The following is a 57,671-nucleotide window of genomic DNA, read 5'->3' as shown; positions in this document are numbered from 1 at the left end:
TTTCAGCAGCAGCTGTACCAGCAACGTGAGTACCATGGCTGTTTTCATCCATTGGGTAATTATCATCATCTACAAAATCATACCCTCGAATTGTTTTATCATTCAAGTCAGGGTGATTGTAGTCGACCCCTGAATCAATAATCGCAATCTCTTGATTGCTGCTTCCTCTTGCATAATCCCATGCAGATGAAGTATAAGTATTTTGTGGTCCATATTGTACACTACTGTAATAATAGTCATTCGGCGTCCAGGTTGCACTGAAATTATAGTTTGGCTCAGCATACTCTACATTCGGATTATTATTTAGTGCTTTAACTACAGCTTCTACATTACCAACTTCCAAAACTTTAAAGTTAGAATCGACAGCATCCTCATCGGCAGCAATCTTTGCATTCATTCCTTTTAACGCTTTCTGCTGAGAGCTCTTCCCTTTGTCTTTGAACTTGACGATGACTTCACCTTTAACATAATCCCCTTTTTCAACCTGTGTGTTCACTTCCTTCGACTTTTCCGGTGCCTTGATCTGACTTTCCGCAGAAATATCCCCAACATTCGGCAAAATAGTCAAAGAAGCGGCGAGCGACAATGTTGCTAAAACTTTGAACTTCATAAAAATTCCTCCTTTTTTAGGGTTATATAATAAATTCCCTTAAAAAAGGGCAAATTCCTGCTATTTAGAGTTGGGAAACATTATATGAATATAGTACCTTTAAGAGCTGATCTAGTTATAGTGTTGTGCAGATTTGATAAGACGCCCAAGACAAAAGCTCAGGAACCTAAGCCCTGAGCTCTAATCTACCTTCTATTCTATTCTAAATAATATACCTCTGCTTCTTTTCCTGTGGAATGAAGCGAAAGTTTACTTATAAGGCTCCCTGTAAACGAGGCTAATACTTGTTGAAACAACATTCCTACAATCACCGGAACAGCTGCAGCTGCTGGGAAATAGGTGATCGCAATAACCGCCCCCCCACTAATATTCCTCATTCCACTATTAAACGTGAGGGATACTACAGTACGTTGGTTTGATTTAATCAGCTTCCCTGACAGATAACCAATTGTGTAAGCCAAAACTGCAAGAACAAACACGGTTAGGGCGATTAACAGTAACTTTCCGTCAATATTTTTTAAAAAAGGGGCAACGGCTGAACTATTAATAGCCACAACTGTACCTATCCCTAATTTAGTAAAAGGGGCAAGGTTAGACTCAAGTGATCTCGTTACCTCCTTTTTCACAAATTGGTTAACAAACATTCCTATTAGTGAGGGAATGACGATCATCCACAACAGCCCTGTCACAATTTCTCTGCTGTCTATATCCACTGCACTTCCAACTAATAATTGCAGCATCAACGGAATAATGAAAGGTGCAAGTAACGTGTCCACTAGAATAATAGACAGAGTTAACATGACATTGCCTTTATGAATAGAAACCCAAATTAAACTGGTAATCCCCGTTGGAATGACAAATGATAGGACAAGCCCCATTGTCGTGTAGGTGTCGTTCGGAAATACTAACGCCCCCGCCCTAGCGCAATGAGCGGCATAATAAAATGTAGAACAATTAAGCACACAAACATCGACATAGGATTGCGCAGGACATTCTTCAAATCACGAAAGTTAGAGCCAAGGCTCCCCGAAAAAGTCATAAATGCAAAGATCCATGGCACGAGAAAAACATACAAACTAAGCCACTCAGCAAAGATCACACCAATGACGACAGAGATTGGTGTGATATACGGCATTAATTTTTGTAGGTGTGTATTAAATGTTTGCAGCATTGACCTTGCTCCTCTATGTCAAAATTGATTTTCAAGCAAATTTAAAAACGTCCCTACCTCGTCTTTTTCCGAAATGAAGAACGCTGTCTTTCTATTAAAGTATCCTTGTCACCTTGCTAAAGGTAGTTTCTAAACTTAAAATACAAACAATACCACTATTTTAAACAAATAAAAGAGGCAATAGATAATATTTTGCCTCTCCTTTCCAACTATAAATATTATTTTGGAATATTATTCATATTCTCCAAGTATCTCCACTGCCTTTTCTGTTACCGACGTATCAATGGCTTTTTCAAAATCAAACTCGCCGCTGATCGCTCCGTTGTCCTTATACATTTGATACTGACTCTTAATATCATCGACGAACATTTCACCATTAGGATTTAATCCTGTAACAGCAACATTCTCCCACAATTCAGGATCCTTTAATGCTGTGTATTCAGTCATGATCTGGATCACTTCATCCTTGCCTTCCCCTTTTATAAAGGCGTCATTATAGTCGCGGACCCCTTTTAAATAAGCAGCCATGAATCGTAAGGAAATGTTTTTTTCTTCCGTTATAAATTTAGGTGATCCAAGTACCATGGCGATCTGAGCCTCTGGTGCATAGTCCGTTGTGTTACCAAAGCGGGTATGGATCCCTTGTTGACTACCTTGCGTAATTAATGGCTCAATTTGAAGGGCGGCATCAACCGAACCGTTGCCAACTGATGCTAACATGTTTCCAAAATCAGACATGAGCACAAACTCGACATCCTCTTCTGTTAACCCTGCATGGTTTAACATTTTGTGGAAAATATACTCATCAACCGCGTTCTTGGTGGAGACCGCTATGCTTTTACCTTTAAAATCAGCATACTCCTTTATTTCGTCCTCCAATTCTTTACTAATGACAAAAGAGAAGTAAGAATCTCCTTTTATATTGTGCCCTTTATCAGCAATAATTTTGACGTCAATTCCTTGAGCGATCGCATTGAAAAAGGATGCTGTCGAAACCCCTCCTGCAATATCCACTTCACCAGAGGCTAAGGCAGGGAGCATATCATCACTGTTTGAGAATTGAGCGAACTCCACTTCAATATTGTAATCCTCAAAGTAACCTTTTTCTTTAGCAATATAAAAACCCGCTCCTGATGCCGACCCATCCTCAGCAATCACGACGGACGCCGTTTCGTCAAGTGGTGCCAAATCACCTGAAGGATTATCCTTACTTACCTCATTGATTCCCTCATCACCAGCATTACCATTATCGTCAGTTTTATCCGACTGACCTGATGAACAACCACCTATTACAAGAATGAACAATAACAACGGAATGAAATATAAGATATTCAATTTCCTCATAGTGGAACCCCTCTCTTACCTTCCTAAAGTCTTGATCCTTGCACCTCATCGTGCAGGTGATTCCAAATTTCCACAAAGTTGTCGGCCATAGTTGGATCTGCACGCACTTGCTCCATATTTCTTGGCCTTGGTAAATCTATCACTTTTTCATCAATAATTTTGCCAGGCTGGGAGCTCATCAATAAAATTCTGTCACTAAGTAACAAAGCTTCATCAATGCTGTGTGTAATAAAAAGAACTGTCTTCTTTGTTTCTGACCAAATATTTAATAATTCTTCCTGCAGAATAAATTTATTTTGCTCATCGAGTGCACCAAAGGGTTCATCCATTAATAAAATTTCCGGATCATTTGCAAAGGCCCTGGCAATACTTACCCGCTGTTTCATCCCCCTGATAACTCCTTGGGATAAAGTTTTGCAAATTTATCAAGGCCGACTTTTGTTAAATAATAAGCGGTTCGTTCCTTTACAATAGGCTTAGGTAAATGCCTCATCTTGAGACCAAAGGCCACATTTTCTTCTACCGTTAACCATGGGATAACCCCTCGCTCCTGAAAGACCATTGATTGTAGCGGCCGATCTTTTTTTCCTTGTGCGATCTTAAATGCACCGATACTTGGTTTTTCCAACCCCGCCAGAATACGCAGTAACGTCGTCTTCCCACACCCACTAGGCCCAATCAAACAGACAAATTCTCCATCCTTAATATCTATGTTGATATCCTCTAGAGCTGTCACACTACTGTCTTTCTTATAAAAGGCTTTCGTCAAATTTTGAATCGAAATTTTAGGCTTTTCATCCATTGAATAGCTCCCCTCCCATCAGCTACCTCCATGGCAGCAGCTTCTTCTGAAATCCTCTTAAAACAAGTGAAAACAGATAGCCGAAAAACGAAATGAGCACAAGCCCCACATACATTTCTTTTAATAAAAAGGCACTGTATGAGGTCCAAATTAAGTAGCCTATACCAGAATTAGCCCCCATCATTTCCGCTGCGACAATCGTCAGCAGTGCAATGGCCTGCCCCATTTGAATTCCTTCAATCATTACAGGAAGGGATCCAGGCAAAGCAATTTTAAAGAAAAAATCCTTAGAGTTTGCCCCATAATTTTTTGCCACATCCAAATAAATTCGATCTATATTGATAACCCCGGCTACCGTATTAATCACAACTGGAAAAAACACACTTCCCGCAATCGTTACAATTTTGGAAGTTTCACCAATCCCAAATATGATTAAAATAATTGGTAATAACGCCAACGTTGGAATAGGCATGAGAGCCATCACGAGCGGAGAAAAGAAATGCCGCAGTGGTGAGTATAAGCCCATTAACAGACCAAGTACGACTCCAGGGATCACACCCAGTAAAAATCCAGCGAATATTCTAAATAACGAAATTCCAATATGGTTAAATAATTCGCCACTCGTTGTCATTGTCACAAACGTTCCAACTATTTCTGTTGGCGGTGGAAAAAACCTCGCATCGACTAAGCCAGTTCTAGATAAAAACTCCCATAAAATTAAGATGAAAATCGGCGATGATATGGTAAGTATTTGTTTAAACCGACCTCTTATTTGTCTTTTTTTCCATTCTTCTTGTTCGATTGCAAAAGGATCGTGTTCTATATTCACATCTTTTTCCTTCATCCTTCACCACCTCTTTATGCAAATAATATGTATTTTCGCCTATAAGTGTGAAAGATGTTGAAGGAATACTTTAAGATAGCCAGAATTAAAAAAAGATGGACTGTTTACCAATAGCTAAGCTTATACGAGGGCCTTCTTTTTTAGATAGACCTCAGAACCAACCAAGAGACTGACGAATCTGTTCAAATCACAACTACGAAAAATAATTGGGCAATTCACCCATTAAACCTTGCTATACGATGTACATCGTTATACAATGTACACAACAAATATTGGTAAGGGTGTGAAACCATGGACCGAGAAATCATGAAAGGCAGCATCGATATTCTAATGCTAGGGTTAGTTTCAAAGCATGATATGTATGGCTATGAAATCGTCAAGCACTTAAAAGAACAGAGCAAAAACCTTTACAACATGAGTGAAGGAACTCTCTATCCAGCATTAAAGAGATTGGAGAAAAAGGAATGGTTAACTTCGTATTGGTCAGAAACAACCAGTGGACGAAGGAAATACTACAAAATCACCGACGAAGGGCGCACCGTCCTTAATCAGAAGCTTGACCAATGGAAGAGTGTGAATGAACTGATTATGAAAACGTCGGAGGACTTATCATGAATCGTATGGAGAAGCATGTAAATCGAATCTTGGATCAAATGCAAAGCCCTCCTGATGATCATAAAAGCTGGTGGCTACGAAGAGAATTACAATGGTGATGGGGTACATCCTCAGAATTATGACATCCATAAAATGAATTTCGACACCTATGAAACCGAACGCATCACCACATTTAATCTCTATAGCCTATCATCCTTGCAAGTCACAGACGATGGAAAGTACTTAATGTATTCCCTCTATAACGGAGAAGACATCATACAACGACTGAATTTAAAAAATAAGAAAGTGGAGACGATTATGCCAGGGCCCGAGTACGAATCAGGTGCTGGGGATAAACCGATTGCCGGTTCCCCCGCCCTCTCCCCAGATGGGAGTACGATCGTCTTTTCGGACGTGGCCACAACATCAGACAATGGAACCTTTCAATATGAAGTCTTCACAATGAAAGCGAACGGGGAAAATGTTGAACAGGTTACAAACTTCCAAGAGCACGTCACAGAACCTGCCTTCTTCCCTAATGGCGAAGAATTACTGGTCACGGTCGACCAGAATTTTGCCGGTGGTCATCCGGATTATGAATACTGGAGAGTCAGCAAGAAGGGAGGCGAACGAAAGGAAATTATTATTGAGATACCTGAATGATGTGTTTATTATAGCAATATATTAGAACCTCCCGCTGTACATGATTTTGATGAGATCATGTACAGTGGGAGGTTAAGTTTGCACTAATATTCCATAAAGGCGCCCGTTCTTAGTATCAGACTGTTTTCAGTACTGATGAACATTTTTCTTATCTAAAAAGCTATGTGTTATGATGGATTCAACAAATCTATGGCTCATCATAACCGTGATTTAGGCAATCGTACAAGGTGGGATTCCAATGAGAAGGAAAGATTCTGATAAAGAAAGACACATTTTAATAACGGCAATGAGGCTTTTCTCTTCCAAAAGTTACAATCGGACATCTATGCAGGAAATCGCTGATATTTGCGGCATTTCTAAGGGGAGTCTGTATGTGTACTTTAAGTCAAAGGAGGATTTGCTTTTAAATATTCTTCAATATTATTTTCAATATATTGAAGATCAAATTATGCTTATTGAGGAAGATACTTCTTTGTCTACAACAGAGAAATTCATGAAAGAAATTGAAATCAAATTAGGCCATTATATTGAAAATCAAGAGTTCTATAGACTACAAGAACAGGAACTTTCGGGTCTGTCGGATCAGAATATTTATCACTATTTGCATCAACAAAATATTGCTCAGGTTAGATGGTTTGAGCAATATTTAATCAAAATCTATGGAAATCAAATTAAACCCTACGGAGCCGATGGGGCGTTTTTGTTCATAGGAATGATCAAACAATACATGGAACTGATCGTCTTGAAGCAGTTTCCTTTACCTATTAAAAAAGTCGTTCGGTTTTTAATGACACAAATTGACTTTATGATCAAAGGGCTATTGGATAATGATGTTGAACCATTAATGAACGAAAATTTATGGTCTTTATACTTAGAAGAAGCTAATGAAGAAAAGGTCCATCCTTTTGAATTGATTAAGCTAATGAAGAACCAACTAAAAACCCAGTCGATCCTTGAAGTACAAAAAGACGAAGCGGTTCAGTCCCTGACCATCATGGAACAGGAACTGATGAACATGAAACCGAGAACCGCTATTCTAAAGGGAATGCTTCATAACCTTGAACCGATTGATTCGCTAAAGGAGACAAGGGTAAAGCTTGCCGACAGTCTACAGATGAATTAGAAGCAATGAAGTATTTGGTCAAAGGGCAAAGGCGAAGCTGTGACTTCACCTTTGCCTTTTGTGATTGTCGTGCTATTTATACACTTTTATTGGAAGATGAGTTAAGGACTGACCTGGAGCTGACTCGGTTAAACTTTTCTCCAAATCAAAGGATTCCACGGGTTCGATACGAGAAAATCTTTGTAAAAATGTCTTTAAGGCAAACGTTAATTCTAATCGTGCCAAAGGTGCACCCAGACAAAAGTGCGGGCCTTTTCCGAATGTCAAATGCTTTTTATTGTTTGAACGATGAATATTGAGTGAGAAGGGATCGTCAAACATATCTTTATCCATATTGGCCGCACTCATCCATGCAACGACTACATCCCCTTCCTTAAGATCAGGACCTAATAAATCATTGTCTTGTTTAACGGTACGGTCTCTCTTTGAAATCTGGAAACGATAGCGAAGCATTTCTTCTACAGCATTTGGAACCAAATCTAAATCATTTCGAAGTTCTTCATATAGGCTTGGATCATCATAAAGCAATGAATAAAAAGTATTTGCCAGCGCATGACTGGTCGTTTCAACGCCTGCACCTAAAAGCAACATGGATGATCGTACAATTTCATCATCAGTAAATGTTTCACCATCTACTTCAACTCTTATTAAGTCCGAAATAATATCTTCAGATGGATTGGATCTTTTTTGAACCACGATGGGGTAGAGGTATTGGTAATATTCTTTGGCTGCTGTTTGTTTTCTTTGTTCAATTTCTTCCTCATTTTCTTCGTCATAAGGTTGAAATAGGATATCCACCCAATGTTTAAACTGAGATTGATCTTTTAGGGGAACCCCAAATAACTCTGCAATAACCATACTAGGTAAAGGGCCTGCCAATGCTTGAACGATATCAACAGTAGAATCTTCCTGTATGTCTTCAACAAGCTCAGTCACAATCCGTTGAATCCTGGGTTCCCAATTTTTTAAACTGCGGGGTGTAAAAGCCGCGGCAAATAAGGAACGTTTCTTTCTATGTTGCGGGGGATCTACACTTACAAGGTTGACTTTATCAGGAGCCGTTCCTTCTTTATTATTAGCTCCTACGGAAATGGCGGTTCTAGACCCTTCAGTTGTAAAGAATTCATAGTTACTTAAAACTTGTTGAACGTCCTCATACTTAAAGACATGCCATGTATCCGTTTCCTCATGGAAATAAACAGGAGTATGATTGAGCATTTCTTCATACCAATTAAGTGGAAAAAATTCTTCTGACCGTGTCTGAAAATTTTTGACTTCTTTCAGTGAAATTACTTCTTTATTCATAAAGATCTTTAGCTCCCTTCAAAGTTTGGATATAGTATTACCCTAACCTGATGACCAGCGATTACCTCATCCATTGTTAAAAGGCTGATCGGCTACCTTGATTGAATCTGTGGGACACTCCACTACGGCTTCTTCCAAATTATCAACCTTATTTTCCGGTATAGGAATGGTTCCCCGATTCTGATCTAATTTCACAAACGCTAATCCACCTTCATCTAAATCGAAAATGTCTGGAGCTAGTCCCTCACAATTCCCACATCCAATACATGTTTCTTGATTAATGATCGCATATTTTTCCATCGTAAAACCTCCTTTTTCAACATTGCACGCGTCAAATATCGCTTCAGATTCTCTTTGAGGGAGTGCAACACTGAATTTTGACCCATAAGTTCCTATACTGACCATTAGTCACTTATAGGTTAGCATATTCATCAACTCTCAATCATGAGCCTTACGAATGGTTTTTGAGACAAACTCATGCCTATAGCAAGTAAGTGGAGCTGACATCTCATTCTAGCAATTTCCCAATGGGTGGCTGATTGCCTTTCTGGTACAAAGAGATAATCAGAGATCACTATATCAGCTTCATCTATTTCTCTTTTGTGGAATATGTAATAAAAAATCACTTAATAGAATAAATCCTATTAACCAACCGCTAAGCCCTGCTATAACTCTCATTACTAACAGGACTAAGCCGTATTTCCCTACTGATCATCTCTTTCTAGACAATCCTCTAACAAAATGCAACCACGTAGGGAAACAGGAAAAATCCATAGGCTAGTCATAGAACCCAACAAATATTATAAAGACTCCATTTATAGGAGGATGTTCAAAAAGTCTCCAAATGATAAAGTGAAACTTCAGTGGGGTTTAGGTAGTATTTTATCCCGCATGAACGGTCAGTAAAACCCCAAAGGTATCGTCATGAAAATAAGAAGCTAAGCGAGGGGGTTAACTGATCGTAAATGTCCGATTTTAAGGAACACAAACTAAGGTCGCCACGTCCTGTGGCAACGTCTGTGTGACCCTCGTCTTTACTTTTTAGAGGGTTATTTATAGACTCCATTACAGATCCCCTTGTTACCTTATAGGCTTACCTCCCTAGTAAGAAAGGGACAAGGCATTTATGTAGCAAACGCATCCCAATTCAAATAAAGACGCCTTGTTCAACAAGCGCCCCCTTTAATAGAACAATCAGAATTTTAGTTTATGCAATCATTCCATTTGCGGATGATCTTAATTTGAAGTTAATAGCCGCAAATTATTAGATTAGTGAAAGAAGTGAAATGTTAGTCTAAATCCAATAGGTATGGAAACCAGGTGATAGTCATAATCAAAAAGACAATTGGCCAAAGTGACTTTCCTAAAAAGAATCAACCTACTATTAATGCGCTTATTCCACAAAGTAGTAGATTAAGAAAATTATGGAGCAACAAAAGTATCATCCGTATAGTTTTCAGCAATTGTTCAGCACAGACGTAACGTTTAATCTAATCTCTATCCATATACAATTTCTTTCCAATATCTCCAGGCCTTCAAATATTCGTTTAAATCCTTGGGGTGATGTTTAGTACACCTAGCCAATCTTAGGTACAATCCAACAAGTACTTCTTCATAGATACATTCCTTGCTTTTGGTATTAGAAACTAGCAGTTCCGTTGCTGATGTTATCGTTTCAATGGTTAAATCATCCGGAGAAGAGCAGTAGGCATAAACTAAATCAAAAAGAGGATCTCCAATCATTGGCGTCGGGTCAATTACACCACATAACTTATTCTCCTTGAACAAAAGATTATGAACTCCACAATCCCCATGTAAAAGAAAGGGTTGTCTATCCATATGGCTCATTTTGGAGTTATTGATTAGCCTAAGCACAATATTAAACTCCTTTTCACCAAGAGTTGAGTCAAGAATCTTTTTGGCTTCATAGAACTCGCCTAAAAGAAACTCCTGCCAGGTAACCGATAGGTCATCTGCCCAACCCCGTCCTTTAAAATAAGAAACAGGCTCGTAATGATTAATGAATCGTCGCACAAGTTCCTTTAGAATTCCTGACTTATTCTCCCTTGGATAACTCGTATCTCCTTCAATAAAGGAGTACAGTATGTATTCATATGATGGTTCAACATAAAGAACCCTAGGTAATAAAAGAATGTTACTATAATAATTTAGGAAATTAGCCTCTTCTTTTATAACCTCTCGTTCATTTACCTTGAGAACAAACTTAGTATCGTCACTATAACGAAAAACACCCAAGTGGCTTGAGGTACCGCCAACTAAAGGTTTATATTCTTCATAGTTTGAATCGATTACCCCTTTGTTAACTAGTTCCGAAATAATACTCTCGATGCTCATATATTCTCCTTTATTTTAGCAATATATCCAAAAAAATATTATTCTATCTTTCACCCCTTTACTTCAATTTACTTACGCGTAATTCCTTTCTTTACTCTTTCTTCTCCCCACTACTAGATAAACAAGACTGCTTACTATCATTAGACAAAAGGTGCTATTTTGCGCAATACCAACGATGTTGCCCCAACTCCTTGACCCATATAAAACCAACTGCAGGATTAAACCCATAAGAAAAATCAACAATACATAAGATGTTTTTCTAAGTAATACCCTACACCACCGACTATTGAAGCTCTATACCAGCATACAAGCACCTATTCCTTAAATGATCGTTACACTGGTAAATCGTATAAAAATTACCAATTACGAAATAAAACGTTATTGCAGTTATTGTATAAATGGCCCCAAGTAATAAGCTCTAACTTTTTCAAGTAAACACCTAATTACCATTTAATATGGTTAAGAATTTATCTTCAGCCATTATTTCAATCTCATACCCCTGTTCAATCAATAGCTCCACCTTTTTCAATTTACTGCTTTTCTTACCGTCCTTATATCTAGTGTAGTCTTGACTTCCCATCACTAAATAATTTGTGCTTGTATGAACAGAATTACTACAGAACCCTCCAAGATTAAGGACACGTTGCATGGCATCCTTCCTTTTGAGTGATTCCAATGTACCTGTGAAGACGAAGGTTGACTGATAGAATGGGTGGGTTTGATCAAACTCTGTGGTTGCTGCAATTAGGTCCTTGGCAGAGGCCGTTCTTTTTTTCTTATCAAGACGTGCTGGCCTGTAGCCAGAGGGAAAAATAGCACCATTAGTCGTTTTTGTTTTATCAATTAGTTCATTTATATTCGACGCTGCGTGATATTCACAGGCTTTTAATAGTACAATGGCTGATGCCTGGGCATCTTCCAAGGCATGGTGATGATCAAGCTGGATATTTAAGTATTGCGAAAGGGATTTTAAATTATAGCTACCTAGGTGTAACCAGGTCTTCTTTGCAATGTTTACCGTACAATTGTATGTCAAATTCGGATATGGTAATCGGTATTCATCCAACACATTGCGAAGAACGCTCATGTCAAAACTGGCATTATGGGCAACGACCAGTTTACCGTCCAGCTTCCCTCTTAATTCCTCTTCCCATAGTTGGTTAAATTCCTTCTCGTTTGTGACATCTTCTTCTGTTATTCCGTGGATGCTCGTGTTGATGCCATTGAAAAAGTTTCGCCGCGGCTTTACTAGCTTATAATATTCATCAACAAGTTCTCCATCTGCGTATTCTACTAGGCCAATCGAACAAACACTAGACCTAGAAGTGTTCGCTGTTTCGAAATCTATTGCTACAAAGTTCATGCTCCCACTCCCTATGTATCTTTGGATAAATCTAATTATGTCATGTCTGTCATGAAACTATGACGTCGCTCCAACATTTCCTATCAAACTTTTTGGCTTGCCGTTTACCTTAAGACCATTCACCGTCCGGGGAATAATTAAATACCCCTCTTGTTAGCTTTATAAAAGCCTCTAAAGGGGGAGTTATCCATTTATCCTTATGCCATGCCATTTTAGTCTGTATTTGGGCCATATCTGTTCCCCAATTGAGTTCCTTAACCTTCCCTTCTTTTAATTCCGATAACATAGTCATTTCAGGCAATAGAGCTATACCTAAATCAGCTATAACACACTGTTTAATGGCTTCAATACTTCCAAATTCAAAAATATTAGCAGGATAAACACCCTCTCCATGGAGACACCGTTCAAATAAAGTACGATAAGAACATCCGGTCTCAGTCAGCAGCAGGGTTTCATTCTTAATGTGTTCAGGTAGAACTCTTGATTTATTACCTAAAGGGTTACTTGATGAAGCCACTAATTTAAGTTCTTCTTCGATTAAAGGTTCGATATGTAAAAACTGTTCGGGCTTCTCTGTATCCATGATAAATGCTAGATCCAGCTGACCTTGCAGCAGTTGTTCTCTTGCTCGTTCATCTGAATGGGCTGGCTTAAATATCAGTTTGACCAGGGGATACTTTTGTTTAAACTTTTTTAACAACGGGGGAAGACGATAGGTACATTGGCTTTCTTGGGCACCAATGACAAGACTGCCTGCTTGCTCTCTAGCATTCAAGGAAAATTTTGCTTCCTCTGATAATAAAATAATGTTGTCAGCATATGACTTAAATTGTCTTCCTGCTTCTGTTAATAAAAGGCGTTTCCCTAATCTTTCAAAGAGGGTTGTTCCAAGTTCAAGCTCTAGCGCTTTAATTTGTGCGGTTACACTTGATTGAGCATAATTGAGTTCTTTCGATGTTTGCGTAAAATTTAAGTTCTTACTAGCTGCTTGAAAAGTCCGTAATTGTTTAATTTCCATACTTACCTCTCCTAAATCGGTATGACCGATTACTCCAATCGAAATCATCATCTGTAATGATGATTGATTATATTGTAATGTAGAAGTATCAAAACGACAAGGAGGATGTCAAATGAGCATAGCAGTCATTCATGGATCGACTCGTGCCAATGGAAACACTGAATATTTAACACATCAAGCCGTACCTAAGGAAAACGTCACTCACATCTATTTAAGAGATTGTATCATTGAACCAATAAAAGATGAGCGTCATTCTGAAGATGGATTCAAGGTGATTAATGATGATAATAATCAAATTACCGATATCATGCTAAGTCATGATGTATTAATTTTTTCAACACCGATTTATTGGTACAGTATGTCAGGAGTCATGAAGAACTTCATTGATCGGTGGTCACAAACGGTTAGGGAAAAGAACTATGCGCATTTCAGAGATTGTATGAAAGGGAAAAAGGTTTACGTCATTGCAGTTGGTGGAGATTCGCCTCACATTAAAGGATTACCACTTGTCCAGCAATTCCAATACATTTGTGATTTTTTTGAGATGTCTTTTGAAGGATATGTGATAGGCAATGCTGTAAAACCCGGGGAAATCCAAAAGGACGAATTAGCATTAAGCAATGCATCTTTACTATTGAAAAACTTATTGAGTATTTAATCCCTATATGTAAAAGGAAGAAGCTGTTCCATAACAGCTTCTTCTCAATTGGATTATTTCACATATGATTATAAGCCGCAATTAATAAGAACATATATCGTTCAAATGAAATTGAGGTTTCATTATGGGGGACAATAACATACTGGTATTTTATAAATGAATGGTTTCGTGACGGCATCGAGAATCTTGCCAAGTGTTTAAACGCTGGCCTTTTAACTCCATTTTCCAGATAAGCCGATTGATTGGAACCCGGCCTTCTCCTTTGATTAAGAGCCTGAATCATTTGTTCAGCTGTCCGTACCCCAAGCCCATGGCCAAAATACGTCCCATCCCCAAGAACCACAGCATTTTCTCCTCTCCACTGAGAGAGCTTGGGATCAAAGTCCGGGTTATTAAAATAGACAATATCGCCAGGTAAAAAATCATCAGTGCGAATGATTTGTATCCCGAGATCAGGATCAGAATGCCAGCTGTATATATGAATATTTGGGAATAACTGATTAAAAGATAATTCGCCAATTACATTTAAAACTGCATGGTAATAGATGATGATCATTGCCCCTGCACATTCAAATGCATATTGTGAGCTGTTTTTATAAATGTCCTGAATCGCGCCAGATGGCTTTACATCCTGCCGCATCTGGAACCCACCGATATCAGTCAAATGCCAGTACTCGGGATTGCAACGGGATGTTGCAAATATTGCGAACTCAGCACTACTTTGGTTCATGGCTTTTGCACTTAATATGATGTTTTTGCGCAACTTAAGTTCAAACGATAATTCATCTAAAGATGAATACGGGTAAACGAGCGTATCCTCATTCATTCTTTGAATAATCATGCTTTCAATACTTCCAGACGGCCACATCCCACTTTGTTGAAAAGGCGTTCCCGATAATAGAATCATACTATACCTCTTTTCCAAACTTAGGTAATTCCTTTGTATTATTATCTAGCCTATTCAAACAACGTTTTAATGTGTGACTTTCACTAATTAAGCAATATCCTCTAGAAGTCGGTGCATGTCGTAAACAATCCTTTATCTAAGGAAGGTTTCTACTCTCACTAGAGGGAGGCAATATGACTGGATATGTACATAGCAATAGGGTTTACTAACTGACAACCACTTACCGGGTATATCAGATAGTCGATTAAACCTACTCCTTCCTAACCTTTAAAACCCCTTTTCAAAAATTGACCTCCTTCCACGTTCTAACTAGTCCGTCTACGATCGAAGTGATCACATCATTGTCGGTGTCGTATTTGCTATGAGAAAAAGGTGTCCAGCTTGTGAGGAGCCCGCCTGCATTAACTTGGATATCTTTGGTGACGGAGGTTTGGTAATGATCGTTTAATCCTTTTAAAGGGTACGCCAGAATGTCATCTTTGTCATAAAAATTAAGCCATTCGCCTTGAAGTTTCGAGTAGTATTTTTTAATAAATTGGGATGGGACATTGATAGGAAAGCCAAAGTCAATAAAGCGCAAAGACCACAAAGCCATCGGACTTCCCATTGTATAAAATAATGCTAGCGTTTTCCCCTGTTCTAATGCTGTATTACTTGTATTTCTTCTTGTATGAGTCCCTATATTTTCATGCTTAAATTGTAAATCATAGAAATAATTACTCGCCACTATCGAACCAAGACTATGGCTAATCACGCACAACGGTGCGTTTGGTCCTGTCTTTTCTTGTAACTTATTCAAGGACTGAGCCAGCAAAGCATGTACCTTATCGTAGTTACTGTCCGCTACAGATGTTGGTTGGTAGGCGACAGCATCTGCCAGAAACTCAACAGCAAAACGGCGCAGTCGAACGTAATCTAGATCAGCATCCTTTTGAAGTCTTTCCCAGAGTCTATTTTGTTCTGTTTCAAATATGGAAGACCAATATACAGGTTGAAACACCAACTCTTGACCAGGATTTTCAACTTTGAGTTTTTTTGCGAAGCCTTTATGGATTTTTCCGATCATTTCTTCTGCAAAGTTCTCTTCCGGGGTACCAGCTCCGTGAAGAATAACAATAGCAAGTTTCTGTGACATATACTCACCCCCTGTAATTCTATCCTTATGTAGTATTCAATAACATGTAGTAAATCTCCTATCCATTATTTTGCTAATTTACTATAGGAAATAAGGGGCCAGCAGCTTAATGCCTTTAAACTCGAGCTGCTGGCCTTTTTCGAAGTTATAGCTAACTATCGAGATCTGCACGGCTATTTTAGGTTATTACACTTATTATACGTGTGTTTTTTCATTTTTCACATTAGTTTCGGTACTCACCTCCTGTAATTCTGGATTTCCATTTCGGACAACAAAACTGGCACGTGTACGAATCGGTGCACCTGGACTGGTGATATAAGGGACAATAAGGTGGTCGGTTCTCCACTCTTCCGGTGTAACGTGGCAGCGAACATATCCACGCTGTGCGTTGTAAAGTTTCACGTGATCATTTCCTAACCAGACGGGTCCATACCCGTCCGTTTCTGAACCATCTTTATCTGAGGCGATCGATGTCGCGACAAACTCTGTACCAATACTAGCTGAGTCCGGATCCTTGAAATCCTCCTTAAGATTTGCAGCTACATGTCGGTGTATATCAGCAGATAGGACGACCGGATTCTGAACTTTATATTCCTTGAAAGCTGAGAAAATACGCTCACGATCTGCCACAAATCCATCCCATTGATCCATGCTGTAGGACTCTCCTGAACCCGTATCACGATCAATTTCTGCCATAACAACCTGTTGAGCTAGGACATTCCATGTTGCTTGTGAATTCCTTAAATTATTTATCAACCATTGTTCCTGCTCATCCCCAAGGATGGTACGGTCCGGATCGAGACGCACGTTTGCTTCTGGCCCGCTGACAATTACTGAAGAATAATCATCCCGATACTGCCTCGTATCCAGTACATTGAATTCGGCAAGGTCCCCGTATGTGAGCTTACGGTACATACGCATATCTGGACCATCAGGGATTGCCGTGCTCCTAAGGGGAAGATTCTCATAATAGGCCTGGTAGGCATCGGCACGTTGTTGTAGAAACTGATAGGTGAAAGCTCCATACTGTGAATCTTCATCTGCATAGTTGTTCTCGACCTCATGATCATCCCATGTTAGAACCCAAGGGAAAGCAGCATGAGCAGCTTGGAGATCAGGATCTGTTTTGAAGAGTGAGTATCTAAGACGGTATTGATCAAGGGTTACTGTCTTGACGTTATGTGCATTTGAAAGTCTGACAGGTCGAACTAGGTTATTAGAGTTTATCGCATACTCATAAATATAATCACCCGAGAAAAGGACGAAATCCAGCTCCTCTGCCGTCATATGTTTATACGCAGTGTAGTAGCCATGATACCAGGCCTGACAGGACGCAACAGCAAAGGAAAGTGAAGGAATGGAAGCACCTACTGGAGGAGCTGTCTTCGTCCTGCCAACAGGACTAAATTCCGAACCTACCTTGAAGCGATAATAATAATACCGCTTTGGCTCAAGTCCATCCAGTTCAACATGCACCGAGTGAGCCAGCTCCGGCAGAGCCAGGGACAACCCCTGTTTTACTACGTATCTAAAATTCTGATCCTCAGCTACCTCCCATTGAACAGGTACTTTGCGATTTGGCATTCCTCCCAATCCATCCTCGGCTAGAGGTTCCGGTGCCAGCCTTGTCCATAACACCACACTATCAGATAGAGGATCACCGGAAGCAACACCTAATTTGAAGGGATTATCTTTAAACGCAGGTGTTTTAGAGTCTGCTAATTCATGATCAGCAGGCTTGAGCCCTTTCTTAACTAAGGCGGCCAGGGATTCCTCATTCGTTTCTATAAATTTATTGTTCATACAAATTCTCCTTCCCATTTTGAAATTTATTTTCTTAGTTACTAGATTTTTCAACCTGTTCGGGCCGGCGTGTTCGTTTTGTCATAACACGAACCCTTAGGAAACATTAAATACCCTCCTATGCGAATTTTTTGTTACGGGGGATTTCTTCCTCAATGTTTCTACTTCATCTTGCGCCCCGTCTATTATTTAAAGGCAGGCCATTAAACTAAATCACAACCACTGTTTTCTAGTAAGTTCTATTTTTTTACTTTTTCCTCTAGATCTGATGACAATTATTCATTATAATAAAAAGCGAACAAACGTTCGTATTAAGGTTGTGTTATAACCGCTAAATCTGCCTTTATTAAAATAGAAGGGAGTGTAATAAGATGAAACGCCGTGACGATTCACACGACGATCAATATACAGAAGTAGGGCGATTTATCGAAGAAAACGAAGGCTTTGTCACCAATGCTTTAGTGCAATCGTTTCTTAAAAATAAACAACATCAATGTTTATTAGAACAATTCCTCCAGCAGGCTACTATAGAAGCGGCTAAAGAACTAGATACTGCTTTTCAGGAGCATTACGCTGAAATAAGATTAACTAGCCTACTATCCAGTAACATAAGGCGATACGCTATCCGTTTTGACCAAAAAAAGAACCGAGAGAGCCAACGGCATTTATTAATATTAGACAAACCCGTTCGTGATGACGAAGATACCGTTCCTACAAACCTAGAGATGATGAAAGACAATCAAGCGTTACCTATCGATCAGTTAGTCATCGAACGAGCTAATGATTTGGAGAATCAAATTGAGAACCCTGCCCTTTATCGTGCAATTCGTTCTCTCACACCACGGCAGCGATATATTCTAGAGTCGGCGTATCTATTGGATATGAAGGATACGGAAATTGCTGTGAACGAGGGGGTTTCGCAACAGTCTATTACTAAAACACGAAAAAAAGCTTTGTCAAAAATGAAAAAACAGTTAACAGGAGATTATATATAAATGAAATCTCTTATCCTCTGTGCAAGAATAAATTGGATTGAGCACTTTGAAAAAAACACAAAAATCACGAGGAGGAATTACCATGACTACACTTCTTAACTTAACGAAAAAAGCTCAACAGAATGATAATGAAGCCATAAATACCATTATCGAAAAATTCGAGCCTAAAATTGGACTTTCCTTGAAGCAGACTTCACCACAAGAACAAGAAGACTTGTATCAAGAATTAAAAATCAAAACAATCGAAATTGTGTGCCAATACGATATTGAAAGCACGGAGGGATTCTGGGAATTCAAGAAAAAGGTAGAACGACAGCAAGAATGCTAATTTCTTGAATGAAAATAGGGCTGATGTCGAAAAACGAATAACAGTTTGAGAAAATAAAAGAGAAGAAGCTGCCTATTAAGTAGCTTCCTCTCTTGATTTAAAAATATATAAGGGATAGACCATCATCTAGTTATGCCCTAAAAGCCTAGTTCCTTTTTACCGCCAACTATAGGTAAACTCACGGAGCTCTGTCCTAGAGAGACATTAAACTCCACTGACCCCTGGTTTGAAGTGATATAACTTCTATCACTTCCTGCGATGATGACACCGATTCGGTGACCTGGCTTTAAAACATAGTCCTACGGGTGAAGTACGAATCGAAAATGATAATTTTTCTCTGGCTTCAACAATTCTTCATGGGATAAGGATTTCCAATTGTTTGCGTCCAGCCAGCCCCCGAGTTACGATTTCTAATGGGGCTTCGTGTGTTGTTATTTCAGTACTTTTATAACAAGCGTCATCCTCTTTAGCACTAGCCACCCCAACAGCTTAGCTTTCTTCTTCGACGGTTCGAACTCCTTCTCCACGGCTCGTATGGTCGATACGTTCATCGGTTCCATAGTCGACGATCAATGCAGTAAGTCCAGCATCCTAACCTCAACTAATTATGCCCTGCTCACCTCACCGACCAACTCCTCATCTACTTCCTTCACACCTGCTAACCAGTATTCAACTAGTTCTACACCATCAATGAGTTCGATGTTCTTCAACCCCCGAGCATAAGTCCTTGCATTTTCATTAAAAGACCCAGTTGTTATGATATAGCCGCCCGCCGCTTCTTCTTTAATCACATTCGAATGCAGCAAAGCAATCGGCTCATAACCTATATCATCTTTGTAGCATTTGACCTGAGCTAAGTATTTCTCGTCTTTCACTGTAAGATCGAAATCGACACCAAAGTCCCAGGAAGGATTCGTAACCCACGCTGTACCATTGAACTTCATCTCGAAAACGTTCGCAACAAACCTTTCAAAACTAATCGGATCCTCCTTTATAAACAATTCAGAGTTTTTTTCTACAACTTCCTTACCCTCTTCTGTCTTTTCATTTTTCTTAAATCTATAATACAATCCCATGGCGAGTGTTTTCTTGATGTTTTCATCTGCTTTAATTTGTTCAGAAATCGTAAGTGCTTGATGATGATGTGACTTCCGTACAATCCATAAATGCACGAGTGCGATCGCTATGACAACAAATGCAGCCATTTCAATTAACCCCATACGTCAGCCTCCTGTTAAACGTAAGTCCCATAATTAATTCTAGACAGTGTCACAATTTTTCATACAAAAGAGGCAATCCCCCGGCAAAAAAGTGTGACTTCTACAATTCTTGAACATAGGCCTAAGAATCCTACAACCCCTCAGCTTCTTAGTACATTTAAAACCGATCTTGTAGATAACGTAGAAGATGAGGTTACTTTTGCAAACACAGTTCATAATCCAAAAGTTCACGGGAACACTTTACCTTTCCAACTATGCAGGAGGACTGAGAGCTGTAGATATCACATACACGTCAAACCCTATCCAGATTGGAAAGTATGTACCTAAGGAGCCTATTTCTGGGGTGTCTTTGTCAATCGAAACTATATTTTAGCTTCAGACATGGGAAATGGCTTGAAGGTTTTACTGAAAAAATGATGGAAACAACAAAACGAATGTACCGAAACACGAAACCCAGCGTTACTAAGTAATGATCAAGAGAGAGGCAGGTCCTCTCTCTTTTTATAATTGACTACATATCATGTGACGTCTTTTGCTTCTGTCGCGAATGATTAGTCTGCTTTACTTTATGAGATCCTTTCAACGGCTCTCCATAAGGTTGGTCAGGGCTTTTGGGTAAGTTTGGATTCTTTTGCTGCTTCGGTCCTTTAGGGGTAGACATGGTATTCTCCTCCTTCCTTTTATATGAATAGCTTTTGAAAATGGAATGATAACTATTCATTTGTTATGAAACGTCTGCATATTTGATCATTGCCTCTAAGTACTGGAATAATAATTACTTACGTTGGGAAAAATAAGTTCAAAATTATTCTGCTATTGAAAAATGACTTCCTTTTAATATTAAAAATGTCTGTGAACCAATTGGATTCACAGACAAAACATATCCTTCACTATTTTACTATGACGACTGGACACTCCGCACGTTTCGCCACTTTATGACTGACACTTCCAAGCACCATTTCCTGCAATCGATTTAACCCTCTGCTCCCGACTACTACAACACTAAAGCGATTTTCATTAGCAAATTTTACGATTGTCGGACCCGGATCACCTTTGACAATTCGCACCTCGTAGTCAATCTTTTCACTTTGCAAAATATCCTCTGTTGCATGCAGGCGCTCTCTCCTTTTTTCTTGAAGAGCCATGCTGTTCTCTTCTGATAACACATCAGTTTTGGACGTAGAACCATCGATTGTATAAATGACGGTTACTTTTCCATGCTTTTCTGAACCAGTTAATTTCACAGCCATGTGTGTGGCGCGTACAGCATGATCTGAACCATCTGACGCTAACAGAATTCGATCAAACATAGTGTATCCCTTCCCGTATATATAGTATTTTTTATTTATCAAAGGCAGAGCGTAACAAATGTCCCGCTTGTTCTAAGGCCCTTTTCCCCTGATCCAGCTTATCCGCCATGCTGACGAATCCGTGAATCATTCCATCATATCTTTTAAGAGTAACGGGAACTCCAGCTTCTTTTAAACGGTTGGCATATGCTTCCCCTTCATCACGGAGGGGATCATATTCAGCTGTGATAACAGTTGCCGGGGGCAGTCCTGAAAGGTCGTCTATTAAAAATGGTGAAGCTAACGGGTTTGCAGCATCTTCAGGTGTTCGCAAATAATGATCACGGAAATAGAACATACTGCCTTTTGTAAGAAAGTAACCTTCTGCATTTTCCCGCATTGATTCAGTTTCTGCTGTGAAATCTGTCGCTGGGTAAAAGAGCAGCTGATGAGCCAAATTAAAGGTTCCCCGCTCCTTAGCCAAATGACAAATGACTGCTGACAAATTTCCCCCTGCACTATCTCCACCGACGGCGACTTTGGAGGCATCAATGTTGAACTCTGAAGGGTGTTCGATTATCCATTGGGCCGCCGCATAACAATCATCAACAGCTGCCGGAAACTTATGCTCCGGTGCGAGACGGTAGTCGATTGATATAACGACACAGTTCGCCAAATTGGTTAGAGCACGACACACATTATCATGGGTATCCAGGTTGCCGATCACCCATCCTCCGCCATGATAAAAAACAAGCGCAGGATGGGGGCCTTCCCCTGAAGGTGTGTAAGCCCTTACATTTATATCCCCACTTAGTCCTGAAATAGACCGATTTTCAGCTTTAGCAACAGGTTCTGGCGGTTCCTCTGAATTTCCTTCTAGCTCTTGGAACGCCTGACGTGCATATACCGGGGGTAAGCTCTCTAAGGGCGGAGCTCCCGCCGCTTCTATTTGTTGAAGTAAGACTTTCACTTGCCGATCTAATACCATTTTTCATTCCCCTTTTTTGTAAAATGGTGACTTTACCTGGTAACAAATCTAATTTAATTATAGATGGAGAACATGATTATTAGCAATTTTTTATTATGAAAAAAATCTTGGCGTCGATAAGCCTAAAAATACCGAAATAATAGAGTGTATGATATGAACAAAATCATCGCTGAAATAGTAGATGATGGAGAGTTTTTTCGAATATAAACCAACCTTTGAGCATTGCTGACCGTCCTTTCTCATCTGAACGGAAAGGTCGTAGGAATCGTCGCCAATCAACCAAATAAATACGCGGGCGCTGCTGGAGTTCAAGAATGTGAAAAAGCGACCGACTTTATTTGTTTGTGCGATTCCTATCATATTCCTTTAATTTTCTTACACGACACCCCCGGTTTCCGAATTAGTATGGAGGCAGAAAAAGAAAAGATCCCAACCAAAATAAGGGTGTGGAATCAAGCACTAGCCCAATCCACTGTTCCTAAATTATCCGTAATCATCCGTAAAAGTATTGGATTGGAGCGGCCTACGGAAATATGTGCGGACCTTCTATGGGGGCTGACTTTGTTGATGCCTGGCCAACAACTGAAATTAACTTTACAGGCCTTGAAGTCGGTGTCAATGTTGTATATGGACGACAGCTACTACATTCGGAAAATCCGAAAGAAGATAGAAAAAAGTTATTAGAGAGCTGGACATTCGATAGTTCTCCTTATAAAGCGGCCTCTAAACACCTTATTGATGATGTAATTGATCCTAGTGACACAAGGAGGTTTTTGTGCCAAGCCCTAGAGTTTGCCTTCGTGAATAATGGAAGTAAAAGTGAAAGGAGACTGGCCCACCGGTTTTTAAGTTAAGGTCTCTCCTTGAGTGCCGGATGATCTCAAAAAGGCGCAACATTTAAAAATGTCGCGTCTTTTTATCCCCCCTAAACCCCCCCTTATTAGAGACGGCCATCTGCTTATAAGAAACGATAAAGTGCTGTTTACGATCTAAAAAGTTATTCCGCTAATTGAAGCTGTTTGCTTTGGCTTTTGCACCAGTAAGTCTATGTGTTTTAAGTTCACCCCCACATTGACTTCCACGTAAGTATGACTTGCTCCTTCCATCGCACAAAAGGCTCCTAACTAAACATTTTAGTTAGGAGCCTTTTGTGCGATATTCTGTTTCACAGCTTTTGGTCATTCGTAACACTACACGATTATTTATTCTCTATTTCCTCAAACAAATCAGTAAATTTAGCTACATTATCATAGGTGAACTCAAACGCCATTTTAATCTCACCATACCCCGGGTGATAAACGTAACCCTGTACTTCATAGCTACTATCGTTCTCTCTAACCTTAGTTAAATGGAAATATCTTTGAAAATACTGCCCCATCTCTTCCAGTTTCTTATTACGTTTCCTTACCCATTGTTCCTTGTTTTCCTCTGTTGGAAAGTCAGATTCCCTTAACATAGCTTCACCCCTCATAAATAGTTCAATTATTCTATTATAGATGATTATGATTGCTAAATCACCATTTTACCCTACGCTATTTATATTATCATAATATTGTGGGGTATTATGAATTAGACTTAAAATGACGCCCCAATTCCTTTACTAATTGCTTCAGCTAAATTTTCACCACATATTTATACTTTTATTACCTAACTAAGGTAACTGATGTAAATTTTCAGCGAATAAGTCCCCGGAGAGAATTTCATCCTTTCCAGGGGCTTTCCTTATTAGGTTTTAGGGTTTTCTTTCATTTCAATCAATAAAACGACTGGTTTTTGAAATAATAAAAGTGAGGGGAGGGAAAATCATGGCTCAAGGAAACAAAAAGCTCTCAAATAAAAACGCACAGCAACATGCAAGGAAAGAAGAGAAACAACCAAGAAAACGCCAGCCATAAAGAATTGATCTAGAACCAAATGTAAAAAAATGATGGGAAGTTCCTCAGGCTGTCGAGAAGTCTCGACAGCCTTCAAGTTTTTTATTCACTTTATAATATCGGGTGTGTTATGTGACTAAGCGTCTCATAACCACAACCAATTTACAATTTGGATAATGGAATCACGCCTTTGAGGATCCCATATTCTCTATAGTTTAATTATATTCCATTCATAATCTCCATCAATTTCCCCATGAATATACCTTCGAGGAAGATCTTCAATAAAATGCCCCTATTCAAAAAGACGCGTTATTCGATAAATGCGCCCGATCGTTTAAGAAATCACTTTATACTACTAGTAATAAACATTGAGGCATCTTGGTTCATAAAAATACGATTTCCGTGATAGAATGTCCTAATTTTGATGGATTTAAATCCAACTTCGGATAACATTTTTTTAAGGCTTTCATGCGAAAAACCATTATGAACCTTTGGATGATTTACTTTATCGTTTTTGTCAAAATCAATAATAATTAATTTGCCACCATTATTTAAAATATTAAATAATTCTTGTAGAATTTTTTTAGTATCCGGAATATGAAGAAGAACTAGTGACATTAAAACTATGTCTGCCTTAAGTTTAGGTGTTTCTTCGGTAAAATCTGCATAAGTCACCTTGCAGTTTGTAATTCCTTTGCTAGAAATTTTTTCTTTTGCAATATCCAACATTTGTTTTGATGAATCCACCAACAAACCAGAATCCACCAAATCCGATAATTCTAAACCGATTAGACCAGTACCACTCCCATAGTCTATTAAAGATTTTGATTTACTATTTCGTAATTCTGGTCTTACTTCCTTTACTATAACTTTGGCTAATGCAATTCGTTCTTCTGTATCATATTTTTTTGCCATCTGTTTAAAAACATTATTTCCCATATTCTACTCCTTTAGCTTAACTATTTTTCTTTACAAACTGTCCTATTTGATCTGATTTATTCCCCCATATGGCCCGTTTGCTGAATTGAAAGAATCCAGAATATCACCATAACTGTATCAAACTTTTTTATAAATTTTCGATCTTTATTTGAAATGATCAATCTTTATTATATATTATCAAACTTTATTTCAAAGCCTCATCTGTTAATTCAAGGACACGCTTTGATGTTTCAGAATTATTTAGTATTTCAGCAGGAACAGCGGTTACATCATCTCTTGAAACTCTCCATAAGGAATGGATTATCCAAGTTCAACTTTCCCTTTCTTTTCGCAACAAAAACACCCCTTCAGATAATCATATCTAAAGGGGTAAAACTTCAAAACATTTAAATATCGCATCTTTTTTACAAACGTCGCGACTTTATTTTAAATTCACAATCGTGTTTTCTAAGCGGAAAATCTATTCAACTGTCACACTTTTCGCTAGGTTTCTTGGCTTATCAACATCGCAATCACGGTGAAGCGCTGCATAATAAGAAATAAGCTGCAGTGGCACAACAGATACGAGCGGTGTTAGCAAATCATGAACATGCGGGATGACGAATGCATCGCCTTCTTTGTCTAGACCTTTCATGCTGATGATCATACTGTTGGCACCACGTGCTTCCACTTCCTGAACGTTTCCTCGGATGGAGTAGTTCACGTTCGCCTGCGTTGCAAGTGCGACAACAGGTGTACCTTCTTCGATGAGAGCGATGGTTCCGTGCTTCAACTCTCCTCCTGCAAACCCTTCTGCTTGGATGTAGGAGATTTCTTTTAGCTTAAGTGATCCTTCTAGGCCTACATAATAGTCAATGCCGCGGCCGATAAAGAAACAGTTGCGAGTCACTGACAAGTAATCACGTGCAAGTGTTTCAAGATCTTCTTTCTGGTCTGTTAGAGCTTCCATCGCATTTGCTGCAATACCCAGCTCTTGCATTGGATCAAAGTCTAGGTCGATGCCTTTTGCACGGGCTGAATCAACAGCAAGAATAGCGAGTACAGCCATTTGCGCTGTATAAGCTTTTGTTGATGCCACGGCAATCTCCGGGCCTGCATGCAAGTGCATCGTGTAATCCGCTTCTCGGGAAAGGGTTGATCCAGGTACGTTTGTGACCGTTAAAGCTGGGTGGCCTAATTTTTTCGTTTGAACTAGGACAGAACGGCTGTCTGCTGTTTCACCGCTTTGAGAAATGTAAACGAACAATGGCTTTTCAGAAAGAAGCGGCATGTTATAAGAAAACTCACTTGCTACATGAACTTCTACTGGGATGTTAGCCAATTTTTCAATAAACTGTTTCCCTAAAAGACCGGCGTGATAACTTGTGCCTGCTGCAATGATATAAATACGGTCACAGGCTTTCATCGCTGCACGGATCTCTGGATCTAGTTTAATTTCATCGTTTTCGTTCTGATACTCTTGGATGATTTTACGAATAACGAACGGCTGTTCATCGATTTCTTTGAGCATGAAGTGAGGATACGTTCCCTTCTCAATGTCTGTGGAATCGATTTCAGCTGTGAACGGTTCACGAGCCACTTTTTCACCGTTAGGGTCTAAGATTTCTACCTCGTTACGACGAAGGATGACTGTTTCTTTATCCATCAGCTCAAGGAATTGATCTGTAACATGAAGTGCAGCCATTGAGTCACTAGCTACAACTTTAAAGCCGTCACCAAGGCCGACAAGCAAAGGGCTCTTGTTCTTCGCTACATAAATGGTGTCGCTGTCTTCACTGTCCATAAGGGCAATCGCATAAGAACCTGTCAGCAGTTCAACAGCTTTACGGAAAGCTGCTGCCACGTCGTTAAGGTCGTTATTAAGAACTTCAATCAACTGGACAATAATTTCTGTATCTGTTTCACTTTGAAGTTCTACACCAGTTAGGTACTGATCGCGAACATCCATATAGTTCTCGATAACCCCGTTATGAACGATTGTGAATCGCTCTGTCGTACTTTGATGAGGGTGCGCATTCTCTCGGCTGGGAGCACCGTGTGTCGCCCAGCGAGTGTGACCAATCCCCATCGTTGCATGGACGTTCCCATTGACCGCTTCTCTTAATGCAGCAATCCGCCCTTTCACTTTTGAAACATTAACACCGTCTTTATGAAGTGTAGCGATTCCGGCAGAGTCATAGCCTCGATATTCAAGTTTCTCTAATCCGTTTAGCAAAATTTCCTTCGTATCTTCCTGTCCTATATAACCTACAATTCCACACATAGTTGTTATCCTCCTAAGGAGAAAGGAGTAAACGACAACCTTAAATAAGGGGCAGTCGATTACCCCTTCCCCGTTACTATTTTTTGTTTCACTTTGTACATGTGGTTTGGACAAAGAGTCGCCTCTCAGGTTTAACACATAAACATGCGGTTGAAGTGAAGCAACCGGGAGATATCCGCCGAAAACTCGATGATTCTCCTCCTCGTCAACTGTGTCTCTTCGTTCGATCACAGCCCTGGCGCTTTATGAACAAATTACCTTACGTTCCTCCTTCATGTATTTGAATAACGGCCTTGTTCCAATTTAACGAGTACAGGACATGCTACTTCGTCAAATCTCTCAAGCCAATCTTCATTTTACCCGACATCGGCTGATTTGGTCAATTATTATTTTAAGTTGTTTCCATATTGTTAATCGTATGTAATAAAGTATGCGCAGGAGGAAATCATGTGCCTTCTCCTGCGCAAGAGCTTTCGTTATTCTTTCATTCCTAATTCCTCTTCCACTACTTGAACAACTTTTTGGACATACTCCTCACATTGTTCTTCTGTCGGTGCTTCAACCATGATGCGGACAAGCGGCTCAGTTCCAGATGGACGTACGAGCACACGGCCGCTCTCCCCCATTTCTTCTTCAACAACTTGGATTGCTTCTTGAATACGTGGATGTGTCTGAACCCGTTGCTTATCAATGACACGAACATTTTTTAGAACTTGCGGGAATTTCTCCATTTCATTCGCAAGTTCTGATAACGGTTTTCCAGTTTCTTTTATGACATTGACAAGCTGAAGAGCTGTCAGCATGCCGTCACCTGTTGTGTTGTGATCCAAGAAGATAATGTGCCCAGACTGTTCACCGCCGAGGTTATAGCCGCCGCGACGCATTTCTTCCATCACATAACGATCACCTACTGCTGTTTTATCACTCTTCATGCCTTGAGCCTCAATCGCTTTATAAAAGCCAAGGTTACTCATTACTGTAGAGACAACAGTTGAATGGTTCAATGTCCCTTTTTCATTCATATATTTTGCACAAACATACATGATCCGGTCGCCATCAACGATGCTGCCTTTTTCATCAACAGCGATTAAGCGGTCGCCATCTCCGTCAAAAGCTAAACCAATATTTGCACCCTTGTCCTTAACGAGTTGCTGCAATGACTCTGGATGCGTTGATCCAATATCTTTATTAATATTCAATCCATCTGGAGAGGAACCAATTGATGATATATCCGCTTCCAAATCCGCAAATAAATGAGAAGCTAGCGATGATGTCGCCCCGTTCGCACAATCAAGAGCAATATGCAACCCTTCAAAATCGAAATCTATGGTTTGCTTCAGATGCTGCATGTACTTTTGACCACCTTCGAAGTAGTCATTGATCTGTCCAAGATCCGCCCCTGATGGACGAGGTAATGTATCCTCTTCCCCATCGATCAATGCTTCAATCTCTAGTTCCTGAGCATCTGTTAATTTAAACCCATCAGGACCGAAGAATTTAATCCCATTATCCTCAACGGGGTTATGTGACGCTGAGATCATGATACCCGCTTCAGCTTGAAGAGCTTTTGTTAAGTAGGCTACTCCAGGAGTAGAAATGACACCAAGGCGCATAACTTCTGCACCAATCGATAGAAGTCCAGCAGCAAGTGCTCCCTCAAACATTTCACCTGAAATACGTGTATCTCGTCCAATTAATATTTTCGGTCTTTGGACGTTTTTGGTCAGCACATAGCCGCCAAAACGTCCCAGTTTAAAAGCAAACTCGGGTGTGAGCTCCTTATTAGCAACACCACGAACACCATCTGTTCCAAAATATTTACCCATATATAGCAACCTCTCTTTCCTAATTCCCTATTATAGTGTGTGTTCAAAAGAATGAGAACGTCGACACGAGCACGTCTTGTGCGCGCAAGAAGTTCGAAGCGCGAAAGTTTTGAGGACCACAGCGTATGCCTTACATACGTGAGGACCGGAAAACCGAGCAACGAAGAAATGCACCGTTTATCATTTGGTTGACTGTTTGAACATCCTCTTATACATTATCCATTTATCTATTGCCCTTGTTGGTCTACATTTATTTCAACTTCTATTGTTTTAGGATCGACACTATTGACTCCATCTGGCAATGGGATTTCAATTTCTTCTGTCTGATCCCCTGAAATTTCTGTCACATCAACTGGGACGTCACTTAAGCTGTCTATCTGAGCAAGCACATCTTTAGGGCCACTGATCACTACTTCCTCCGTCTCGGAAGTGATAGAATCAATAATAACTCCTTCAGGTGCTCCTCCTTTAGGCGTAAATGAAATCGGCACCGCCTTCTTTGGTTTGGTAAGAGGGACGGTTACCTCCACCGTTGATGGGTCTAGCAAGACATTCAGCTCATTCCCTTGTGCATCATAGACTTTCACGGGAGCTTCCACATCTTCAATGGTACCCTTAGCTGATCCGACATCAATTATTGTTTGGACAAGAGCCACACGGTCGATCACACTTGCTGATCCAGTGATGGTAACCTCTTCTGGATCAACCTTGGCTTCCCCTATCACAAATTCGTTTTCAATTTCACTCTCATTAATATAATCCACATTTACCCCAACGTCTTCGCTATCTTTCTCCTCGATTGTCACTTCGACTACTTTAGGGTCAATATTGACAGTTAAATTGCTCGTTATACCTGTGTGCTGAAGAGATACTTCGTGTGTGCCTGGACCTAAATCCGTTAAATCCGCAAATACCGTAAAATTTTGTTGCCTGACGACAGGGGTTATGGCACTGTTCGAACCTTCAACAGTGACCACAACGTTCTGGGGCAGCCCACTTACAACATATTGCTCGCTATCAAAACGAACCTCAATGGGAACATTATTCATAATTTCCATTTCAGAAGAACCCTCACCTAACCATTGATCTTCTGAATCCATATTATCATCAATATTAATAGACACCCATAAAAGTACGGCTAAAAGCAATGAGATAATTCGAATAAACCATCGGTTCCTAAATAAATTATCCATTCTTTTTCCCCCTCCAGTTCCATGATTTTGAGGCAGGGGTCTTGGATCCAAAATCAAGCTCATTTCTAAGGATACTTTCTAGGGTTTCTTGATTCAATCCCCTATGGAGCTCACCGCTTTTCGTACAGGAAATCGCTCCTGTTTCCTCTGATACGACAATCGTAAGGGCATCGGTCACTTCGCTGATCCCCATCGCTGCTCTATGTCTCGTACCCAATTCTTTTGAAATAAACGGGCTTTCTGATAATGGTAAATAGCAGGCGGCCGCCACAATTTCATTATCTTTAAGTATCACTGCACCGTCATGGAGCGGTGTGTTCGGTATAAATATGTTCGTTAAGAGTTCGTTCGACAAGTGTCCGCCGACAGCAATTCCCGTTTCAACGTAATCACCCATCCCTGTTTCACGTTCAATCGTAATCAAAGCACCAATACGCCGTTTCGCCATATAGTTGCACGACTTAATAATCGATTGAATCGACTTTTCCTTATCTTCCTCTTCAGCGGACGTCCTGCTAAAGAAACTGCCGCGCCCTAATTGTTCAAGAGCTCTCCTTAATTCGGGCTGGAATAAAATAATAATCCCAAGAAAACCCCAAGTCATTGCTTGTGACATCAGCCACCTTAGTGTGGTCAGTCCAGTTAAGTTACTCAATAACCATATACCGAGTATCACGAAGATCCCTTTCAACAGCTGAACGGCCTTCGTTCCTTGGATAAGCATGATTAATTTATATACAACAAACCAGACAAGGGCGATATCAATTGCTATTAAAAGATAATCTAATACATCATTTCCCCCATCAAGCATGCCTACACTTCCTTTTATAAAAAATTGCCATAGCCTGTGTTATTATATCATACTTTTACTTTTGCGAATATTATTAGACTGGTTAGCCTAGGAAATTCGGTTAAAATCATCCAATTAAAATTTGATTTATATCGACAAGCCCTGTACTAGTTCGGACATCCCCCTTTATGTGTAAGAGGATGGATCAACATGGAGCCACACCCTGCCCATATAAAGGACGAGAAGGACCACTATGAGCCATTCATAGTGGTCACTTTGTCATTATTTATTCAAAGGAAAAGAGGTCAGTTGTGAACTTTTTCGTATGATACCACATCCACTCAAATACTTGGTTAACCTCATTTATTTCACCGCTGACATATGCCTGATACTTCTTCCCGTTCGTAATATCACCAAGACCGTCATCCGTTACTATATCGCCGTTAATTAATGTAATGTCTCCGTTAATCTTTCCATCGACTTTCAGATCTCCGTTGCGAACGACCAAATCACCTTCAACAGTCACTCCATCAGGCACGATAACCGTATTATTTTGAATCACCAAGTCATCTTGCTTAGATACGGTAACTTGATGGTCTTGATTCCAGGCAAAGAAGATGCCACTAAACATTAATATAAAAAATACAGCAGCTGCTGTAACCATTGGATGCCTTTGTAACCAGCGCACGTAATTCCTTCTCTTTTTCTCTTTAGGCAAGCCGGCCATCACATTGGCAGTGAAATTTGAAGGTGCCGTCACAGGTCCGGCATTTTTCACTAATGTAATCGAACGTTTCAGCTCATGGAAATGATTCTGACAGGATGGACATACTTGTAAGTGATCGCGTAGTCGTCTCTCTTCTTCTTTCACTAAGTCGCCATCCAAATATTTATGCATAAGAGCCACAACTTCTTTATTGCAATTCAATTCCCTCAACTCCTTTACACATGTCGAAGCCTCTTACGCAAGGCCTCCCTGCCCCGGTGAACTCTTGTCTTAACCGTCCCTATAGGAATATCCAGAATTTCCGCAATCTCCTGAAGAGCCAGTTCATCTAAATATCTTAATACAATGACACTGCGGTACTTAGGGGGCAGGGCCAGAATTTCTCGGTGAATGTAGCTTTGTAACTCTAAACTCTCCACCTCTTCCTCCGGCAACGCTTGATCGATCGCCAATTGAGAATACATATCTAATCCATCCGTTCCTCTTACCTCAGCATCAAGATAGTAATCAGGCTTCTTTTTCCTAATTCGATCGATCGTTAAGTTAGTTGCGATACGATATAACCAGGTAGAGAATTTTCGCCGTTCATCAAACGTATGAATATTCGTATATGCTCGAATAAAGGCCTCTTGAGCAAGGTCTTCTGCTTCGTATGCATTCCCAATCATCCGATAACAGATATAGTAAACTTTATTTTGATAAAAGGATACTATATCCTCGAAAGCTGATTGGTCACCTTTCCTTACTTCTTTAATTTTCTGATTAATCATCGTTTCCATTTACTATACCTCCGCCATTTGCGGTTGTTTTTCTAATACGAATGAGAATACCTAAAGGTTTCAAAAGTATGATAAAAATTTTTCTTTAACTAACCCTATGTTTATTATATATTAAAAAGGGTACAAGAAAAATAAATGAAATAATTTTCCAAAGGAAGTGGTAAAAAATGGGGTGTGAATATGGATATGAAATGAAATTACTTGAAGAAATTGAAGCTTGTAGAAAGGAAATGAGCAGGCTGGTCTGCGAAAATTCACTAACCTCTGAAAATGTTGTTCAGATCAGTGTAAAGCTTGATTGTTTATTAAATGAATTTGATAACATAAAACAAAAGCAACTCACCCCGCAAGAGGTAAGCTGCTCCTAGCTCTTCAAATTACTTTAAACTCTCTCCAAATAATGACCCCATTAAGCCTACAGCCATATTTGCTGTTTTATTTTTCTCATCCAGAATGGGATTCACCTCTACAAATTCCGCGGATGTGATCATTTCAGATTGATACAGCATCTCCATAGCCAAATGACTCTCCCGATAACTCAATCCACCCATTACCGGTGTACCTACACCCGGCGCTTCATCAGGATCTAACCCATCTAAATCCAAGCTCAAATGAACCCCATCAGTATGGTCTTTTAAATAAGTGATTGATTCTTGCACGACCTGTGTCATACCCATACGATCTACCTCATGCATGCTATATACTTTTATGCCTTTTTCCTTAATTAGCACTCTTTCACCTTCGTCTAAAGAGCGAGCGCCAATAATTACAATATTTTCAGGTTTAATTTTAGGCTCATAACCGAGAATGCCTGTCAGCTTTTCATGACCAATGCCGAGACTGACAGCTAATGGCATCCCATGAATATTTCCTGATGGTGAGCTGTCACCCGTATTTAAATCTCCGTGAGCATCATACCAGATTACTCCTAAATTGTCATAATGCTTTGAGATACCAGCTAATGTACCCATTGCAATACTATGGTCGCCGCCAAGGACAAGTGGGAAATCTCCTTTTTCCACTACTTCATCCACAGCAACAGCTAAACGATGACTGCCTTCTGTAATTTCGTTTAAATTACGAAGGTTGTCCAGCTTATTATCATCCTTTTTATTTGGGAGCGGAATATCAATATCACCTAAATCCTCAATCGTGTACTTTAAATTCTCCAGACGCTCAACTACACCAGCATAACGAATGGCGCTCGGGCCCATATCGACACCTCGGCGCATTTGACCTAGATCCATTGGTACACCAATAATTGAAAGTTGTTTATTCATAATAAGTTTCCTCCTTTATTCCTTACTTTAATTGTAGACGGTTTCATATGAATGACTCAACTGGACATTTTTCTGCATATATATACGTTATTTGCCCTGTGTAAGCCAATTTAATGCATGAATAATATCTTCAGCAATGAAGTCAATTGTCGGACGCTTATCTAATTGCTTCCACTCTTTAAGAGATGCCTTACCCGCTCCTGTTTGCACGAGAATACTCATACATCCAGCCTGACCAGCTGCTGTCATATCCTTCAAGCGATCACCAATTACACAACATTCGCTAGGAAGTAACTCGTGATCACGACAAGCCAGCTCAATCATGCCGGCCTTTGGTTTGCGACAATTGCAGTGATCAACCGGGAGATGTGGACAGACATACACTCCATCCATACCAAATCCATACAACTCTTCACGAAAACTTTCAATTGTAGCCCGTCCCTCAGCAATGCCAGGCTGATTAGTGAAAGAATAAAGTTTAATACCTTCTACTTGTACTTCCTGGAGTTTCTCCTGGACACCGGGATATAAACCAAAATCCCCTGGGTATTCAATTTGATCTGATCCACCAAGAGTACCATCACGATCTAAAAAAATAGCTTTCATTTACATTTCCCCCTTATTTTATCTATCTTATCGTGACGAAAAGCCCCGATTATATAACTTTACTTTAATCTTTAATAAGGCATATGAGGCCGTTCCAAACTTGCATTTACGTGCCACTAGGATAATTGCATATAAAAAGTGATTATTTTTAATAAAGTTACAGAAGGGTTAGAAGCTTTTATTATACAAAAGAGGCTGACATCTAATATGACGTCAGCCTCTAAACTATATGTATTGGTGGAGCCTAGCGGGATCGAACCGCTGACCTCCTGCGTGCAAAGCAGGCGCTCTCCCAGCTGAGCTAAGGCCCCTTGTTTTATTATAAAAAAACGGACGTTGCAAAAGCAATATCCGTTTCTGATGAGCCATGGAGGGCTCGAACCTCCGACCCTCTGATTAAAAGTCAGATGCTCTACCAGCTGAGCTAATGGCTCTTAATAAAAGTAAATCAAGTGAATCTCGTGAATCTCGTACGCTTAAAAAGTGATGCTCATTTAGTTGTAAGTCCCCCGTACGAGGGTTTGCGAAGTAGTATCTCAGTATATGCTGGTTGCTACTCAGCTAAGCTAATAATGATTTTCTGCAAATAAAAAAAGCCTTACTCACTATTAAAAATTAAATGGCTGGGCCAGCTGGATTCGAACCAGCGCATGACGGTACCAAAAACCGTGGCCTTACCGCTTGGCTATGGCCCAACATTATATAAACTAGTATGTACCAACACGCACATCTTATACCTATAAATACTCAATAATAAAACTAAAATGGTGGAGGGAGCAGGACTCGAACCTGCGAACCCGGTGGGAGCGGATTTACAGTCCGCCGCGTTTGGCCAACTTCGCTATCCCTCCACATAAGATGGACCTTATGGTGCCGGCCAGAGGACTTGAACCCCCAACCTACTGATTACAAATCAGTTGCTCTACCAGTTGAGCTAGGCCGGCAATTATGGTGGAGGATGCAGGGCTCGAACCTGCGACCCCTTGCTTGTAAGGCAAGTGCTCTCCCAGCTGAGCTAATCCTCCATTTGAAATGATTTTTAAAAATGGTGACCCGTACGGGATTCGAACCCGTGATACCGCCGTGAAAGGGCGGTGTCTTAACCACTTGACCAACGGGCCTTAAGATACTTTTCAGAGCTTCCAGCCGGACTTGAACCGGCGACCCCTTCCTTACCATGGAAGTGCTCTACCACTGAGCTATGGAAGCAAGTGGCTCCACCGGTAGGATTCGAACCTACGACCGATCGGTTAACAGCCGATTGCTCTACCACTGAGCTACGGTGGAATAATATGATTTAAAAACATGACGTGGCCGCGTCCTACTCTCACGGGGATCGACCCGACTACCATCGGCGCTGAAGAGCTTAACTACTGTGTTCGGCATGGGAACAGGTGTGACCTCTTCGCTCTCGCCACCACATCATAAAGTATGAGGGAAACCCTCAAAACTAGATAAGACAGGCAAGACCAAACGATTCAATTTTTGATATAGATAAGTCATCGATTGATTAGTATCCGTCAGCTTCACGTGTCACCACGCTTCGACCTCGGACCTATCGACCTCATCGTCTCTGAGGAATCTTACTTACTTGGCGTAAGGGGAAATCTCATCTCAAGGGGGGCTTCATGCTTAGATGCTTTCAGCACTTATCCCGTCCACACGTAGCTACCCAGCGATGCTCCTGGCGGAACAACTGGTACACCAGCGGTGTGTCCATCCCGGTCCTCTCGTACTAAGGACAGCTCCTTTCAGATTTCCAACGCCCACGACGGATAGGGACCGAACTGTCTCACGACGTTCTGAACCCAGCTCGCGTACCGCTTTAATGGGCGAACAGCCCAACCCTTGGGACCGACTACAGCCCCAGGATGCGATGAGCCGACATCGAGGTGCCAAACCTCCCCGTCGATGTGGACTCTTGGGGGAGATAAGCCTGTTATCCCCGGGGTAGCTTTTATCCGTTGAGCGACGGCCCTTCCATACGGTACCGCCGGATCACTAAGCCCGACTTTCGTCCCTGCTCGACTTGTAGGTCTCGCAGTCAAGCTCCCTTGTGCCTTTACACTCTGCGAATGATTTCCAACCATTCTGAGGGAACCTTTGGGCGCCTCCGTTACTCTTTAGGAGGCGACCGCCCCAGTCAAACTGCCCACCTGACACTGTCTCCGAACCGGATCACGGTCCTGGGTTAGAATGTCCGTACAGCCAGGGTGGTATCCCACCAGCGCCTCCACCGAAGCTAGCGCTCCGGCTTCTCAGGCTCCCACCTATCCTGTACAAGCTGTACCAACATTCAATATCAGGCTACAGTAAAGCTCCACGGGGTCTTTCCGTCCTGTCGCGGGTAATGCGCATCTTCACGCATAGTATAATTTCACCGGGTCTCTCGTTGAGACAGTGCCCAAGTCGTTGCACCTTTCGTGCGGGTCGGAACTTACCCGACAAGGAATTTCGCTACCTTAGGACCGTTATAGTTACGGCCGCCGTTTACTGGGGCTTCGGTTCAACGCTTCGCGCCAAGCGCTAACGCATCCCCTTAACCTTCCAGCACCGGGCAGGTGTCAGCCCCTATACTTCGCCTTACGGCTTCGCAGAGACCTGTGTTTTTGGTAAACAGTCGCTTGGGCCTTTTCACTGCGGCTCCTCGGCAGAGGAGCACCCCTTCTCCCGAAGTTACGGGGTCATTTTGCCGAGTTCCTTAACGAGAGTTCTCCCGCTCACCTTAGGATTCTCTCCTCGCCTACCTGTGTTGGTTTGCGGTACGGGCGCCTCTTTCCTCACTAGAGGATTTTCTTGGCAGTGTGAAATCAGGAGCTTCGGTACTCTAGTTCCCTCCCCATCACAGCTTGACGTTGCCGAGCGGATTTGCCTGTCTCGACCGTCTCACTGCTTGGACGCACACATCCAGTGGTGCGCTCTCCTTATCCTCCTGCGTCCCCCCGTCGTTCAAACGGAAAGGAGGCGGTACAGGAATATCAACCTGTTGGCCATCGCCTACGCCTTTCGGCCTCGGCTTAGGTCCCGACTAACCCTGAGAGGACGAGCCTTCCTCAGGAAACCTTGGGCTTTCGGTGAAAGAGATTCTCACTCTTTTTTCGCTACTCATACCGGCATTCTCACTTCTAAGCGCTCCACCAGTCCTTACGGTCTGACTTCGCAGCCCTTAGAACGCTCTCCTACCACTGATCCCTAAGGATCAATCCGCAGCTTCGGTGGTGTGTTTAGCCCCGGTATATTTTCGGCGCAGCGTCACTCGACCAGTGAGCTATTACGCACTCTTTCAATGATGGCTGCTTCTAAGCCAACATCCTGGTTGTCTAAGCAACGCCACATCCTTTTCCACTTAACACACACTTGGGGACCTTAGCTGGCGGTCTGGGCTGTTTCCCTTTCGACCATGAACCTTATCACCCATGGTCTGACTCCCAGAACAAAGTCGTTGGCATTCGGAGTTTGACTGAATTCGGTAACCCGGTAGGGGCCCCTCGTCCAATCAGTGCTCTACCTCCAAGACTTTCTATTCTGAGGCTAGCCCTAAAGCTATTTCGGAGAGAACCAGCTATCTCCGTGTTCGATTGGCATTTCACCCCTACCCACACCTCATCCCCGCAATTTTCAACTTGCGTGGGTTCGGGCCTCCAGTCAGTGTTACCTGACCTTCACCCTGGACATGGGTAGATCACACGGTTTCGGGTCTACGACCGCCTACTGCTTCGCCCTATTCAGACTCGCTTTCGCTGCGGCTCCGCTGCTTTAGCTTAACCTTGCAGACGGTCGTAACTCGCCGGTTCATTCTACAAAAGGCACGCCGTCACCCATCAATGGGCTCCGACTACTTGTAGGCGCACGGTTTCAGGATCTCTTTCACTCCCCTTCCGGGGTGCTTTTCACCTTTCCCTCACGGTACTGGTTCACTATCGGTTACTAGGGAGTATTTAGCCTTGGGAGATGGTCCTCCCGGATTCCGACGGAATTCCTCGTGTTCCGCCGTACTCAGGATCCACTCCGGAGAAAAGAAGATGTCGACTACAGGGCTCTTACCTGCTCTGGCTGATCGTTCCAGATCGATTCATCTATCCTCTTTTTTTGTAACTCCAAAGGAGTGTCCTACAACCCCAGAAAGCAAGCTTTCTGGTTTGGGCTGTTTCCGTTTCGCTCGCCGCTACTTGGGAAATCGCGTTTGCTTTCTCTTCCTCCGGGTAATGAGATGTTTCAGTTCCCCGGGTCTGCCTTCCCTTACCTATGTATTCAGTAAAGGATCCTGCTCCATTACGAGCAGGGGGTTCCCCCATTCGGAAATCTTCGGTGCACAGCCTACTTACGGCTTCCCAAAGCATATCGGTGTTAGTCCCGTCCTTCATCGGCTCCTAGTACCAAGGCATCCACCGTGCGCCCTTATTCACTTAACTATTGTCGTCGTGAAAAGACGTTAAAAAATTGATGTTTGATGTCTTGTCATCCCGTGTCGATCTCTATCTAAAGAGGATCGTCACGTTCTGATCATCTTATCCAGTTTTCAAGGTTCATTCCCGATTATAGGGTTACTTATAAAACACAATAGTATCTTTGTGTTTTAAGGGTGATTATATGGTGGAGCCTAGCGGGATCGAACCGCTGACCTCCTGCGTGCAAAGCAGGCGCTCTCCCAGCTGAGCTAAGGCCCCGTTGAAGAATGGTGGGCCTGAGTGGACTCGAACCACCGACCTCACGCTTATCAGGCGTGCGCTCTAACCAGCTGAGCTACAGGCCCATTCATCAAGATCATATTCCTTTGATCTCTCAAAACTGAACAACCAACCAGGTACGTCTTCCGTATGCGGCAGCTTCCCGACTTTCTCGAAAGAGAAAGAGGTCGCCTTGCATATGTCCTTAGAAAGGAGGTGATCCAGCCGCACCTTCCGATACGGCTACCTTGTTACGACTTCACCCCAATCATTGGCCCCACCTTCGGCGGCTGGCTCACATAATGTGTTACCTCACCGACTTCGGGTGTTGCCAACTCTCGTGGTGTGACGGGCGGTGTGTACAAGGCCCGGGAACGTATTCACCGCGGCATGCTGATCCGCGATTACTAGCGATTCCGGCTTCATGCAGGCGAGTTGCAGCCTGCAATCCGAACTGAGAATGGTTTTATGGGATTTGCTACACCTCGCGGCTTCGCTGCCCTTTGTACCATCCATTGTAGCACGTGTGTAGCCCAGGTCATAAGGGGCATGATGATTTGACGTCATCCCCGCCTTCCTCCGGTTTGTCACCGGCAGTCACCTTAGAGTGCCCAACTGAATGCTGGCAACTAAGATTAGGGGTTGCGCTCGTTGCGGGACTTAACCCAACATCTCACGACACGAGCTGACGACAACCATGCACCACCTGTCACTTGGTCCCCGAAGGGAAAACCCTATCTCTAGGGCGATCCAAGGATGTCAAGACCTGGTAAGGTTCTTCGCGTTGCTTCGAATTAAACCACATGCTCCACCGCTTGTGCGGGCCCCCGTCAATTCCTTTGAGTTTCAGCCTTGCGGCCGTACTCCCCAGGCGGAGTGCTTAATGCGTTAACTTCAGCACTAAGGGGTGGAAGCCCCCTAACACCTAGCACTCATCGTTTACGGCGTGGACTACCAGGGTATCTAATCCTGTTTGCTACCCACGCTTTCGCACCTCAGCGTCAGAAACAGACCAGAGAGTCGCCTTCGCCACTGGTGTTCCTCCACATATCTACGCATTTCACCGCTACACGTGGAATTCCACTCTCCTCTTCTGTCCTCAAGTTCCCCAGTTTCCAATGACCCTCCACGGTTGAGCCGTGGGCTTTCACATCAGACTTAAGGAACCGCCTGCGCGCGCTTTACGCCCAATAATTCCGGACAACGCTTGCCCCCTACGTATTACCGCGGCTGCTGGCACGTAGTTAGCCGGGGCTTCCTCGTTAGGTACCGTCAAGGTACCGCCCTGTTTGAACGGTACATGTTCTTCCCTAACAACAGAACTTTACGATCCGAAGACCTTCATCGTTCACGCGGCGTTGCTCCGTCAGACTTTCGTCCATTGCGGAAGATTCCCTACTGCTGCCTCCCGTAGGAGTCTGGGCCGTGTCTCAGTCCCAGTGTGGCCGATCACCCTCTCAGGTCGGCTACGCATCGTCGCCTTGGTGAGCCGTTACCTCACCAACTAGCTAATGCGCCGCGGGCCCATCTGTAAGTGATAGCTAGAAGCCATCTTTTACCTTCCTCTCATGCGAGATAAAGGATTACCCGGCATTAGCCCCGGTTTCCCGGAGTTATTCCGATCTTACAGGCAGGTTGCCCACGTGTTACTCACCCGTCCGCCGCTCATTCCACAGGTTTCACCCCCGAAGGGGATCCGCCTGCTTCCTGCGCTCGACTTGCATGTATTAGGCACGCCGCCAGCGTTCGTCCTGAGCCAGGATCAAACTCTCCATAAAAGTTAAAGTTTGACTTGCTCATTTGCACACCGAATGTGCTTGTTTCAAATTCTCTCTATTTAATAGAAAGAATATATTGACGTACTGGTTGGTTCGTTCAGTTTTCAAAGATCAAAATTGTTTTGTTTGTCGTTTTGGCGACAAGAACTAATTTATCATGCCTGTGTTATAAAGTCAATAAATTTCTTTAAAAAATTATTTCCCTTATGAAAGACAATATCATATGTGCTGCCTTTCCCGACAACGTTTAATAATATAGCATAGAATGAAAAGGATGCGCAATAACTTTTGATAAATTTCTTCTTTTTTCTTTAATTCTTTTCAAGGATACATAACATAAGGATGATTAACCATTAAAAAACTCGAAAGAAAACTTCGAGTTTTATGCGAGAAAAGGCATCTTCAAGTGAGCTAGCGCTCACGGGTAGTGGAAATAACCTAACCTGCTTCAGATAATGATGATGCCTAACCACTTCAATAGCTGGCTTTCTCTTCATCGTTAAGTGACAACCACTTTTTAATGAATCAATGTTTTTGGAATTCCTCGACTTTATCAGTTTTGCTTTTTCTTCTTGGGCATATATTGCAAACATTCCTTCTGGCTCGCAAACCTTTTAAAAAACTGGAATAGCATCTCGTACCTGTTTTCCATAGCACTTTTTATCTCGGGATCAATTCGGTGATCGCTAAGGTCGAAGGTGATTTCCTCCATTTCCCTTTTTAATAAGTACTCCATTTCTTCCCGTTCTTGTTCGTTTATTATTACACCATACATCGTAAATCCTCCCTCTCTCACATCACTCCTTTATTTTTACCCTGTTTTAAGGATTTATAGCATAGTTTGTCCAATTTTTTCATAGGTATGGAACATATAGAGGGAAAAAGGAGCTGCTTTAACGTGAGTTTTTATACGTGGAGAATGGAGAAGATAAAGCGTTATGGAGTTATCATATTCCTAGCATTATTTTGTGCCGTATTAATGTGGATTGGTCAAATGGGCCAGCTTCCTGTTTTTTCAAATGACGGAGAGCCAAAAGCTTTATCGCAAGGAAGCGAAGAACAGCCGTATATCGCGTTGACTTTCAATATTAGCTGGGGAAATGAAAAGGTGAATGGTATTTTAGAGAAACTTAAGGCTCATCAGGCAAAAGCCACCTTCTTTCTTAGCGGAAGTTGGGCTGAGCGGCATCAGGATATTGTCGAGGCTATCCACGAAGATAAGCATGAAATAGCAATAACGGGATACGAATATGAAAGCTATACAGAAATGGAACCTGAAGAAATAAGAAGAGATATTCAAAAAGCGAAGGAAGTCTTTGAAAAACTTGGCTTTGAGGATATCAATTATATAAGACCTCCGCATGGTCATTTGAACGAAGAAATATTAGCAGCAATTGAGCAGGAAGGACTTGAAACTGTTCAATGGAGTCTGAACCCTCGTGATTGGGAAAATCCAGGAACTAACGCTATTATCGATCAAATAATGGGAACAGGGGCAAAAGGGGATATCATCTTGCTTCATGCTTCTGACTCTGTCAAACAGACGGCTAAAGCGCTTGAAGTGGTCATCCCGGGGCTTAAACAAAAAGGCTTTGAATTTGTTACCATTACAGAACTAGTCAATGGCGGGAAGGCTAAGATCACCCAAGAGTAATAAGGCGGCCCATAATTTGGACCGCTTTTTTTATGCCGATTTATTACTGGCTGTTATTCGATGCAGTAGTAAAAGCTGGTAAGCATTGCAGGCGGTTAATGGAATGATCATCAGCCATACGTAAGCGCTCCCGCCTGCACGTAGAGCTGGAACCCACTCAACTGTTGTGACAACTACCATGAAAAACAGGGCAGGAACAAAAGCCTTCGAATTGGTTTCTTTTGCTTTTACCTTCGCAACTACAAGCGAAATGACAAGCAGACCTAAGGCCGTCCATAGAAAGGGCCAAACGGTTGCTTCATCCGCTGCGCGATAACGGAAATAGACAAGGTCAAAAAGCGTAAAAGCAACCAAAAATAGTTGAATCAATGGCCACATTCTACGAAAAACACCAAGCCCAAACTGATTAACTGTTAAATAAGCGAAAAAGCCCATTTGGCTAATGACGCTGAATATAAGCCCAAAACCAAGGAAAAATAACAGTACTCCGATGAGTTCAAATAACTGAAATGGCTGAAAAACCCTTGCATATGATTCTGATTTAAGTATAAAACTGGTGAGCAGTGTTAAGACCCCGCCGATTAACAGCGTTGTCAAAAACATCCTCACCCATTTTCGACTGGTCACGTTGTTTCCCCCTAAATTGCAATAAATTACCCTTTCGTATTTTATCATGAAGCGTACGATTTTTCCTTAAGCCCGCATATTTTTTTATCTGAATGCAAATAGTAAAGCAAGGAGAACAAAGGAAAGGGGACATAATTTATGTCCATATTACGCTTTATATGCCCCGTTATACTCGTTGTTTTCTTAGCCGCTTGTGGCGGTAGTCCAGAAGCCAGCGGGCAAGCGGATTACGAAACCACTAAAAAAATGATGGTTGATATATTAAAAACAGATGATGGTAAAAAGGCGATGACTGAAGTTCTTAAAGATGAGAAAATGCAGCAGTCGATGGCATTGGATTCCGAAGTTGTCAAGCAAGCCGTAAGTGAAACGCTTCTCTCGGAAAAAGGAAAAGAATTCTGGGGTAAGCTTTTTACAGACCCAAAATTTGTTCAAGAATTTAGCAAAGTTGTTGAAGAAGAACAGAAGAAACTGATGAAAGGCTTAATGAAAGACCCTGAATATCAGAAGTCGCTCATCGAACTTTACCAAAATCCTGAGATGATGGAGCAAATGCGCAAAGTGTTAGAGGGTCAAAAATTCCGAGCCCACTTAGAAAAAACCATTCAAGAGACCTTAAACAGTCCTGTTTTCCAAGCAAAAATGACTGAAACGCTACTCAAAGCTGCAGAGCAAATGAAGAGCGGGGAAAAGTCCGGACAAGGTGGACAAGAGAAGTCAGGTGGCGGCAGCGAATCAGGTTCAGGGTGAATAATCAGAAATTAAAAGCACGCAGCCTGTGTAAAGGCAGCGTGCTTTTTAATATTAGTACTTATCAATAATTTTCGCAGCCATGTTTCGATACACGACACCAATTGGATGATCGGTTTGATAGACAGACGGTGCGAATACTTCTTCTTCCTCAAATGGCTGTTGCAAAGGAATATGACCTAAAATATCTGTCTTCAGCTCGTCGGCAAGCTTAGCCCCGCCACCCCGGCCAAAGACAAATTCTTTATTGCCTGTCTCTTTACTCTCAAAGTAAGCCATATTTTCTACTACACCTAAGATTTCATGCTCTGTTTTTATAGCCATTTGACCGGCACGGGCTGCTACGAACGCAGCTGTAGGGTGCGGTGTTGTAACGATCACTTCTTTTGAAGAAGGAAGCATAGCATGAACATCCAGAGCCATATCACCAGTTCCCGGAGGCAAGTCAAGAAGAAGGTAATCTAGATCCCCCCACTCCACTTCTTTGAAGAAACTTGTCAGCATTTTGCCAAGCATTGGTCCACGCCAAATAATAGGAGAATTATCCTCCACAAAGAAGCCCATGGATACGATTTTCACACCAAAACGCTCAACTGGAATGATCTTTTCCCCGCGAACAACAGGGCGCTCTTCGACTCCCATCATATCTGGAACACTGAAACCATAAATATCCGCGTCAATAATTCCAACCTTTTTACCTAGACGTGAAAGGGCAACAGCAAGGTTAACGGTCACTGTTGATTTCCCGACACCACCTTTTCCGCTGGCAACGGAAATAAACTTCGTGCCTGTCTTGCCATCAAGCAATGAAGCTTCCTGTCCCTCTTCAGCAGCCGGCTGATACTTTTCAATCACATCATCTGGCAGCTGATCAAAACGAAGTCCTACGGTTGCAGCCCCACCGCTTTTAAGGGCATTGACAATTGTTTGCTGCAGCTCCATCTGTTCTGCTGTATTGGTTTTAGCAATTAAAACCTTAACACTTACGTGGTTTTTCTCTTCTTTAATTTTTATCTCTTCGACTCCACCGGTTTCTTCCAACGTTTTATGTAAAAACGGATCTTCGATTGGATGGAGGATATTCAGTACTTCTTCCTGTGTAAGCACGTGCGTCACCTTCCTTAGAAATGATTCAACAGTGCAAGTATAACATATCTGAAACGCTTTCTAAGTGATTTGCTTACTCCTCGGAATCTTCAGGGTACTCAAGCTCTGTAACATAGCGTAGAATGCCCCTGTACACAGATGCAGCCATCTTTCTTTGATACTCTTCACTCTCAAGTAATGTTCGTTCCTCTTGATTGGATAAGAATCCCGCTTCAACCAAGGCTCCAGGTGCTTTTGTATGCTTCAGCAGATAGATGTTAGTAAGCCCCATGGATTTCCTCGTCGTATTTTCCAGGTTCGTTTCTATTTCTGATTGAATAAATTTAGCCAAACTTTCACTTTTGTCACTTTTAGGGTTGTAAAAGGTTTGCGCTCCTCGCCACTTTTCCGAAGGGATGGCATTTAAATGTAAACTTAAGAACAAGTCCGCTTTTTTACTTTTGATAAAATCAACTCGTTTTCTAATATCTTCTGCCTTACGACGGGACAAACTACCTTCATCCGAAGAGAGATCGTTATCATCATCTCTTGTTAAATAAACGATGGCCCCTGCTTCTTGAAGATAATCCCTCAGATACTGTGAAAGCTCGAGAGTAATATCCTTCTCTTCTGTCCCATTCCTTCCTACCGCCCCACCATCGGGAGCACCGTGACCAGGATCTAATACAACGACCTTTCCAGAAAGTGGTGAAGACCAGGTTTGCCACGCATCTTTAACCTCCTGTACAGGATAGGAAATTAAGCAAACGACTCCCACTACCGCTAGTAACCACCCTATCGTCTTCATGCGCCGTATCATACTCTTTCACTCCCTTACATCTCCTACCTAACTATATGGGACAAGACATGTATATATGTATAGAATAGATCATCACCATTCCTCTATCCCTACAGCTGCAAAAGAGTAACTTTTTACCTATTCCCTTCATCCTATATTTTTTAATTTTCTAACTATTAATGATACTTATGTGGTATAGACAACTATATTGTTGTTACTTTATGATGATACTAAGTGAATGAAAGCCCTTTCATTCGAGTTTTGTCAAAATAGAAAGGAGGCACATATGAAAGCAAGAACGTCTCAGTTAACCATTTTTGCTGTGCTATCTGCCACATTGCTGTTTACAACCAATACAGAAAGGAGTTTGGAAGCAAGCGAAAAGGACGAGCCTACGATTGAAAAGCAGGAGAAGAAACAAGTCCAAGAACGAGCTCATCCCGCATTTTCTTGGGGTAATTCCGGTCCATCTTCACCCGTCTTACACCCAGGCTCAATTAAAGGGGCTGGTATGATGGAAACACCTTTGCAAGAAATTGATTCAGTTATGGGATCGATGATTACGAAAGGTGTGATGCCTGGTGCTGTCACGTTTGTAGCCCGCCGCGGTCACATCGTTCAACATGAAGCATATGGAAACGCCGTTCTCTATGAAAATGACCAAGGGAAAAAGGTAGATCATCCGATTGCCATGCAGCCTGACACCATTTTTGATATTGCCTCTCTAAGTAAAATATTCACGACAACGGCAGCCATGAAACTCTATGAGGAGGGCCTCTTTAAACTGGATGACCGAGTAGCTGATTACATTCCGGAGTTTGCTCAAAACGGAAAGGGTAACGTAACGATCAGGCAATTGATGACACATACGTCCGGGTTCAAAGCATGGATCCCTCTTTATACGATTGGCGACAGCAAGGAAGAGCGCCTGCAGTATGTTTACCAATATCCATTAGATAACCCACCAGGATCTACGTACACCTACAGTGATCTAAATATGATTACATTAGCCTCTATTATTGAACGCATTTCAGGTCAGAGCCTTGATGCTTTTGTTCAGGAAAACCTAACAGAACCTCTCAACATGACGAACACCATGTACAACCCTCCCGCAAAATTAAAACAACGAATCGCAGCAACTGAATATCAACCATGGACCGATCGTGGCCTTGTCTGGGGAGAAGTCCATGATGAAAACGCCTGGTCACTTGGAGGTGTAGCTGGCCATGCCGGTGTTTTCTCTACCGCCCATGATCTTGCGAAGCTCGGCCATATGTTTTTAAACGATGGACGCTATGGCGGCAAGCAAATTCTAGAGGCCGAGACAGTCGAATTGCTAATGAAAAATCAAATTCCTGAATTTCCCGGTAACGAGCACGGTTTAGGATGGGAACTAGCCCAAGGATGGTATATGGATGCCTTATCAGAATCCTCATCGATCGGACATACCGGTTATACAGGAACTTCGATCGTCATGAACCCGAACAACGAGACCGTAGCAATTTTATTAACGAATCGGGTCCATCCTACTCGTGATACCGTTTCAACTAATCCTGCACGTCGGCAATTCGCTCGGAAAGTAGCTGACGCCATACCTGTCAACATGCCAATGAAAGAAGACGCCTGGTTTTCTGGATACGGCGATCAGTTGAATCGAACACTAACGGCAAAGGTTTCCGTTGAAGAAAAAGCTACCTTATCCTTTGATTCATGGTACCGCATCGAAAAAGGTTATGACTTTGGTATTGTTGAAGTTTCTAATGACGGAGAAAACTGGTCCTCAATCACTGACCCGTTCACAGGATCAAGTATTTCCTGGCAGTCACAAGAAATGACCATTCCTGCTGGTACGAATTATGTCCGCTTCCGCTATAAAACTGATGGAAATACAAACGGACGAGGTTGGTATGTTACTAACTTAAGGCTTACAAGTGAGAATAGTGAATCATTACAAGTAAATAGTACAAATAGTCAATGGAAACAAAGAAGTTATTAAACCGAAAAGGAGTGGAGCGATTTGAGAAAGCGAATACGTAACCCATTCACGATGCTCATTATTATATTCGCCTTACTGTTCCCACTTATGCCAAGCACGGCAGCTGCAGACAATCATGCAGGTGTAAAAGATCTTATTTTACTTGAAAATGTCCCAGAGGTTGAGAGTTCTATCGTGGATAACGAAGTCAACCTTACCGCCTTACACATTTATGAAGACGGTCATTTTGAAATTGCAGACGTCGAAAAGCTGACGTGGTCCACCACGAACAAAAATGTTGCCGTAGTCGATGGCGGTGACGTGACTTTATCCGGTCATAACGGACGAACGTTTATTACCGTTTCAGACGGAACTTACAAAGACCGGGTTGCTATTGATCACAAACCAGCTAAAAAGCCTAACAAGAAAAAGCCTTCTTTTGAAGGGAAAATCGTTAAACAACAGGGCGATCGTTATGAAATCATCGAGCAAGCAATTGAAGGTATGACGATTAATGAAAAAATAGGTCAGATGCTCATGCCTGATTTTAGAAACTGGGAAGGAGAAAACGTGACGGAAATGCTACCAGAGATTGAGCAGATCGTTAAAGATTATCATCTCGGAGGTGTGATCCTCTTCCGTGAAAATGTTGTAACAACAGAACAAACGGCCAAGCTTGTCGCTGACTATCAAGCAGCGGCTGAAAAATACGGATTACTAATGACAATTGATCAGGAAGGTGGCATTGTTACCCGACTGCAATCAGGAACGGACATGCCGGGTAATATGGCACTCGGTGCAACAAGGTCAAGCCAGATCTCCTATGATGTCGGGGAAGCGATTGGGGAAGAGTTACATGCATTAGGGATCAATATGAACCTAGCGCCTGTATTAGACGTCAACAATAACCCGGACAACCCTGTCATCGGCGTTCGTTCTTTTGGCGAGTCACCTGAACTAGTAGCCGACTTGGGTGTTGCTTATACTGAAGGACTTCAAAGCACTGGAGTGGCTGCAACCGCAAAACACTTCCCGGGGCACGGTGATACAGCGGTTGACTCCCACCTTGGACTACCAGAAGTGCCTTACGATAAAGAACGCTTAATGGAAGTGGAACTGTATCCATTCCAACAAGCGATGGATGCTGGCGTCGACGCCATCATGACGGCACATGTTACTTTTCCAAAAATCGATGACACGAAAGTGATCTCTAAAAAGGATGGCTCAAAGATCTCTTTACCAGCTACTCTCTCTCCTAAAGTTCTGACTGGGTTAATGCGTGAGGAGATGGGTTATGACGGTGTGATTATTACGGATGCCTTAAACATGAATGCCATCGCGGAGCACTTCGGTTCCGTAGATGCTGTCATCCGTGCAGTTAAAGCAGGAACGGATATTATTCTCATGCCTGTGGGCCTTGAAAAAGTTGTTGATGGTTTACTCGAGGCTGTGGAGACAGGAGAAATCAGCGTTGAAAGAATTGAACAATCAGTCGAGCGAATTTTAACACTTAAACTGAATCGTGGGGTGATTAAATCCGAAACTGCTCCTGAAATGAATGAAATTTTAGCAAATGCCAAGAAAGTTGTTGGATCAGAAGCCCATAAACAAGTCGAACAAAAAGCTGCTGAAAAATCAATCACTCTTGTGAAAAACGAAGATGTGCTGCCACTTGGTCCATCAGCCGATGAGAAAGTAGTTGTCGTTGGTAATTCGTATAGTAACAGTTTGTATCAAGCCGTTCGTAACCATCACGAAAACACCGAGTTGATTCAGGCATCCAGTCCCTTAAACGAAGAGCAGCTGAGTCAGTTGGAAAATGCTGAAGCGATTGTAGCCGGAACCTACACGTACAATGTCAACGGTCGTTCAGAAAGCAGCTCACAAATGCAGTTAGTGAATCAACTTATTGAGAAGCTTGACACACCAGTTATCGGTGTAGGAATCCGTAATCCATACGACATTATGGCTTATCCAAGGATCGACGGTTACTTGGCTCAATATGGATTCAGAGAGGCAAGCTTTGAAGCAACAGCTGCCACGCTATTTGGTGAAAACAATCCGACTGGACTACTGCCTATTACCATTCCTGGGGAAAATGGCGACGCACTCTACGAATTTGGTCACGGTCTATCTTATTAAATTTCAAAAACATCGGGGATGGATGACCTCATCCTTGATGTTCACAAAAATGAAATGGGGAGAGTGAGTAACTGTGAAAAAGAAGCCTTTCATCCTGACGCTAATGTTCATTTTGGTCCTTTCAACCTTTTCCGCCGTTTTTGCAGACAAAGGTGATAACAATGGGAAACAAAAAGGGAAATATAAGAACTTCAAGCTCGGTGTAGAAGTTTTACTCGAAGAAGAAAAAGAGTTAATTGAAGGCAAACGCGTCGGATTGATAACTAACCCAACCGGCGTTGATCGAGAGTTAAATAGCATAGTAGATCTTCTGCACAATGATCCGGATGTTAATTTAACAGCTTTATACGGACCCGAACATGGCGTGCGCGGCAGTGCTCAAGCTGGTGAATACGTTGAGTACTATATTGACGAAAACACAGGTGTGCCCGTGTATAGCTTGTATGGTAAAACGAGAAAGCCAACTCCTGAGATGTTAGAGAATATTGATGTTCTATTATTTGATATTCAAGACGTTGGCACGAGATTTTACACCTACATTTATACGATGGCCTATGCTATGGAAGCCGCTCAGGAAAATGATATTCCGTTTATCGTTCTTGATCGTCCAAATCCACTGAGCGGCGAAAGAGTAGAAGGGCCTGTTCTCGATCCAAAATACAAATCTTTTATAGGGAACTATCCTATTCCGCTTCGTCACGGAATGACAGTCGGAGAGCTTGCGAAACTATTTAACAAGGAATTTGATATTGGGGCTGATTTAACAGTCGTTGAAATGAATAAGTGGAAACGCAGCATGTACTATGATGAAACACCATTACAGTTCGTTGCCCCATCTCCTAATATGCCAACACTTGATACAGCACTCGTTTACCCAGGCGCTGCCTTAATTGAAGGAACGAACGTCTCTGAAGGGCGTGGAACAACGAAACCATTTGAACTAATTGGTGCACCGTTCATTAACAGCACAGAACTTGCCGCTACCCTAAACGAAAAAGATCTGCCAGGGGTTACGTTTAGAGCTGCATCGTTCACACCACAATTTTCTAAACATAGCGGAACGTTGAGTCATGGCATTGAAATTCACGTGACAGATAAAGAGGCATATGAACCGATCGTAGCCGGACTGCACATTGTAAAGTCCATTCATGATCTTTATCCAAATGATTTCCAATTCCGTGCAGAGAACAGCGCAGGAATTTCCTTTTTCGATAACTTAATTGGAAATGGCTGGGTCCGTGAAGCGATTGAGAGCGGCCAGTCAGTCGAAGAAATGCAAGAGAGATGGCAAGAAGACTTGGAGGAATTCAAAGAAGTACGCGAAGAATATTTGCTCTACAAATAGTATTTGAGAGGACAACCAGCCACATCTGGTTGTCCTTTTTTATGTAATAAACTTCCACCTCAGGTCATCCAATTTATGGATGACCTGAGGTGGAAGTAAATGGGTGCGGGACTAGGTGAAACCGAGTAGGAGGGAGTGATTAATTCCCGTCCTCTCCCACCACCGTACGTACGGACCCGTATACGGCGGTTTAATAGAATTCAGACGTTAGACCAATGATTTCAGACCCATTCGATGCCAATATTGATCATTAAGCGTATGATGGAGGATAGGACTACCGGCGATTCGCAAGTAGCCTTTTCTTGCGTGCCCCCATTCAAATGCTTTGGCTTCGGATACGCCTAGTGCCATGAGATTATTTATCTTTGTCTTTGGCATCTTCCACTCTTTCCATCGAATGGTTGACTTTATCGAAGAATTTCTCCAGGTCGATATCTACGACCCATGTATAGCCTTCATTGATATAAGCTTTGGCCTGTCTCATCGCATCGTGGGCTCGTTTTCCTGGCCGGAATCCATAACTCTGAATTGAAAAGATTGGGGCATACATCGGTTGAAGATAGAGGTTGAGGGCTTGTTGGATCATCCTATCCATCACCGTAGGGATCCCTAACTTCCGTTTACCTCCGTTCGATTTCGGGATTTCGACTCGACGGACGGGAGACGGTTGATAGGTACCCTTGTGAAGTTGGTCAACAATGGAGGCCCATTCCTCTGATATCTGGGATTTCAGTTCAGAAGTGGAAACCCATCCACACCATGACTTCCTTTCTTCTTTATCACCTTTAGATAGGGACATTCAGGCTGTTTCGGTGTAGAAACTGTTCCAACATCTCATTCTTAACCTCCACGTGATCATTTCGTTCTTTTGTGTGGCGACCATCCTCCGTCCTAGATACGCCCTCGAAGACCTCACTTCTATCTCGTAGCTAGTTGTTGTATCCTGTGTCATCGGATGACGCGTACGCCAGGGAAATGGTACTCATTCTATGATTCAGCCCTTCCCTCCTCTCCCGGAGATAGAGGTACTATGGATTCGGCTGACTTCTGATGGTTCGGCGGTTCTTCAGGAATCGGTTACCGCGATGAGTACGGCGTTTCCATCAGACCTCCCCGGTAAGGACATAAACTTCCCTTCCATGTCCCTGTCTCATTTTCTGTCTGCCCCTTTGGTCGTTGCGACTTTGTTTTGTTTGGAAAACTCATCCCAGAAGTTTGTCTCCAGCTTCCTTCAGATTCCAGATCGCCCTAGACACCCTTGCTTTTGACTAACCGGCTACAACGACCTTCACCGTTCGGGACTCGAACCCTATAGCTTATGCCCATACCGGCACACCAAAAAACCTTTTTCCCAAGTAGGGAAAAAGGCTTTTGTAGTCGAGATATTAACGCTTAGAGAACTGTGGAGCACGACGTGCACCTTTAAGACCGTATTTCTTACGCTCTTAAATGTCACATATATAATAGTAGAATATAGGATATGTACAATAATTATTACGGTAGGTTCCCTTCGTTCTGAAACAAAATAAAGAGTAATTAAGAAATAATAGAAAATGAATAAAATGTGATTTTAATGTGAGCATTATGTGGTCAAAAATAACGAACCTAATAGATGAAGATTATGAAGAATTGTAAAGAGATTTCAAGTGAAGTGAAATCTCTTATCACAGAATAAAATACCTCAAGCTAGATAAAACCAAAAGCAGCCGTCCAATCCGGGTAACTAATTTTGCTCGTTTAACCATTTCAATAAAAATTCTTTTGCCTCATCAGCAGGAAAGTACCATTTCCCGCAGGTCTTCACCTTGGGAAATTCAGCATCGTAGAAATAATATTCTTTAATGGTGTTCCAACTCATACAAGTAATATATAAACAGAATTACTTGATACATCCGTAAAAATGAAAGAATTAAAGTAGTCACCGTTCATGGGAATGGGGTTATTCCAAAAGTCAAACATTTTTAGACAGTAGCGTCTACAACATATTTATTAAGATGCCCGAAATAACGACTGAACCTGCTGTTACAGTTGTAAATCCACCGATTAACATCGGGGTCAATATTTCATTTAATATCATTTCCTCCTCCTCTTTATTCCTACCGACGCTTCTACTGATTTCCTCACATATAAGATAATCACCAGGAAAACCAACTGTAGCGGTTAGTGCGACAGGAAGACCTTTTAAAGGATCCCATTTAAACAATTTGGAACCTATAAATCCGCCGCCCCTAAAATTCCGACAAATATAATCAGGAAGGTTTCAGGAAGATAACCAATAAACATACTAAATGTAGTCTCATTCATCGTTTCAATAATCAAAAAAACTAGTCCCGCCATACCGACTGTGAAAGCATTAGCACGCTCCATGACACGGTCTGGATAAAATCCGATTAGTCTTCCACCGATCCCAATAGCTAAAGCCCACAAACTATATGGTATGCCAGTAAATTGATCTAAAACCACTGCAATTGAACTCCCGACAAATAGCTGAAAAAGAAGAATAAGGTTGGTTTGATATTTTTTTGGAATCAAAGTAGCATCTCGTTCCCCTACTTTTTCTGTATCGGTATCATTTTCTACTCCCACTTCCAATGCGGATGCTGTATAGGTTCCGGCATCTACTGATTTCTGAAACTTTAATGCATAACAAATTCGCGGATAGAGGCATACCAAATAGCGATTGGAATGATAGGATTAAAGCTCGTATTACCACCAGACTTGCTAATCCTACCTCTTTTAGTCCTTCAGAGGTTACCAGAAAAGCAATCACTCCGCCGGTTAATGGTCAAGCCCCTGCAACGGCGGTTTTATACCCATACACCATGGAAATTAAAAGAAGAACAAGACCAGCGCCAAAGATAATTCCTATCAAAGAAGTAGCTACAGCCTTCCATTGACTACGAATAGCTTTGAGGGGGATCAATGTACCCATATGAATAATTATTGGAGCTGTACCTAATACGGCACCAACTTCAACGAATTTTGAATCCCCGATAAGGCCCTTTGGAATAATTCCCGTCCAAATTAACAAAAGATACCCTATAATGGCCATTAGGAACATAGAAACCCTTGCCCGCGTAAGTATAGAAATAATTTCACCCATAGCTATCAATGCCAAGATAATCATGGCTGCTACAACTGGCTCATTTATCATTTTTCCAAACTCCTTTTATACTTATTTTGGTTAAAAGTCAATTAAGTTTCCTTACATCAATTTTTTATTTATTTCCCGACTCACCTAACAATCTAAAAGATGATTGGACAAACAATTCTAAACCAATTTCTAATGCATCTTCATCAATGGAAAAACGTGGGTGATGGTGTGGGTGAATAATCCCCTTGTTCTCATTTCCTGCACCAACAAAGATGAAGCAACCTGGTATTTCGTCTGTAAATGCAGAAAAGTCTTCGCCGGTCATAAGCGACGATGGTTTTAGTAAAGTATCTTCTCCCCATACATCAATTATTGTTTCCTCGATTACTTCCCTTACCCTATTGTCATTCACAACTGAACCATAGCCAAAATGATAATCGACTTCAAATGATGCATTATGTGCTTCCGTAACTCCTTTCACAATCCTTTCAATTAAACTAGGAATTTGTTGCCGAAGCTCCGGATTTAAGCTTCGTATGGACCCACTTAAGAGAGCCGTATCAGGAATCACGTTGTCAGCGGTTCCGCTATGAAACTTCGTCACGGATAAGACTAGTTTTTCGAGCGGATCAAGATTTCTTGAGACGATATGCTGAAGGTTGTTGACCACTTGTGAACCAACTGCAATTGGATCAACCGTCGCATGGGGCTCCGATGAATGGCCGCCTTTTCCTTTAATTTTAATTTCAAATGTATTACTTGCAGAGGTAGCTGGCCAATGACAAACCCCAATTTTACCAACTTCAACAGGCGATGTTAGATGAATCCCAATAACTTGATCCACTCCATCCATCACCCTAGCTTTCACCATTTCTTGTGCACCACCTGGGAATAACTCTTCAGCGTGCTGAAAAATAAAACGAATTTCCCCTTTGATGTTCTCCTTTAATTGAGTTAATAGTTTTGCTGCCCCAAGTAGCATCGCCGTATGCCCATCATGTCCGTTTCAGAAGCACCAAGTTCATTGGCTTGATCAATAACAAAGTTCATAACGGCAGAAGAGGTCGGCTTGAATTGTAGCCGACTTGCCAGAAAAGCATAGGACACGTATGCACAAATAAACATATTAGCTCTCACATGGTGTGTCCGTTGGAAACCGAGCGAAACCCAATGACTTACTGGTAATTGTCAAAGCGTACTTTGCTTTGCTAGTGCCAGTTAGCCTAATTGGTTTTGCCGATATCCTTTGCTTTTCGCCTGCCCTTGATGGAGTCACGAACAAAGAATGTATAATTGGGAGACACAAAGAAGAAAGGTACGAAATCACAGCAAACAATAACGGTAAAGAAACAGCTTTTTTCTTTTTCAAGGGTTCGATGCCCGCAGAAAAAGAATGAAAGCGAAAAAAATAATGCTGCAGCCAATTGGTTTTGATTGGCCGCAGCATTAAGGTTTTGAGCGAACTATTTCAGCGTACTTTTGGTTTGTAAGGATTCGATGCCCGAACAAAGCGTATAAAGTTTTTAGTTAAATAATTGGAGTCAAACGAAAGTAAACGACACGATTTCCGACTTCAGGAGGAAATTCACCTTTGAAGGGGATACGGAAACGATTCGAAGAATGAGAGGTCACTATGGTGTTACTCCGAGATACCATTCAGCAGAGTTCGATACCCTAAGGAATGGAAACTAAGAAATGGCATTAGGTCCAGTAATAAATTGGAATATTAATATGAGGATGAAATGGATATAATTGGTAGTAAGCAAAAAAAGGATAAGATAACTATGATGAATGTCATAAAGATTGATATTGTTTTATTTACTGTTGTAGCCGTCTACTTTGCGATCCCTTTTGATGATACTGTCTATATACATACCATTGCTTATGAAGTAAACACGGCCGTGATCATTATCAGTTCTTTAGTAAACATTGTTATGTCGTTTTGTATTTACATGTATTTGAAATATACAGGGGATAGGAATGAAAAATTACCAATCCCCTTGGGCAGCGTTGCTTTGGTCGTTTGCACTACCCGGGTTCGGGCAACTGTATAACCGAGATTACATCATTGCTTTTACCTTAATAGCTTTAGAACTAATTATAAATTATCTATCTAATCTCAATTTATCCATCTTACATACCTTTCATGGTCACTTTGCTCATTCTCATAGTGTGGTTAAATTTCAGCATGGATTGTTTTATCCGTCTATTTGGGGATTTTCCATGTGGCAAGCTTTTAACAAGGCGAAAAGAATGAATGGTGACGGATCCAAAGTTTACTTGACGGGGTTGTTGTTTGGGCTAGTGGCCGGCATGAATATCAGCCTGTTCGCTCATCATATCCTGCCTAGTCCTGTGTATTCGGGTCTAGCAACCGGAGTTATAGGAGCTGCTATTGGAAATATAGCCGAAAAATTGATCAATAAGGTAAGGAACAAATAGAAAGACTTATTTAGTAGAAACGTTGTTTTTGAGGGAATCAAAAAAACACAAGTATCTTTATGGTAAAACACTCAATTGTTCAGTACAAAAAAAGTATCTGCTTTTTACGACATTAAGCCGCATTTCTCAACGGAAGAATGCGGCTGTTTTATTAAATAGTTTTTTGTTTTTAGTCAACCGTTCATTGGTGAGTTGAGAATAAGTTCCAAAAAAGTTGAATCGTTATTCCGCCGCAATCGCGCTCTTTACAAGGAAATGCTTTAAAGAAACTATTCACCTGATTTAGCTTTTTTAACCAATTCCGAAGTCCTACGACGTCTCTGTGTCTTTAGAGGTAGCGTCAGGAAAAACGTTAGGGAGTTTGAAAAAATAGATCATTACTTTTTTGATAAGTTGAAGACGATGCGGTAATTACCATAGAGAATGAGAAAAATGATGGGATATAGAATCATGGAGTAAGTATGATGCCAACCATTATAGTAAAAAAATCCAGTTTGTAGCATGCCCCATTCAAATACAA

General features: G+C 41.6%; 50 protein-coding genes, 11 tRNA genes, 3 rRNA genes and 6 pseudogenes (2 of these 70 cut by a window edge). 16 read left to right on the top strand and 54 right to left on the bottom strand.

Annotated elements, in window-relative coordinates; all coding sequences use genetic code 11:
- From MUO14_RS13590 to MUO14_RS13570, 5 genes and pseudogenes are all read right to left on the bottom strand, one after another.
- Window positions 1–610, bottom strand: the 5' portion of a protein-coding gene (locus tag MUO14_RS13590; protein WP_244751202.1) for a S8 family peptidase. It extends 593 nt beyond the left edge of the window; the window shows 610 of its 1,203 coding nt (coding positions 1–610); its start codon is at window positions 608–610; its stop codon lies beyond the left edge, outside the window.
- A 197-nt stretch (window positions 611–807) separates the two neighbouring features.
- A pseudogene (locus MUO14_RS13585) lies at window positions 808–1,781 on the bottom strand (bile acid:sodium symporter family protein).
- Between the two features lie 231 nt (window positions 1,782–2,012).
- The gene (locus MUO14_RS13580; protein ID WP_244751201.1) at window positions 2,013–3,125 is read right to left on the bottom strand and encodes an ABC transporter substrate-binding protein; all 1,113 of its coding nucleotides are present in this window, start codon (window positions 3,123–3,125) and stop codon (window positions 2,013–2,015) included.
- 23 nt (window positions 3,126–3,148) lie between these two features.
- Window positions 3,149–3,927, bottom strand: a pseudogene (locus tag MUO14_RS13575) (ABC transporter ATP-binding protein).
- A 22-nt stretch (window positions 3,928–3,949) separates the two neighbouring features.
- The gene (locus MUO14_RS13570; protein ID WP_244751200.1) at window positions 3,950–4,771 is read right to left on the bottom strand and encodes an ABC transporter permease; all 822 of its coding nucleotides are present in this window, start codon (window positions 4,769–4,771) and stop codon (window positions 3,950–3,952) included.
- Between the two features lie 291 nt (window positions 4,772–5,062).
- On the opposite strand from MUO14_RS13570, the gene MUO14_RS13565 reads away from it, so the two are divergent.
- The 3 genes from MUO14_RS13565 to MUO14_RS13555 all read left to right on the top strand — a co-directional run bounded on the left by MUO14_RS13565 (window position 5,063) and on the right by MUO14_RS13555 (window position 7,151).
- Window positions 5,063–5,386, top strand: a complete 324-nt coding sequence (locus MUO14_RS13565) for a PadR family transcriptional regulator (RefSeq protein ID WP_244751199.1) — start codon at window positions 5,063–5,065, stop codon at window positions 5,384–5,386.
- A 54-nt stretch (window positions 5,387–5,440) separates the two neighbouring features.
- A complete protein-coding gene (locus MUO14_RS13560) occupies window positions 5,441–6,028 on the top strand; it encodes a TolB family protein (RefSeq protein ID WP_244751198.1) in 588 nt (195 codons plus the stop codon).
- 238 nt (window positions 6,029–6,266) lie between these two features.
- Window positions 6,267–7,151 carry a TetR/AcrR family transcriptional regulator gene (locus MUO14_RS13555; protein WP_244751197.1) on the top strand — a complete coding sequence of 295 codons (885 nt, stop codon included), beginning with the start codon at window positions 6,267–6,269 and terminating at the stop codon, window positions 7,149–7,151.
- Between the two features lie 72 nt (window positions 7,152–7,223).
- Here the strand turns inward: MUO14_RS13555 and MUO14_RS13550 are convergent, their stop codons facing one another.
- The 5 genes from MUO14_RS13550 to MUO14_RS13530 all read right to left on the bottom strand — a co-directional run bounded on the left by MUO14_RS13550 (window position 7,224) and on the right by MUO14_RS13530 (window position 13,192).
- Window positions 7,224–8,456 (bottom strand): cytochrome P450, encoded by a 1,233-nt coding sequence (locus tag MUO14_RS13550; protein WP_244751196.1) that lies wholly within the window; start codon window positions 8,454–8,456, stop codon window positions 7,224–7,226.
- Between the two features lie 66 nt (window positions 8,457–8,522).
- Window positions 8,523–8,756 (bottom strand): ferredoxin, encoded by a 234-nt coding sequence (locus MUO14_RS13545; protein ID WP_244751195.1) that lies wholly within the window; start codon window positions 8,754–8,756, stop codon window positions 8,523–8,525.
- A 1,197-nt stretch (window positions 8,757–9,953) separates the two neighbouring features.
- The gene (locus MUO14_RS13540; RefSeq protein ID WP_244751194.1) at window positions 9,954–10,811 is read right to left on the bottom strand and encodes an aminoglycoside phosphotransferase family protein; all 858 of its coding nucleotides are present in this window, start codon (window positions 10,809–10,811) and stop codon (window positions 9,954–9,956) included.
- A gap of 439 nt (window positions 10,812–11,250) precedes the next feature.
- Entirely contained in the window at window positions 11,251–12,174 is a 924-nt protein-coding gene (locus MUO14_RS13535; RefSeq protein WP_244751193.1) for an exonuclease domain-containing protein, read from the bottom strand.
- Window positions 12,175–12,283: 109 nt separating this feature from the next.
- Entirely contained in the window at window positions 12,284–13,192 is a 909-nt protein-coding gene (locus tag MUO14_RS13530) for a LysR family transcriptional regulator (RefSeq protein ID WP_244751192.1), read from the bottom strand.
- Between the two features lie 112 nt (window positions 13,193–13,304).
- On the opposite strand from MUO14_RS13530, the gene MUO14_RS13525 reads away from it, so the two are divergent.
- Window positions 13,305–13,850, top strand: coding sequence for a flavodoxin family protein (locus MUO14_RS13525; protein ID WP_244751191.1), 546 nt, complete (start codon window positions 13,305–13,307; stop codon window positions 13,848–13,850).
- Between the two features lie 58 nt (window positions 13,851–13,908).
- Here MUO14_RS13525 and MUO14_RS13520 read toward each other — a convergent pair whose 3' ends face one another.
- The 3 genes from MUO14_RS13520 to MUO14_RS13510 all read right to left on the bottom strand — a co-directional run bounded on the left by MUO14_RS13520 (window position 13,909) and on the right by MUO14_RS13510 (window position 17,695).
- Complete coding sequence (locus tag MUO14_RS13520) at window positions 13,909–14,757, bottom strand: protein-glutamine gamma-glutamyltransferase (protein WP_244751190.1); 849 nt, start codon at window positions 14,755–14,757, stop codon at window positions 13,909–13,911.
- Between the two features lie 280 nt (window positions 14,758–15,037).
- Window positions 15,038–15,892 (bottom strand): chemotaxis protein, encoded by an 855-nt coding sequence (locus MUO14_RS13515; protein WP_244751189.1) that lies wholly within the window; start codon window positions 15,890–15,892, stop codon window positions 15,038–15,040.
- Window positions 15,893–16,087: 195 nt separating this feature from the next.
- A complete protein-coding gene (locus MUO14_RS13510) occupies window positions 16,088–17,695 on the bottom strand; it encodes an alkaline phosphatase D family protein (RefSeq protein WP_244751188.1) in 1,608 nt (535 codons plus the stop codon).
- Between the two features lie 371 nt (window positions 17,696–18,066).
- Here MUO14_RS13510 and MUO14_RS13505 point away from each other — a divergent pair, with 371 nt between their 5' ends.
- Both MUO14_RS13505 and MUO14_RS13500 read left to right on the top strand, forming a co-directional pair.
- The gene (locus MUO14_RS13505) at window positions 18,067–18,690 is read left to right on the top strand and encodes a sigma-70 family RNA polymerase sigma factor (RefSeq protein WP_244751187.1); all 624 of its coding nucleotides are present in this window, start codon (window positions 18,067–18,069) and stop codon (window positions 18,688–18,690) included.
- Window positions 18,691–18,772: 82 nt separating this feature from the next.
- Window positions 18,773–19,018 (top strand): helix-turn-helix domain-containing protein, encoded by a 246-nt coding sequence (locus MUO14_RS13500; protein WP_244751186.1) that lies wholly within the window; start codon window positions 18,773–18,775, stop codon window positions 19,016–19,018.
- A 137-nt stretch (window positions 19,019–19,155) separates the two neighbouring features.
- Here MUO14_RS13500 and MUO14_RS13495 read toward each other — a convergent pair whose 3' ends face one another.
- Together MUO14_RS13495 and MUO14_RS13490 are read right to left on the bottom strand one after the other, a co-directional pair.
- A complete protein-coding gene (locus MUO14_RS13495) occupies window positions 19,156–19,278 on the bottom strand; it encodes a hypothetical protein (RefSeq protein ID WP_244755582.1) in 123 nt (40 codons plus the stop codon).
- A 345-nt stretch (window positions 19,279–19,623) separates the two neighbouring features.
- Window positions 19,624–20,238 carry a restriction endonuclease gene (locus MUO14_RS13490; protein WP_244751185.1) on the bottom strand — a complete coding sequence of 205 codons (615 nt, stop codon included), beginning with the start codon at window positions 20,236–20,238 and terminating at the stop codon, window positions 19,624–19,626.
- A 123-nt stretch (window positions 20,239–20,361) separates the two neighbouring features.
- Here MUO14_RS13490 and MUO14_RS13485 point away from each other — a divergent pair.
- A pseudogene (locus tag MUO14_RS13485) lies at window positions 20,362–20,655 on the top strand (LVIVD repeat-containing protein); the annotation flags it as partial.
- A 94-nt stretch (window positions 20,656–20,749) separates the two neighbouring features.
- Here the strand turns inward: MUO14_RS13485 and MUO14_RS13480 are convergent.
- From MUO14_RS13480 to MUO14_RS13470, 3 genes are all read right to left on the bottom strand, one after another.
- Window positions 20,750–20,899 carry a small acid-soluble spore protein P gene (locus MUO14_RS13480; protein WP_244751184.1) on the bottom strand — a complete coding sequence of 50 codons (150 nt, stop codon included), beginning with the start codon at window positions 20,897–20,899 and terminating at the stop codon, window positions 20,750–20,752.
- A 229-nt stretch (window positions 20,900–21,128) separates the two neighbouring features.
- The gene (locus MUO14_RS13475) at window positions 21,129–21,548 is read right to left on the bottom strand and encodes a universal stress protein (protein WP_244751183.1); all 420 of its coding nucleotides are present in this window, start codon (window positions 21,546–21,548) and stop codon (window positions 21,129–21,131) included.
- Between the two features lie 31 nt (window positions 21,549–21,579).
- Window positions 21,580–22,515 carry an alpha/beta hydrolase gene (locus tag MUO14_RS13470; protein ID WP_244751182.1) on the bottom strand — a complete coding sequence of 312 codons (936 nt, stop codon included), beginning with the start codon at window positions 22,513–22,515 and terminating at the stop codon, window positions 21,580–21,582.
- 132 nt (window positions 22,516–22,647) lie between these two features.
- Between MUO14_RS13470 and MUO14_RS13465 the strand changes: the two are divergent.
- Window positions 22,648–23,369: pseudogene (locus tag MUO14_RS13465) on the top strand (carboxyl transferase domain-containing protein); the annotation flags it as partial.
- A 344-nt stretch (window positions 23,370–23,713) separates the two neighbouring features.
- Here the strand turns inward: MUO14_RS13465 and MUO14_RS13460 are convergent.
- The 8 genes from MUO14_RS13460 to sigW all read right to left on the bottom strand — a co-directional run bounded on the left by MUO14_RS13460 (window position 23,714) and on the right by sigW (window position 32,906).
- The gene (locus MUO14_RS13460; RefSeq protein WP_244751181.1) at window positions 23,714–23,971 is read right to left on the bottom strand and encodes a hypothetical protein; all 258 of its coding nucleotides are present in this window, start codon (window positions 23,969–23,971) and stop codon (window positions 23,714–23,716) included.
- Window positions 23,972–24,731: 760 nt separating this feature from the next.
- The gene (locus MUO14_RS13455; protein WP_244751180.1) at window positions 24,732–25,328 is read right to left on the bottom strand and encodes a class I SAM-dependent methyltransferase; all 597 of its coding nucleotides are present in this window, start codon (window positions 25,326–25,328) and stop codon (window positions 24,732–24,734) included.
- A gap of 460 nt (window positions 25,329–25,788) precedes the next feature.
- On the bottom strand, window positions 25,789–27,591 hold the full coding sequence (glmS, locus tag MUO14_RS13450; protein ID WP_244751179.1) for a glutamine--fructose-6-phosphate transaminase (isomerizing): 1,803 nt from the start codon (window positions 27,589–27,591) through the stop codon (window positions 25,789–25,791).
- A gap of 476 nt (window positions 27,592–28,067) precedes the next feature.
- A complete protein-coding gene (glmM, locus tag MUO14_RS13445; RefSeq protein WP_244751178.1) occupies window positions 28,068–29,417 on the bottom strand; it encodes a phosphoglucosamine mutase in 1,350 nt (449 codons plus the stop codon).
- A 227-nt stretch (window positions 29,418–29,644) separates the two neighbouring features.
- Window positions 29,645–30,610: a CdaR family protein gene (locus MUO14_RS13440; protein WP_244751177.1), complete on the bottom strand. Its 966-nt coding sequence runs from the start codon at window positions 30,608–30,610 to the stop codon at window positions 29,645–29,647.
- Complete coding sequence (gene cdaA, locus MUO14_RS13435) at window positions 30,603–31,421, bottom strand: diadenylate cyclase CdaA (protein ID WP_244751176.1); 819 nt, start codon at window positions 31,419–31,421, stop codon at window positions 30,603–30,605. The genes MUO14_RS13440 and cdaA overlap by 8 nt, the downstream gene beginning before the upstream one ends.
- Before the next feature lie 265 nt (window positions 31,422–31,686).
- Window positions 31,687–32,328: an anti-sigma factor family protein gene (locus MUO14_RS13430; protein ID WP_244751175.1), complete on the bottom strand. Its 642-nt coding sequence runs from the start codon at window positions 32,326–32,328 to the stop codon at window positions 31,687–31,689.
- Window positions 32,329–32,342: 14 nt separating this feature from the next.
- Window positions 32,343–32,906: an RNA polymerase sigma factor SigW gene (gene sigW / locus MUO14_RS13425; RefSeq protein ID WP_244751174.1), complete on the bottom strand. Its 564-nt coding sequence runs from the start codon at window positions 32,904–32,906 to the stop codon at window positions 32,343–32,345.
- A gap of 167 nt (window positions 32,907–33,073) precedes the next feature.
- On the opposite strand from sigW, the gene MUO14_RS13420 reads away from it, so the two are divergent.
- Window positions 33,074–33,274, top strand: a complete 201-nt coding sequence (locus MUO14_RS13420) for an aspartyl-phosphate phosphatase Spo0E family protein (RefSeq protein WP_244751173.1) — start codon at window positions 33,074–33,076, stop codon at window positions 33,272–33,274.
- 9 nt (window positions 33,275–33,283) lie between these two features.
- On the opposite strand, the gene rocF is transcribed toward MUO14_RS13420, so the two are convergent.
- The 17 genes from rocF to MUO14_RS13335 all read right to left on the bottom strand — a co-directional run bounded on the left by rocF (window position 33,284) and on the right by MUO14_RS13335 (window position 42,012).
- Window positions 33,284–34,186, bottom strand: coding sequence for an arginase (rocF, locus tag MUO14_RS13415; protein ID WP_244751172.1), 903 nt, complete (start codon window positions 34,184–34,186; stop codon window positions 33,284–33,286).
- Window positions 34,187–34,273: 87 nt separating this feature from the next.
- Entirely contained in the window at window positions 34,274–34,792 is a 519-nt protein-coding gene (locus MUO14_RS13410; protein ID WP_244751171.1) for an HAD-IIIA family hydrolase, read from the bottom strand.
- Between the two features lie 235 nt (window positions 34,793–35,027).
- Window positions 35,028–35,103: transfer RNA gene (locus MUO14_RS13405), tRNA-Ala, on the bottom strand.
- 50 nt (window positions 35,104–35,153) lie between these two features.
- Window positions 35,154–35,226: transfer RNA gene (locus tag MUO14_RS13400), tRNA-Lys, on the bottom strand.
- 186 nt (window positions 35,227–35,412) lie between these two features.
- A tRNA-Gln gene (locus MUO14_RS13395) sits at window positions 35,413–35,487 on the bottom strand.
- A 70-nt stretch (window positions 35,488–35,557) separates the two neighbouring features.
- Window positions 35,558–35,643, bottom strand: a tRNA-Tyr gene (locus MUO14_RS13390).
- A 17-nt stretch (window positions 35,644–35,660) separates the two neighbouring features.
- A tRNA-Thr gene (locus tag MUO14_RS13385) sits at window positions 35,661–35,736 on the bottom strand.
- A gap of 5 nt (window positions 35,737–35,741) precedes the next feature.
- A tRNA-Val gene (locus MUO14_RS13380) sits at window positions 35,742–35,817 on the bottom strand.
- A gap of 21 nt (window positions 35,818–35,838) precedes the next feature.
- A tRNA-Glu gene (locus MUO14_RS13375) sits at window positions 35,839–35,913 on the bottom strand.
- Window positions 35,914–35,929: 16 nt separating this feature from the next.
- Window positions 35,930–36,001 (bottom strand) — tRNA-Thr (locus MUO14_RS13370).
- A 3-nt stretch (window positions 36,002–36,004) separates the two neighbouring features.
- Window positions 36,005–36,079: transfer RNA gene (locus MUO14_RS13365), tRNA-Asn, on the bottom strand.
- A gap of 21 nt (window positions 36,080–36,100) precedes the next feature.
- A 5S ribosomal RNA gene (gene rrf, locus MUO14_RS13360) occupies window positions 36,101–36,214 on the bottom strand.
- Between the two features lie 68 nt (window positions 36,215–36,282).
- Window positions 36,283–39,204: ribosomal RNA gene (locus MUO14_RS13355) — 23S ribosomal RNA — on the bottom strand.
- A gap of 179 nt (window positions 39,205–39,383) precedes the next feature.
- Window positions 39,384–39,459, bottom strand: a tRNA-Ala gene (locus MUO14_RS13350).
- Window positions 39,460–39,468: 9 nt separating this feature from the next.
- Window positions 39,469–39,545, bottom strand: a tRNA-Ile gene (locus MUO14_RS13345).
- 123 nt (window positions 39,546–39,668) lie between these two features.
- Window positions 39,669–41,237, bottom strand: a 16S ribosomal RNA gene (locus MUO14_RS13340).
- The 16S, 23S and 5S rRNA genes sit together here with 11 tRNA genes alongside, the layout of an rRNA operon.
- 553 nt (window positions 41,238–41,790) lie before the next feature.
- Window positions 41,791–42,012: a hypothetical protein gene (locus MUO14_RS13335; RefSeq protein ID WP_244751170.1), complete on the bottom strand. Its 222-nt coding sequence runs from the start codon at window positions 42,010–42,012 to the stop codon at window positions 41,791–41,793.
- Between the two features lie 123 nt (window positions 42,013–42,135).
- Here MUO14_RS13335 and pdaB point away from each other — a divergent pair, with 123 nt between their 5' ends.
- Complete coding sequence (gene pdaB, locus MUO14_RS13330) at window positions 42,136–42,891, top strand: polysaccharide deacetylase family sporulation protein PdaB (protein WP_244751169.1); 756 nt, start codon at window positions 42,136–42,138, stop codon at window positions 42,889–42,891.
- A gap of 30 nt (window positions 42,892–42,921) precedes the next feature.
- Here pdaB and MUO14_RS13325 read toward each other — a convergent pair whose 3' ends face one another.
- Window positions 42,922–43,518 (bottom strand): KinB-signaling pathway activation protein, encoded by a 597-nt coding sequence (locus MUO14_RS13325; RefSeq protein WP_244751168.1) that lies wholly within the window; start codon window positions 43,516–43,518, stop codon window positions 42,922–42,924.
- Window positions 43,519–43,656: 138 nt separating this feature from the next.
- Here MUO14_RS13325 and gerD point away from each other — a divergent pair, with 138 nt between their 5' ends.
- On the top strand, window positions 43,657–44,268 hold the full coding sequence (gene gerD, locus MUO14_RS13320; RefSeq protein ID WP_244751167.1) for a spore germination lipoprotein GerD: 612 nt from the start codon (window positions 43,657–43,659) through the stop codon (window positions 44,266–44,268).
- Window positions 44,269–44,322: 54 nt separating this feature from the next.
- Here the strand turns inward: gerD and MUO14_RS13315 are convergent, their stop codons facing one another.
- Both MUO14_RS13315 and cwlD read right to left on the bottom strand, forming a co-directional pair.
- Window positions 44,323–45,375, bottom strand: a complete 1,053-nt coding sequence (locus MUO14_RS13315) for an Mrp/NBP35 family ATP-binding protein (RefSeq protein WP_244751166.1) — start codon at window positions 45,373–45,375, stop codon at window positions 44,323–44,325.
- A gap of 73 nt (window positions 45,376–45,448) precedes the next feature.
- Window positions 45,449–46,174 carry an N-acetylmuramoyl-L-alanine amidase CwlD gene (gene cwlD, locus MUO14_RS13310; protein ID WP_244751165.1) on the bottom strand — a complete coding sequence of 242 codons (726 nt, stop codon included), beginning with the start codon at window positions 46,172–46,174 and terminating at the stop codon, window positions 45,449–45,451.
- 265 nt (window positions 46,175–46,439) lie between these two features.
- On the opposite strand from cwlD, the gene MUO14_RS13305 reads away from it, so the two are divergent.
- From MUO14_RS13305 to MUO14_RS13295, 3 genes are all read left to right on the top strand, one after another.
- The gene (locus MUO14_RS13305) at window positions 46,440–48,149 is read left to right on the top strand and encodes a serine hydrolase domain-containing protein (protein ID WP_244751164.1); all 1,710 of its coding nucleotides are present in this window, start codon (window positions 46,440–46,442) and stop codon (window positions 48,147–48,149) included.
- Window positions 48,150–48,200: 51 nt separating this feature from the next.
- Window positions 48,201–50,270 (top strand): glycoside hydrolase family 3 protein, encoded by a 2,070-nt coding sequence (locus tag MUO14_RS13300; protein WP_396265843.1) that lies wholly within the window; start codon window positions 48,201–48,203, stop codon window positions 50,268–50,270.
- A 103-nt stretch (window positions 50,271–50,373) separates the two neighbouring features.
- Window positions 50,374–51,615 (top strand): exo-beta-N-acetylmuramidase NamZ family protein, encoded by a 1,242-nt coding sequence (locus tag MUO14_RS13295; RefSeq protein ID WP_244755580.1) that lies wholly within the window; start codon window positions 50,374–50,376, stop codon window positions 51,613–51,615.
- A gap of 207 nt (window positions 51,616–51,822) precedes the next feature.
- On the opposite strand, the gene MUO14_RS24785 is transcribed toward MUO14_RS13295, so the two are convergent.
- From MUO14_RS24785 to MUO14_RS13270, 7 genes and pseudogenes are all read right to left on the bottom strand, one after another.
- Window positions 51,823–51,993: a hypothetical protein gene (locus MUO14_RS24785; RefSeq protein ID WP_396265571.1), complete on the bottom strand. Its 171-nt coding sequence runs from the start codon at window positions 51,991–51,993 to the stop codon at window positions 51,823–51,825.
- A 19-nt stretch (window positions 51,994–52,012) separates the two neighbouring features.
- A pseudogene (locus MUO14_RS24780) lies at window positions 52,013–52,398 on the bottom strand (reverse transcriptase domain-containing protein); the annotation flags it as partial.
- Window positions 52,399–53,000: 602 nt separating this feature from the next.
- A pseudogene (rpsI, locus tag MUO14_RS24775) lies at window positions 53,001–53,060 on the bottom strand (30S ribosomal protein S9); the annotation flags it as partial.
- A gap of 766 nt (window positions 53,061–53,826) precedes the next feature.
- Window positions 53,827–54,201, bottom strand: a complete 375-nt coding sequence (locus MUO14_RS13285; protein ID WP_244751163.1) for a hypothetical protein — start codon at window positions 54,199–54,201, stop codon at window positions 53,827–53,829.
- 199 nt (window positions 54,202–54,400) lie between these two features.
- The gene (locus MUO14_RS13280; RefSeq protein WP_244751162.1) at window positions 54,401–54,769 is read right to left on the bottom strand and encodes a hypothetical protein; all 369 of its coding nucleotides are present in this window, start codon (window positions 54,767–54,769) and stop codon (window positions 54,401–54,403) included.
- 64 nt (window positions 54,770–54,833) lie between these two features.
- Window positions 54,834–55,691 carry an amidohydrolase gene (locus tag MUO14_RS13275; RefSeq protein WP_244751161.1) on the bottom strand — a complete coding sequence of 286 codons (858 nt, stop codon included), beginning with the start codon at window positions 55,689–55,691 and terminating at the stop codon, window positions 54,834–54,836.
- Window positions 55,664–55,834 (bottom strand): hypothetical protein, encoded by a 171-nt coding sequence (locus MUO14_RS13270; protein ID WP_244751160.1) that lies wholly within the window; start codon window positions 55,832–55,834, stop codon window positions 55,664–55,666. The genes MUO14_RS13275 and MUO14_RS13270 overlap by 28 nt, the downstream gene beginning before the upstream one ends.
- 617 nt (window positions 55,835–56,451) lie before the next feature.
- Here MUO14_RS13270 and MUO14_RS13265 point away from each other — a divergent pair.
- Together MUO14_RS13265 and MUO14_RS13260 are read left to right on the top strand one after the other, a co-directional pair.
- Entirely contained in the window at window positions 56,452–56,763 is a 312-nt protein-coding gene (locus MUO14_RS13265) for a hypothetical protein (RefSeq protein WP_244751159.1), read from the top strand.
- Window positions 56,690–57,151: a hypothetical protein gene (locus MUO14_RS13260; protein ID WP_244751158.1), complete on the top strand. Its 462-nt coding sequence runs from the start codon at window positions 56,690–56,692 to the stop codon at window positions 57,149–57,151. The genes MUO14_RS13265 and MUO14_RS13260 overlap by 74 nt, the downstream gene beginning before the upstream one ends.
- A 377-nt stretch (window positions 57,152–57,528) precedes the next feature.
- Here MUO14_RS13260 and MUO14_RS13255 read toward each other — a convergent pair whose 3' ends face one another.
- A protein-coding gene (locus MUO14_RS13255; protein ID WP_244751157.1) for a hypothetical protein crosses the window boundary here: on the bottom strand, window positions 57,529–57,671 show its final stretch. The gene runs 307 nt beyond the window's last position; the window shows 143 of its 450 coding nt (coding positions 308–450); its start codon lies off the right edge, out of view; it ends in the stop codon at window positions 57,529–57,531.

The sequence above is a fragment of the Halobacillus shinanisalinarum genome, from assembly GCF_022919835.1.
Lineage (GTDB): Bacteria > Bacillota > Bacilli > Bacillales > Halobacillaceae > Halobacillus_A > Halobacillus_A shinanisalinarum.
This window is presented reverse-complemented; position numbering and strand designations above follow the sequence as displayed.

Excerpts from the sequence above, each read along its gene's own strand:
- MUO14_RS13570 (WP_244751200.1), bottom strand. The coding sequence starts at position 4,771 with ATGAAGGAAAAAGATGTGAATATAGAACACGATCCTTTTGCAATCGAA.
- MUO14_RS24785 (WP_396265571.1), bottom strand. The coding sequence starts at position 51,993 with ATGCCAAAGACAAAGATAAATAATCTCATGGCACTAGGCGTATCCGAA.
- MUO14_RS13280 (WP_244751162.1), bottom strand. The coding sequence starts at position 54,769 with ATGATAAATGAGCCAGTTGTAGCAGCCATGATTATCTTGGCATTGATA.
- MUO14_RS13490 (WP_244751185.1), bottom strand. The coding sequence starts at position 20,238 with ATGGGGTTAATTGAAATGGCTGCATTTGTTGTCATAGCGATCGCACTC.
- MUO14_RS13275 (WP_244751161.1), bottom strand. The coding sequence starts at position 55,691 with ATGCTACTTGGGGCAGCAAAACTATTAACTCAATTAAAGGAGAACATC.
- rocF (WP_244751172.1), bottom strand. The coding sequence starts at position 34,186 with ATGAATAAACAACTTTCAATTATTGGTGTACCAATGGATCTAGGTCAA.
- MUO14_RS13300 (WP_396265843.1), top strand. The coding sequence starts at position 48,201 with ATGCTCATTATTATATTCGCCTTACTGTTCCCACTTATGCCAAGCACG.
- MUO14_RS13440 (WP_244751177.1), bottom strand. The coding sequence starts at position 30,610 with ATGGATAATTTATTTAGGAACCGATGGTTTATTCGAATTATCTCATTG.
- MUO14_RS13295 (WP_244755580.1), top strand. The coding sequence starts at position 50,374 with ATGTTCATTTTGGTCCTTTCAACCTTTTCCGCCGTTTTTGCAGACAAA.
- MUO14_RS13535 (WP_244751193.1), bottom strand. The coding sequence starts at position 12,174 with ATGAACTTTGTAGCAATAGATTTCGAAACAGCGAACACTTCTAGGTCT.
- MUO14_RS13480 (WP_244751184.1), bottom strand. The coding sequence starts at position 20,899 with ATGTCTACCCCTAAAGGACCGAAGCAGCAAAAGAATCCAAACTTACCC.
- cwlD (WP_244751165.1), bottom strand. The coding sequence starts at position 46,174 with ATGATACGGCGCATGAAGACGATAGGGTGGTTACTAGCGGTAGTGGGA.
- MUO14_RS13410 (WP_244751171.1), bottom strand. The coding sequence starts at position 34,792 with ATGAAAGCTATTTTTTTAGATCGTGATGGTACTCTTGGTGGATCAGAT.
- cdaA (WP_244751176.1), bottom strand. The coding sequence starts at position 31,421 with ATGCTTGATGGGGGAAATGATGTATTAGATTATCTTTTAATAGCAATT.
- MUO14_RS13550 (WP_244751196.1), bottom strand. The coding sequence starts at position 8,456 with ATGAATAAAGAAGTAATTTCACTGAAAGAAGTCAAAAATTTTCAGACA.
- MUO14_RS13305 (WP_244751164.1), top strand. The coding sequence starts at position 46,440 with ATGAAAGCAAGAACGTCTCAGTTAACCATTTTTGCTGTGCTATCTGCC.
- MUO14_RS13260 (WP_244751158.1), top strand. The coding sequence starts at position 56,690 with ATGAAAAATTACCAATCCCCTTGGGCAGCGTTGCTTTGGTCGTTTGCA.
- MUO14_RS13510 (WP_244751188.1), bottom strand. The coding sequence starts at position 17,695 with ATGAACAATAAATTTATAGAAACGAATGAGGAATCCCTGGCCGCCTTA.
- MUO14_RS13420 (WP_244751173.1), top strand. The coding sequence starts at position 33,074 with ATGGGGTGTGAATATGGATATGAAATGAAATTACTTGAAGAAATTGAA.
- MUO14_RS13545 (WP_244751195.1), bottom strand. The coding sequence starts at position 8,756 with ATGGAAAAATATGCGATCATTAATCAAGAAACATGTATTGGATGTGGG.
- MUO14_RS13505 (WP_244751187.1), top strand. The coding sequence starts at position 18,067 with ATGAAACGCCGTGACGATTCACACGACGATCAATATACAGAAGTAGGG.
- sigW (WP_244751174.1), bottom strand. The coding sequence starts at position 32,906 with ATGGAAACGATGATTAATCAGAAAATTAAAGAAGTAAGGAAAGGTGAC.
- MUO14_RS13335 (WP_244751170.1), bottom strand. The coding sequence starts at position 42,012 with ATGTATGGTGTAATAATAAACGAACAAGAACGGGAAGAAATGGAGTAC.
- MUO14_RS13455 (WP_244751180.1), bottom strand. The coding sequence starts at position 25,328 with ATGGGAAATAATGTTTTTAAACAGATGGCAAAAAAATATGATACAGAA.
- MUO14_RS13475 (WP_244751183.1), bottom strand. The coding sequence starts at position 21,548 with ATGTTTGATCGAATTCTGTTAGCGTCAGATGGTTCAGATCATGCTGTA.
- MUO14_RS13265 (WP_244751159.1), top strand. The coding sequence starts at position 56,452 with ATGGATATAATTGGTAGTAAGCAAAAAAAGGATAAGATAACTATGATG.
- gerD (WP_244751167.1), top strand. The coding sequence starts at position 43,657 with ATGTCCATATTACGCTTTATATGCCCCGTTATACTCGTTGTTTTCTTA.
- MUO14_RS13515 (WP_244751189.1), bottom strand. The coding sequence starts at position 15,892 with ATGTCACAGAAACTTGCTATTGTTATTCTTCACGGAGCTGGTACCCCG.
- MUO14_RS13270 (WP_244751160.1), bottom strand. The coding sequence starts at position 55,834 with ATGTTTATTTGTGCATACGTGTCCTATGCTTTTCTGGCAAGTCGGCTA.
- MUO14_RS13525 (WP_244751191.1), top strand. The coding sequence starts at position 13,305 with ATGAGCATAGCAGTCATTCATGGATCGACTCGTGCCAATGGAAACACT.
- MUO14_RS13470 (WP_244751182.1), bottom strand. The coding sequence starts at position 22,515 with ATGGTATTAGATCGGCAAGTGAAAGTCTTACTTCAACAAATAGAAGCG.
- MUO14_RS13530 (WP_244751192.1), bottom strand. The coding sequence starts at position 13,192 with ATGGAAATTAAACAATTACGGACTTTTCAAGCAGCTAGTAAGAACTTA.
- glmM (WP_244751178.1), bottom strand. The coding sequence starts at position 29,417 with ATGGGTAAATATTTTGGAACAGATGGTGTTCGTGGTGTTGCTAATAAG.
- MUO14_RS13580 (WP_244751201.1), bottom strand. The coding sequence starts at position 3,125 with ATGAGGAAATTGAATATCTTATATTTCATTCCGTTGTTATTGTTCATT.
- MUO14_RS13540 (WP_244751194.1), bottom strand. The coding sequence starts at position 10,811 with ATGAGCATCGAGAGTATTATTTCGGAACTAGTTAACAAAGGGGTAATC.
- MUO14_RS13500 (WP_244751186.1), top strand. The coding sequence starts at position 18,773 with ATGACTACACTTCTTAACTTAACGAAAAAAGCTCAACAGAATGATAAT.
- MUO14_RS13460 (WP_244751181.1), bottom strand. The coding sequence starts at position 23,971 with ATGTTAAGGGAATCTGACTTTCCAACAGAGGAAAACAAGGAACAATGG.
- glmS (WP_244751179.1), bottom strand. The coding sequence starts at position 27,591 with ATGTGTGGAATTGTAGGTTATATAGGACAGGAAGATACGAAGGAAATT.
- MUO14_RS13555 (WP_244751197.1), top strand. The coding sequence starts at position 6,267 with ATGAGAAGGAAAGATTCTGATAAAGAAAGACACATTTTAATAACGGCA.
- MUO14_RS13520 (WP_244751190.1), bottom strand. The coding sequence starts at position 14,757 with ATGATTCTATTATCGGGAACGCCTTTTCAACAAAGTGGGATGTGGCCG.
- MUO14_RS13560 (WP_244751198.1), top strand. The coding sequence starts at position 5,441 with ATGATCATAAAAGCTGGTGGCTACGAAGAGAATTACAATGGTGATGGG.
- MUO14_RS13565 (WP_244751199.1), top strand. The coding sequence starts at position 5,063 with ATGGACCGAGAAATCATGAAAGGCAGCATCGATATTCTAATGCTAGGG.